The organism is Dorea sp. BIOML-A1, from assembly GCF_009875615.1.
In the GTDB taxonomy this organism is placed as follows: domain Bacteria; phylum Bacillota; class Clostridia; order Lachnospirales; family Lachnospiraceae; genus Dorea_A; species Dorea_A amylophila.
The window spans coordinates 1-57,671 of sequence record NZ_WWSA01000012.1 but is presented as its reverse complement, the minus strand read 5'-3'; the positions used below and the strand labels follow the sequence as shown (position 1 = coordinate 57,671).

At 41.2% G+C, this 57,671-nt stretch carries 53 protein-coding genes, 2 pseudogenes, 1 riboswitch and 1 other annotated feature (1 of these 57 running past the window's edge); of the genes and pseudogenes, 45 read left to right on the top strand and 10 right to left on the bottom strand.

The features are described 5' to 3' along the window. From GT508_RS06725 to GT508_RS06715, 3 genes are all read left to right on the top strand, one after another. Nucleotides 1-9, top strand: the 3' portion of a protein-coding gene (locus GT508_RS06725) for a hypothetical protein (RefSeq protein ID WP_161143838.1). The gene continues 462 nt to the left of window position 1, outside the view; the window shows 9 of its 471 coding nt (coding positions 463-471); its start codon lies beyond the left edge, outside the window; the stop codon is at nt 7-9. A gap of 198 nt (nt 10-207) precedes the next feature. Beyond that, entirely contained in the window at nt 208-1,995 is a 1,788-nt protein-coding gene (locus GT508_RS06720; RefSeq protein WP_161143837.1) for an aminopeptidase P family N-terminal domain-containing protein, read from the top strand. Between the two features lie 144 nt (nt 1,996-2,139). Next, a complete protein-coding gene (locus tag GT508_RS06715) occupies nt 2,140-3,369 on the top strand; it encodes an Nramp family divalent metal transporter (protein ID WP_161143836.1) in 1,230 nt (409 codons plus the stop codon). A gap of 72 nt (nt 3,370-3,441) precedes the next feature. Here the strand turns inward: GT508_RS06715 and GT508_RS06710 are convergent, their stop codons facing one another. Both GT508_RS06710 and GT508_RS06705 read right to left on the bottom strand, forming a co-directional pair. Next, nucleotides 3,442-3,930, bottom strand: a complete 489-nt coding sequence (locus GT508_RS06710) for a DUF2798 domain-containing protein (RefSeq protein ID WP_161143835.1) — start codon at nt 3,928-3,930, stop codon at nt 3,442-3,444. A 323-nt stretch (nt 3,931-4,253) separates the two neighbouring features. Then, a complete protein-coding gene (locus GT508_RS06705; RefSeq protein WP_161143834.1) occupies nt 4,254-4,847 on the bottom strand; it encodes an HAD family hydrolase in 594 nt (197 codons plus the stop codon). A gap of 213 nt (nt 4,848-5,060) precedes the next feature. Between GT508_RS06705 and GT508_RS06700 the strand changes: the two genes are divergently transcribed. Next, nucleotides 5,061-5,993 (top strand): AEC family transporter, encoded by a 933-nt coding sequence (locus GT508_RS06700; RefSeq protein ID WP_161143833.1) that lies wholly within the window; start codon nt 5,061-5,063, stop codon nt 5,991-5,993. Nucleotides 5,994-6,113: 120 nt separating this feature from the next. Continuing rightward, nucleotides 6,114-6,983 carry a DUF1287 domain-containing protein gene (locus GT508_RS14920; RefSeq protein WP_161143832.1) on the top strand — a complete coding sequence of 290 codons (870 nt, stop codon included), beginning with the start codon at nt 6,114-6,116 and terminating at the stop codon, nt 6,981-6,983. Between the two features lie 67 nt (nt 6,984-7,050). Here the strand turns inward: GT508_RS14920 and GT508_RS06690 are convergent, their stop codons facing one another. Then, complete coding sequence (locus GT508_RS06690; protein ID WP_117598170.1) at nt 7,051-7,791, bottom strand: GTP pyrophosphokinase; 741 nt, start codon at nt 7,789-7,791, stop codon at nt 7,051-7,053. Between the two features lie 228 nt (nt 7,792-8,019). Between GT508_RS06690 and GT508_RS06685 the strand changes: the two genes are divergently transcribed. The 17 genes from GT508_RS06685 (at nt 8,020) to GT508_RS06605 (ending at nt 29,098) form a co-directional block, all read left to right on the top strand. Beyond that, on the top strand, nt 8,020-8,877 hold the full coding sequence (locus GT508_RS06685) for a DMT family transporter (RefSeq protein ID WP_161143831.1): 858 nt from the start codon (nt 8,020-8,022) through the stop codon (nt 8,875-8,877). Nucleotides 8,878-8,985: 108 nt separating this feature from the next. After that, nucleotides 8,986-9,111: an AbrB/MazE/SpoVT family DNA-binding domain-containing protein gene (locus GT508_RS14795; RefSeq protein WP_262568865.1), complete on the top strand. Its 126-nt coding sequence runs from the start codon at nt 8,986-8,988 to the stop codon at nt 9,109-9,111. 90 nt (nt 9,112-9,201) lie between these two features. Then, the gene (locus GT508_RS06675) at nt 9,202-10,467 is read left to right on the top strand and encodes a threonine/serine ThrE exporter family protein (RefSeq protein WP_118224589.1); all 1,266 of its coding nucleotides are present in this window, start codon (nt 9,202-9,204) and stop codon (nt 10,465-10,467) included. Between the two features lie 12 nt (nt 10,468-10,479). Continuing rightward, nucleotides 10,480-11,739, top strand: a complete 1,260-nt coding sequence (locus GT508_RS06670) for a threonine/serine exporter family protein (RefSeq protein WP_161143847.1) — start codon at nt 10,480-10,482, stop codon at nt 11,737-11,739. An 85-nt stretch (nt 11,740-11,824) separates the two neighbouring features. Continuing rightward, nucleotides 11,825-11,908, top strand: a riboswitch (ZMP/ZTP riboswitch). A 120-nt stretch (nt 11,909-12,028) separates the two neighbouring features. Further along, the gene (locus GT508_RS06665; protein ID WP_192934789.1) at nt 12,029-13,708 is read left to right on the top strand and encodes a formate--tetrahydrofolate ligase; all 1,680 of its coding nucleotides are present in this window, start codon (nt 12,029-12,031) and stop codon (nt 13,706-13,708) included. Between the two features lie 204 nt (nt 13,709-13,912). Further along, nucleotides 13,913-15,682, top strand: a complete 1,770-nt coding sequence (locus tag GT508_RS06660; protein WP_161143829.1) for a zinc ribbon domain-containing protein — start codon at nt 13,913-13,915, stop codon at nt 15,680-15,682. A gap of 185 nt (nt 15,683-15,867) precedes the next feature. Beyond that, on the top strand, nt 15,868-16,017 hold the full coding sequence (gene rpmG / locus GT508_RS06655) for a 50S ribosomal protein L33 (RefSeq protein ID WP_028086482.1): 150 nt from the start codon (nt 15,868-15,870) through the stop codon (nt 16,015-16,017). Between the two features lie 25 nt (nt 16,018-16,042). Further along, nucleotides 16,043-16,237: a preprotein translocase subunit SecE gene (gene secE, locus GT508_RS06650; protein ID WP_330376550.1), complete on the top strand. Its 195-nt coding sequence runs from the start codon at nt 16,043-16,045 to the stop codon at nt 16,235-16,237. A 27-nt stretch (nt 16,238-16,264) separates the two neighbouring features. Beyond that, nucleotides 16,265-16,780 (top strand): transcription termination/antitermination protein NusG, encoded by a 516-nt coding sequence (gene nusG / locus GT508_RS06645; protein ID WP_006428123.1) that lies wholly within the window; start codon nt 16,265-16,267, stop codon nt 16,778-16,780. Nucleotides 16,781-16,837: 57 nt separating this feature from the next. Next, nucleotides 16,838-17,263 carry a 50S ribosomal protein L11 gene (gene rplK, locus GT508_RS06640; protein ID WP_006428124.1) on the top strand — a complete coding sequence of 142 codons (426 nt, stop codon included), beginning with the start codon at nt 16,838-16,840 and terminating at the stop codon, nt 17,261-17,263. 57 nt (nt 17,264-17,320) lie between these two features. Next, nucleotides 17,321-18,013: a 50S ribosomal protein L1 gene (rplA, locus tag GT508_RS06635; protein WP_006428125.1), complete on the top strand. Its 693-nt coding sequence runs from the start codon at nt 17,321-17,323 to the stop codon at nt 18,011-18,013. A 125-nt stretch (nt 18,014-18,138) separates the two neighbouring features. After that, nucleotides 18,139-18,286, top strand: a sequence feature (ribosomal protein L10 leader region). A gap of 47 nt (nt 18,287-18,333) precedes the next feature. Beyond that, complete coding sequence (gene rplJ, locus GT508_RS06630; protein ID WP_028086478.1) at nt 18,334-18,879, top strand: 50S ribosomal protein L10; 546 nt, start codon at nt 18,334-18,336, stop codon at nt 18,877-18,879. Nucleotides 18,880-18,940: 61 nt separating this feature from the next. Continuing rightward, nucleotides 18,941-19,318, top strand: a complete 378-nt coding sequence (gene rplL, locus GT508_RS06625) for a 50S ribosomal protein L7/L12 (RefSeq protein ID WP_028086477.1) — start codon at nt 18,941-18,943, stop codon at nt 19,316-19,318. Between the two features lie 273 nt (nt 19,319-19,591). Continuing rightward, a complete protein-coding gene (rpoB, locus tag GT508_RS06620; protein ID WP_055281967.1) occupies nt 19,592-23,470 on the top strand; it encodes a DNA-directed RNA polymerase subunit beta in 3,879 nt (1,292 codons plus the stop codon). Between the two features lie 15 nt (nt 23,471-23,485). Continuing rightward, the gene (gene rpoC, locus GT508_RS06615) at nt 23,486-27,193 is read left to right on the top strand and encodes a DNA-directed RNA polymerase subunit beta' (protein ID WP_138375734.1); all 3,708 of its coding nucleotides are present in this window, start codon (nt 23,486-23,488) and stop codon (nt 27,191-27,193) included. A 212-nt stretch (nt 27,194-27,405) separates the two neighbouring features. Beyond that, the gene (locus GT508_RS06610) at nt 27,406-28,491 is read left to right on the top strand and encodes a M24 family metallopeptidase (RefSeq protein WP_028087897.1); all 1,086 of its coding nucleotides are present in this window, start codon (nt 27,406-27,408) and stop codon (nt 28,489-28,491) included. Nucleotides 28,492-28,534: 43 nt separating this feature from the next. Further along, the gene (locus tag GT508_RS06605; protein WP_049947128.1) at nt 28,535-29,098 is read left to right on the top strand and encodes an HD domain-containing protein; all 564 of its coding nucleotides are present in this window, start codon (nt 28,535-28,537) and stop codon (nt 29,096-29,098) included. 65 nt (nt 29,099-29,163) lie between these two features. Here GT508_RS06605 and GT508_RS06600 read toward each other — a convergent pair whose 3' ends face one another. From GT508_RS06600 to iorA, 3 genes are read right to left on the bottom strand one after another with little or no spacing between them, the layout of a single operon-like run. Beyond that, nucleotides 29,164-30,399: a phenylacetate--CoA ligase family protein gene (locus tag GT508_RS06600; RefSeq protein WP_161143828.1), complete on the bottom strand. Its 1,236-nt coding sequence runs from the start codon at nt 30,397-30,399 to the stop codon at nt 29,164-29,166. A gap of 24 nt (nt 30,400-30,423) precedes the next feature. Further along, entirely contained in the window at nt 30,424-31,002 is a 579-nt protein-coding gene (locus tag GT508_RS06595) for an indolepyruvate oxidoreductase subunit beta (RefSeq protein WP_117598176.1), read from the bottom strand. Then, the gene (gene iorA / locus GT508_RS06590) at nt 30,995-32,818 is read right to left on the bottom strand and encodes an indolepyruvate ferredoxin oxidoreductase subunit alpha (protein ID WP_161143827.1); all 1,824 of its coding nucleotides are present in this window, start codon (nt 32,816-32,818) and stop codon (nt 30,995-30,997) included. Before iorA ends, GT508_RS06595 begins: the two co-directional genes overlap by 8 nt. Nucleotides 32,819-33,021: 203 nt before the next feature. Here iorA and glf point away from each other — a divergent pair, with 203 nt between their 5' ends. The 9 genes from glf (at nt 33,022) to tuf (ending at nt 43,911) form a co-directional block, all read left to right on the top strand. Further along, nucleotides 33,022-34,152 carry a UDP-galactopyranose mutase gene (gene glf, locus GT508_RS06585; RefSeq protein WP_161143826.1) on the top strand — a complete coding sequence of 377 codons (1,131 nt, stop codon included), beginning with the start codon at nt 33,022-33,024 and terminating at the stop codon, nt 34,150-34,152. 148 nt (nt 34,153-34,300) lie between these two features. Beyond that, nucleotides 34,301-35,689: a phosphoglucosamine mutase gene (gene glmM / locus GT508_RS06580; protein ID WP_161143825.1), complete on the top strand. Its 1,389-nt coding sequence runs from the start codon at nt 34,301-34,303 to the stop codon at nt 35,687-35,689. 89 nt (nt 35,690-35,778) lie between these two features. Further along, entirely contained in the window at nt 35,779-37,617 is a 1,839-nt protein-coding gene (gene glmS / locus GT508_RS06575) for a glutamine--fructose-6-phosphate transaminase (isomerizing) (RefSeq protein WP_161143824.1), read from the top strand. Nucleotides 37,618-37,729: 112 nt separating this feature from the next. Beyond that, complete coding sequence (locus tag GT508_RS06570; protein WP_118309490.1) at nt 37,730-38,668, top strand: nucleotidyltransferase family protein; 939 nt, start codon at nt 37,730-37,732, stop codon at nt 38,666-38,668. Between the two features lie 42 nt (nt 38,669-38,710). Then, nucleotides 38,711-39,298: a VanZ family protein gene (locus tag GT508_RS06565; protein WP_161143823.1), complete on the top strand. Its 588-nt coding sequence runs from the start codon at nt 38,711-38,713 to the stop codon at nt 39,296-39,298. Between the two features lie 96 nt (nt 39,299-39,394). Beyond that, complete coding sequence (rpsL, locus tag GT508_RS06560; RefSeq protein ID WP_055281947.1) at nt 39,395-39,817, top strand: 30S ribosomal protein S12; 423 nt, start codon at nt 39,395-39,397, stop codon at nt 39,815-39,817. A 179-nt stretch (nt 39,818-39,996) separates the two neighbouring features. Continuing rightward, the gene (rpsG, locus tag GT508_RS06555) at nt 39,997-40,467 is read left to right on the top strand and encodes a 30S ribosomal protein S7 (protein ID WP_022415687.1); all 471 of its coding nucleotides are present in this window, start codon (nt 39,997-39,999) and stop codon (nt 40,465-40,467) included. Nucleotides 40,468-40,485: 18 nt separating this feature from the next. Beyond that, on the top strand, nt 40,486-42,603 hold the full coding sequence (gene fusA, locus GT508_RS06550; protein WP_118224599.1) for an elongation factor G: 2,118 nt from the start codon (nt 40,486-40,488) through the stop codon (nt 42,601-42,603). A 114-nt stretch (nt 42,604-42,717) separates the two neighbouring features. Continuing rightward, nucleotides 42,718-43,911, top strand: coding sequence for an elongation factor Tu (tuf, locus tag GT508_RS06545; RefSeq protein WP_028087889.1), 1,194 nt, complete (start codon nt 42,718-42,720; stop codon nt 43,909-43,911). Nucleotides 43,912-44,168: 257 nt separating this feature from the next. Here the strand turns inward: tuf and GT508_RS06540 are convergent, their stop codons facing one another. Further along, complete coding sequence (locus tag GT508_RS06540; RefSeq protein WP_008790928.1) at nt 44,169-44,651, bottom strand: helix-turn-helix domain-containing protein; 483 nt, start codon at nt 44,649-44,651, stop codon at nt 44,169-44,171. A gap of 232 nt (nt 44,652-44,883) precedes the next feature. Here GT508_RS06540 and GT508_RS06535 point away from each other — a divergent pair, with 232 nt between their 5' ends. From GT508_RS06535 to GT508_RS06505, 7 genes are all read left to right on the top strand, one after another. After that, nucleotides 44,884-45,078, top strand: coding sequence for a hypothetical protein (locus GT508_RS06535; protein ID WP_008373537.1), 195 nt, complete (start codon nt 44,884-44,886; stop codon nt 45,076-45,078). An 11-nt stretch (nt 45,079-45,089) separates the two neighbouring features. Then, the gene (locus GT508_RS06530; RefSeq protein WP_004850597.1) at nt 45,090-46,181 is read left to right on the top strand and encodes a site-specific integrase; all 1,092 of its coding nucleotides are present in this window, start codon (nt 45,090-45,092) and stop codon (nt 46,179-46,181) included. Between the two features lie 169 nt (nt 46,182-46,350). Continuing rightward, nucleotides 46,351-47,433, top strand: coding sequence for an AAA family ATPase (locus GT508_RS06525; RefSeq protein WP_055152729.1), 1,083 nt, complete (start codon nt 46,351-46,353; stop codon nt 47,431-47,433). Nucleotides 47,434-47,500: 67 nt separating this feature from the next. Further along, nucleotides 47,501-47,740, top strand: coding sequence for a hypothetical protein (locus GT508_RS06520; RefSeq protein WP_008793133.1), 240 nt, complete (start codon nt 47,501-47,503; stop codon nt 47,738-47,740). A 174-nt stretch (nt 47,741-47,914) separates the two neighbouring features. Further along, a complete protein-coding gene (locus GT508_RS06515; protein ID WP_008373546.1) occupies nt 47,915-48,142 on the top strand; it encodes a DUF5348 domain-containing protein in 228 nt (75 codons plus the stop codon). Nucleotides 48,143-48,337: 195 nt separating this feature from the next. Then, nucleotides 48,338-49,759 carry a plasmid recombination protein gene (locus tag GT508_RS06510; RefSeq protein ID WP_004850583.1) on the top strand — a complete coding sequence of 474 codons (1,422 nt, stop codon included), beginning with the start codon at nt 48,338-48,340 and terminating at the stop codon, nt 49,757-49,759. A gap of 4 nt (nt 49,760-49,763) precedes the next feature. Next, nucleotides 49,764-50,240 carry a TnpV protein gene (locus tag GT508_RS06505; RefSeq protein ID WP_008793036.1) on the top strand — a complete coding sequence of 159 codons (477 nt, stop codon included), beginning with the start codon at nt 49,764-49,766 and terminating at the stop codon, nt 50,238-50,240. A 464-nt stretch (nt 50,241-50,704) separates the two neighbouring features. On the opposite strand, the gene rlmN is transcribed toward GT508_RS06505, so the two are convergent. Together rlmN and GT508_RS06490 are read right to left on the bottom strand one after the other, a co-directional pair. After that, on the bottom strand, nt 50,705-51,694 hold the full coding sequence (gene rlmN / locus GT508_RS06495; protein WP_002569187.1) for a 23S rRNA (adenine(2503)-C(2))-methyltransferase RlmN: 990 nt from the start codon (nt 51,692-51,694) through the stop codon (nt 50,705-50,707). 23 nt (nt 51,695-51,717) lie between these two features. After that, nucleotides 51,718-51,897 carry a cysteine-rich KTR domain-containing protein gene (locus GT508_RS06490; protein ID WP_002588768.1) on the bottom strand — a complete coding sequence of 60 codons (180 nt, stop codon included), beginning with the start codon at nt 51,895-51,897 and terminating at the stop codon, nt 51,718-51,720. Between the two features lie 384 nt (nt 51,898-52,281). On the opposite strand from GT508_RS06490, the pseudogene GT508_RS06485 reads away from it, so the two are divergent. Beyond that, a pseudogene (locus tag GT508_RS06485) lies at nt 52,282-52,497 on the top strand (helix-turn-helix domain-containing protein); the annotation flags it as partial. Between the two features lie 62 nt (nt 52,498-52,559). Further along, entirely contained in the window at nt 52,560-53,414 is an 855-nt protein-coding gene (locus tag GT508_RS06480; RefSeq protein ID WP_227233639.1) for an XRE family transcriptional regulator, read from the top strand. 1,161 nt (nt 53,415-54,575) lie between these two features. Here GT508_RS06480 and GT508_RS06475 read toward each other — a convergent pair. After that, nucleotides 54,576-55,109, bottom strand: coding sequence for a helix-turn-helix domain-containing protein (locus tag GT508_RS06475; protein WP_161143822.1), 534 nt, complete (start codon nt 55,107-55,109; stop codon nt 54,576-54,578). Nucleotides 55,110-55,313: 204 nt separating this feature from the next. Between GT508_RS06475 and GT508_RS06470 the strand changes: the two genes are divergently transcribed. The 5 genes and pseudogenes from GT508_RS06470 to GT508_RS15055 all read left to right on the top strand — a co-directional run. Beyond that, nucleotides 55,314-55,505, top strand: coding sequence for a helix-turn-helix domain-containing protein (locus tag GT508_RS06470; protein WP_161143821.1), 192 nt, complete (start codon nt 55,314-55,316; stop codon nt 55,503-55,505). Between the two features lie 13 nt (nt 55,506-55,518). Further along, nucleotides 55,519-56,583 (top strand): site-specific integrase, encoded by a 1,065-nt coding sequence (locus GT508_RS06465; RefSeq protein ID WP_161143820.1) that lies wholly within the window; start codon nt 55,519-55,521, stop codon nt 56,581-56,583. Nucleotides 56,584-56,636: 53 nt separating this feature from the next. Further along, nucleotides 56,637-56,936 carry a DDE-type integrase/transposase/recombinase gene (locus GT508_RS14640; RefSeq protein ID WP_243144084.1) on the top strand — a complete coding sequence of 100 codons (300 nt, stop codon included), beginning with the start codon at nt 56,637-56,639 and terminating at the stop codon, nt 56,934-56,936. 24 nt (nt 56,937-56,960) lie between these two features. Then, nucleotides 56,961-57,224, top strand: coding sequence for an integrase core domain-containing protein (locus tag GT508_RS14635; RefSeq protein ID WP_330414137.1), 264 nt, complete (start codon nt 56,961-56,963; stop codon nt 57,222-57,224). 116 nt (nt 57,225-57,340) lie between these two features. Further along, nucleotides 57,341-57,597, top strand: a pseudogene (locus tag GT508_RS15055) (DDE-type integrase/transposase/recombinase); the annotation flags it as partial. Nucleotides 57,598-57,671 lie beyond the last annotated feature (74 nt).

The following is a 57,671-nucleotide window of genomic DNA, read 5'->3' as shown; positions in this document are numbered from 1 at the left end:
CGGATATAAAAATAAATAGAATAATATTAGCAAAAAAGACTTTAAAAGGGATTCGGAAAAATCTATTCTAAAGTCTTTTTTTGTCATCCATTCAAAAGAAGTATTACTTATGAAAGATAAGAAAAATTATCTGATTTAATAGAAGATTAAAGATAAGAAATGCGTTATAATAACAATACACTGTATATATCAAGGAGGAACAAAAACATGACAGTACCAGAAAGACTTTCCGCACTTCGTAAGTGTATGGAAGAAAAGAACATTGATGTGTATGTAGTACCGACTGCCGACTTTCATCAGAGTGAATATGTTGGGGAACATTTCAAAGCGAGAAAGTTCATTACAGGGTTCTCAGGATCAGCAGGAACAGCTGTGATCACAAAGACAGAAGCAAGACTCTGGACAGACGGACGTTACTTCATCCAGGCAACAGCACAGTTGGAGGGGACAACTGTAGAACTTATGAAAATGGGTGAGCCTGGTGTGCCAGAGATGAATGCATATATTGAAGAGGTATTAAAGGAAGGCGAGACACTTGGATTCGACGGAAGAGTCGTATCTGTCGGTGAAGGAGAAGGTTATGCAGCCATCGCTGGGAAGAAGAATGCAAAAGTAAATTATCAGGTAGACTTAATCGATGAGATCTGGGAAGACCGCCCGGTTTTATCCGAAGAGCCTGCATTTAATCTGGATGTAAAATATGCCGGAGAAACTGTTGCAAGCAAACTTGCAAGAATCCGTGAAGAGATGAAAGAAGCAGGAACCAATGTGCACGTTGTATCTACGCTCGACGACATCTGCTGGACGTTAAATATCCGTGGAAATGATATAGACTTCTTCCCACTGGTATTATCTTACGGAATCATCACAATGGACAGTTTCGAGCTGTATATCGATGAGAGAAAATTAGATGACAAGTTAAAAGCCAAACTTGCAAAAGATGGCGTAAACTTACACCCATACAACGACATTTACGAAGATGTGAAGAAATTTGGCAGTGATGTGGTTGCAATGATCGATCCTGGAAAACTGAATTATGCATTGTTCAACAATATTCCTGAAAATGTTAAGACAGTAAAAAAGAGAAATCCGGCAATTCTCATGAAAGCGATCAAGAACCCGGTTGAGATCGAGAACATCCGCAAGGCACAGATCAAAGACAGTGTTGCGCATGTAAGATTCATGAAATGGCTGAAAGAAAATGTTGGCAAGATGAGGATCACAGAGATGAGCGCATCTGATAAATTGGATGAATTCCGTGCTGAGATGGGCAAATTTATCCGTCCAAGCTTTGAACCAATCTCTTCATTTGGAGAGCATGGTGCGATCGTACACTACACATCTTCACCGGAGACAGATGTAGAGTTAAAAGAAGGACAGTTATTCTTAACGGATACAGGAGCTGGATTCTATGAAGGTTCCACAGATGTAACCAGAACTTACGCACTCGGCGAAGTTCCGCAGATCATGAAAGATCACTTCACATTGGTTGCGATCAGTAACTTACAGCTTGGCAGTGCAAAATTCCTGGAAGGTTCTACCGGTATGATTCTTGACATCCTTGCAAGAAAACCATTCTGGGACAGAGACTTAAACTTCAACCATGGTACAGGACACGGAGTCGGATACCTTCTGAACATCCACGAAGGACCTGCAGGTTTCCGTTGGAAATATCGTAAGGGTGAGACAGAAGTATTACAGGAAGGCATGGTCATCACAGATGAGCCTGGAATCTATATTGAAGGATCTCACGGAATCCGTCTGGAGAACGAACTGTTGACCTGCAAAGGAACATTGAATGAATATGGTCAGTTCATGTACTTCGAAGCAATCACCCTGATTCCAATGGATCTGGATGCGATCAATCCGGATATTATGACACAGGAAGACAAGAAACTGTTGAATGATTATCATGCAAAAGTATACGAAGTGATTGCTCCTTACCTGAACGAGGAAGAGCAGGAGTGGCTGAAGAAATACACAAGAGCTATTTAACCTGTGAGGACGGATTTTTCAGCGTTTTGCTTCTAAATGAGAAATGATATTCATATAATGAATTGACAAAGATGAAAATGCTTAGTAGAATCTAAGTTAGTTGCAACTAACTTGGATTCTACTAAGTAAAGGAGTTCATTATATATGAAGCGGAAATCCAAGAATAAGACACTTAATTTCCTGCGTTATCTGGGGCCGGGGCTTCTGGTTACAGTAGGATTCATAGATCCGGGAAACTGGGCTTCGAATATTGCGGCGGGATCAGGTTTCGGATATGAGTTATTATGGATGGTGACATTATCTACAGTTATGCTGATCGTACTGCAGCATAACGCGGCACATCTGGGAATTGCAACCGGACTGTGTCTGTCGGAAGCGGCAAGCAGATATATGCCAAGGCTGTTAAAAGACCTGATACTTCTGACTGCAATGCTTGCGGCGGTAGCAACGGCGATGGCAGAGATACTCGGAGGAGCGATTGCGCTGCAGATGTTGTTCCATATACCAATCAGACTGGGGAGTATCCTGATCCTGGTTCTGGTATTATTCTGTGCATTTACGAATGCATATAAGAGAATAGAAAAACTGATCATATTATTCGTGTCGCTGATTGGATTTTCTTTTTTATTCGAAGTTGGAATTGCGAAGATCGACTGGGGAGCAGCTGTGGTCGGATGGGTGAAACCGTCATTCCCGTCGGGAAGCATGCCGGTGATCTTAAGCGTATTAGGGGCGGTGGTGATGCCGCATAATCTGTTTCTGCATTCGGAGATTATTCAGAGCAGACAGTGGAATCTGGAAGACAGTTCGGTAATCGAGCAGCAGTTGAAGTATGAATTTAAAGATACATTATTTTCCATGATCATTGGATGGGCAATCAACAGTGCGATGATCCTGATGGCGGCAGCGACGCTTTATCAGAACGGAAGTGGAAAACAGGTGGATGATCTGACTGTTGCGGGAAAGATGCTGTCGCCTTTGTTGGGGAATGCGGCAACGGTGGTCTTCGCACTGGCACTTTTGCTGGCTGGTATCTCATCCAGTATCACTGCAGGAATGGCCGGTGGAACGATATTTTCCGGAATCTTTAACCAGCCATATGATATTAAGACAAAGGAAACAAAAAGAGGAGTACTGCTGACGATGATTCCGGCGGCGGTGATCATCCTGTTTATCAGACAGCCATTCGAAGGTCTGGTATATTCCCAGATGCTGCTTGCCGTCCAGCTTCCAGTTACAATATTTACACAGATATATCTGACGGCTTCGAAAAAGGTAATGGGAAAATATGTGAACAGCAGACGTTTGAATTTTTTGCTTCTGGTGATTGCTGTGATTGTAACAGGGTTGAATATAGCATTGCTTTTTGTATAGACAGGAAGAACAGAATAAGAAGAAAGAAAAACCGGGCACTGTATAGAAACAGGCTCGGTTTTTTTGTATCAATTATTCGGTTACAGCGGAAGCGGCAACGTTTTCTTTCTCAGGAAACATCTTTCTGAAGATCAGACGGATGAATGGTCCGCAGTAGAAGATCTGCCAGAAGAAAGCAACCGGGAAGTTCATGAATGTTGTTTCACACCAGGTGGCGATTACATTACTTCCTGCGTTCTTGAACAGAATCGTTGCAACAAGACTCATACAAGGACACATGATGCATACGATCATGGAAGAGATTGCAAGAGTGATGAAGATTGGTCTGTCTTGTGGTGTAACGATACGGAATGCAAGCATATGTGCAAGCTTGTCAACAAAGACAAATTCCAGAACGAAAGCAACCGGCCACATGATCTTCAGTTCGCCGAAAGCCATCAGGAATACTTCATTGCTCATTCCGCCCACATTCAGGCAGATATTGTAACAAATCATAACGTAAACCATCAGAAAAGACATCATCAGTGTAAAAATAACATTTTGAAATAAAGTTTTTGGCATAATTTTTGTTCTCCTTTTTATGAAATGTTTAAAAATGGGTACAAAAAAGACACTTGTGTTGTTCGTTAATCAAGCATACACTTGTGTCGTTTCCAATTAAACCAAAATTATCTTATTTTTTTGTCCGAATATGAATTATACCGAACGAAAAGCTAAAAATCAAGTATTTTTTTACATAACATCCGGAAGTGGATTTATGACACCTCTCATTTCAGTTCTGATCATTCTCGGTGCGGTGTCGACAGCCGTCAATATGGTTGCGGCAATGGTAAAGCGTATCTGTAACGGGATTGAGAAGCGTTTATTAAAGAAAGGGCAATTGATTAAAACTCAATTGCCCTTTTAACGGCCTCAATATCTCCCGTAAACAAGATGCTCTCCATTCCAAGTTCTTTACTTGCAATGACATTTTCCACCGTATCATCGATGAAGAAGCATTCACTTGGTAGAAGGTCATATTTATTGAACAGATGGTAATAAATATCGTGTCCCGGCTTTGCCATCTTTAGAGGTGCAGAGAAGACGATGCCATCGAATTCTTTCAGGATCGGATAATCTTCCGGTGCACGTTCTGCAAACCTGGTAGAAGCGTTGGAAAGCAGATAGATCGGAACTCCCCGGGCTTTTAACTCTTTGATGAATTCCCATGTTTCAGGAAGCGGATCGACATACTGGAACCAGTTCTCGAAAAAATCGCGGGCAGTATCTTTCAGACGGTCCGGAAGTTCTGCAATCGTATCTTCGGCATTCTGGTCATAGTCGATAGTTCCGGCATCTAAAGCTACCCAGTTTTTAAAAATGGCATCAGCAAGAATATTATAATCTTCCGGTGTAGAAGCAAATTTCCCCAGGATATAGTCTCCTTTAAATTTTCCGATTACATTTCCAAAGTCAAAAATAATATTCTTGTATTTCATCTCAAGTTCCTCCCTGTATTTTATACTGCCTATTTTATATTTTTATAAACACTATTATAGCTTTATGGATAGAAGGAATCAATATATATAGGATAAATAACATGTCAATATAAGTATGATTAATAAAAGAATGTCAGGATTTTGTGAGATTGACAATTATCGGGAAAGTGTATATGATTTTCGATAGAACTGTAAAAGGAAAGAGAGATTATTATGGAAATCAGTATACTTTTAATGGAACAGATCACAGAACTATTTCTTATGATACTGATGGGATATATTATTGTAAAGACAGGATTGTTAAAGGGAGAAGACAGCAAAGTTATTTCTAAAATTGTATTATATCTAGTTATTCCGTGTGTGATCATCAATGCATTTCAGGTGGATTATACGAGTGAAAAGGTGAAGGAACTTTTGCTGGTATTTGCAGCGTCGGTATTATTACAGGTTATATTACTGGCAGCAGTGTGGGGTGTTGGAAAGGTATTGAAACTAAATGAAGTAGAGATGACATCCATCTATTATTCGAATTCGGGCAATTTGATCGTACCGCTGGTGACTTTTATTCTGGGAAAAGAATGGGTATTATACGGTTGTGTGTTCATGAGTGTCCAATTGGTATTTCTGTGGACGCATGGCAAGAATACGATCAGCCGGGAAGGAAAGTGGGACTGGAAAAAGATTGTATTCAATATCAATATGATCTCGGTATTTGCCGGAGTTGTGCTGTTTTTTACCAGAATCAGGCTTCCGGAAATTGTAAATCAGACCTTAAGTTCTGTGGGCAGTATGATCGGTCCGGCAAGTATGATCGTAACGGGGATGCTGATCGCAGAGATGAATCTGAAGAGTATATTTGAAAATGTGAAAGTGTATTTTATTTCATTTCTGAGACTGGTCGTGATACCTGTGATATCATTGATGATTTTAAAGATAAGCGGGCTTGTGAACATACATTCGGATGGAAAGAAATTACTGCTTATCGTATTTCTTGCGGTGATCACACCGTCTGCTTCAACGATCACACAGATGTGTCAGGTGTATGGAAATGATTCGAAATATGCCAGTGCGATCAATGTTATGACGACATTATTATCCATTGTGACAATGCCGCTCATGGTGCTCTTGTATCAGACTGTGATGTAGAAGAGAGTATAGATGAAAGGCGTGTATTTGTATATAGTTGGTGAAGAAAATTATCTGTTTTCTGATTGAAAGCGAACCAAAGGTAAGATACAATGGAGATATGAAGGAGGGGAGCAGAAGATGGCAGAATTACTTACAGCGGCGACACCGATATCCTATTATCTCGTTGCAGTAAATATTATTGCATTTATTTTATATGGAACGGATAAAGCGAAAGCAATGCATCATCAGTGGAGGATTAAAGAGGCAGTGCTGATAGGGATTGCGTTTGTCGGCGGTGCATTTGGTGCGTTTGCAGGAATGATTGTATTTCATCATAAGACAAGAAAGATGAAATTCCGAATCTTAGTTCCAATCGCTATTATCATCTGGCTGACCCTTGGCGGATTTTTGGCAGAACGTGATGTGGTAGGACTGACGAAGACAGACCGGCCAAAGAATGAATACAACGGCACAGAGATCACACCGTATCATAGCAGTGTGGATAAAGATGGTGACGGTATGGATGATCAGACCGATATTTTGAAGAATGCATTGGTTTATGTGAAGAAGCGGCCGGTTTACAAGAGCAGATATTATCAGACCGGTTATCCGGATGACAGATATGGTGTCTGTACAGATGTTGTCGGATATGCGCTTAAGAAAAGCGGATATGACCTGCGGGAACTGGTAGACAAAGATATCAGAACGAATCCGAAGGATTATGATATCGATGAGCCGGATAAAAATATTGATTTCCGAAGAGTAAAGAACCTGAGAATATATTTTGAACATACAGCGACCAGTCTGACCACGGATGTAAATGACATTGAACAATGGCAGGGCGGCGACATTGTAGTGTTCAAGAATCATATCGGGGTAATTTCTGACAGACGGAATGTGGAAGGTGTACCATATGTGATTCATCATAATGATCCGTATCAGAAGAATTATGAAGAAGATATCCTACAGGAGAGAACGGATATTGTCGGTCATTTCAGAATATCGTAATGGCAAAGCACTGTGAAATATTACCAAATTTCGCAGTGCTTTTTTGGCGCATTTTTCAATATGTCTTTTATGACAAATCTTTTAATAATAAAGACTGTTCGTCTGGTTTAGCATTCTCAGCAATTACATCACGGACGTTCTGCATACGCATGTCCAGGTCGGCACTGATCTGTGCGCAGGCAAGCATCTCATCCTCCAGATATTTTGCTTTGTCAGCCGGGATATCTTTCTTGTAACGCAGCTTATGTTCCAGGCTTGCCCAGAAATCCATGGCAATCGTACGAAGCTGGACTTCTACAGTCATGTTACGTTTCCCGTCCTGTAAAAAGATTGGTACACTGACAATCAGATGAAGGCTGCGGTATCCGCCCGGTTTTGGATTTTTGATATAGTCTTTTTTCTCAAGAAGTGTGATGTCATCCTGAGAAAGCAAACAGTCCGCAAGCATGTAGATATCATCCGGAAAAGAGCAGATGACACGGACACCGGCAATATCATGGATATTTTCTTCAATAGAAGAAAGGGTGAGAGGTATGTCTTTTTTACGGATCTTTTTAATCAGGCTTTCCATGGATTTGACACGGGATTTGATATCCTCAATCGGATTGCGGTCATATTCCAGGGAATACTGTTCATTTAATACTTTGAATTTCGTCTCTACTTCCATGATGGCACATTGATAATAGGACATCTGTTTCTCTATTGGTTTCATATTTTTATTAACAAAATCCAGAAATTCGTCAGACATCAGGCTGTTTCTGACGAAGCGTTCTTTGCGTTGTTCGATAAATGTCTCAAGGGGTCTCATGTTACATTTCTCCTTTCATTATCCAAAAATATTTTAGCATATCTGTAGTTGAAATTCTATCAACAGATAGGTGCGTTTATGGGAGAATGCGACAATGTAAAAGAATTGTAGCAAGTTGTACAAAATCAAGTCCAATTGTCGGATATATTCACAGTTAAAATTTTTCGTGGTAAGATAAATGACATAACGTAAGATATAAAGAAATAAATCATAAGGAAGTGTAAGTTTATGAATTCCAGATACAAAGGAATATTTTTCATTACATTATCGGCGTTATCATTTGCATTCATGAATGCTTTCGTAAGGTTATCCGGTGATCTGCCTTCGTTACAGAAGAGCTTTTTCAGAAATCTGGTAGCTTTTTTTATTGCGCTGATCATGATCATAAGAAGTAAGGATGGATTCAAAATCGAAAAGGGAAATCTGAAATATATGATTCTGCGTGCGACATTCGGTACGGTGGGAATCTTGTGTAATTTCTATGCGGTGGATCATCTGGTGCTGTCGGATGCATCGATGCTGAATAAGATGTCGCCGTTTTTTGTAATTCTCTTTTCATTTTTATTGCTGAAAGAAAAGATGAGTCCGGCACAGGCACTGGCGGTTGCGGGTGCATTCATCGGAAGCTTATTTGTAATCAAACCGACATTTACGAATATGGCACTGGTACCGTCACTGATCGGACTGTGCGGCGGGATCTGCGCAGGTATTGCTTATGCGATGGTGCGTATCCTGGGGCAGAGAGGACAGAAAGGTTCTTCGGTTGTAATCTTCTTTTCAGGATTCTCGTGTGTGGTTACACTGCCATATCTGCTTCTGGATTTTCATCCGATGAGCGGCCTGCAGATCTTAACGCTTCTGGGTGCGGGACTTGCGGCTGCAGGCGGCCAGTTCGGAATCACGGCGGCTTATTATCATGCACCGGCGAAAGAGATATCCATTTATGATTATTCGCAGATCATCTTTTCGACGATTCTGGGCTTCTTTCTGTTCGGACAGGTACCGGATAGGTATAGCGTGCTGGGATATGTGATCATATGTGCGATGGCGCTTTGGATGTTTATGTATAATAAGAACCGGGATTAAACACAAAATCGATTTAATAATTCAGCTTTTCTGGAATCAAAAGTTTTCCGAATCTGTTCGTTGGTTTTTACCGGTGGATACTCTAGAAAAAACGAAGGAGGTTACTTTATGCAGGCACAAGTAAAAACGTGGGGGAATAGTCAGGGGATTCGCATTTCAAAGGAAATATTAAAAGCTGCAAATATAAGAGCTTCTAAGACTGGTATTACAAACTGTTATTACATTTTACAATAATTATGTTGACTTATAGAAAATCCATGATATGATTCAAATGTTAGATTTAGGAAATGGTAATTTTATGAAGGAAAACAAGGGGTAAAAAAGATGAATTATAACAAGATTGTACAGGGGATCCTGGACATCGGAGAAGCGATGCTTCAAAGTGGTGCAGAGAATTTCCGTTTGGAAGACAGCTTTTACCGCATGTGCAGAAGCTATGGATTTAAGAGATCGGATGTATTTGTCATTCCGAGTAATATACAGGTGACGGTGGAGACACCGGAAGGCGAGATTATTACACAGATACGTCATATCGAGTCGTCGGAGCCGAATTTTGACCAGCTGGATTATCTGAATAATCTGTGCAGATATGTCTGTCAGCATACACCGGATGAAAATGAGATGCGTGAGAAGTATCTGGAAGTTATCAATCGTGAACCACAGAAGCGTATCACAAGATATGCGGCAGGAATCATGGGTGGAACAGGATTTGCTGTATTTTTCGGGTGTAACCTCCGGGATGCGGTCATTGCATTTATAGTATCGGTGATGATCGTTGCAGTCGGTGACTGGCTTGCGAAGCGTGAAAGCAACTTACTGGTTTACAATGGTATTCTTGCGTTTATATCAGAAGTGATTATTATCGGAGCTTTGAAGATGGGAATTGCAGAGCATCCGGACCGTATTATGATCGGTATCGTCATGCTTCTGATCAGTGGATTGAGTACAACGAACGGAATCAGGGATCTTCTTCAGAGAGACTTCATTTCCGGATTCATTAATATTATGAATTCGTTCCTTGGAGCAGCGGGAATTGCATTTGGAATTGGTCTGGCAATCATATTATTCCACGAGGGATATTCCGATCATTTTATCCTGAATCACAGTGTACCGATCCAGCTGCTCTCCTGCACGGTTGCATGTACGGGATTTGCATTATGGTTCAAGATCCGTGGAAAACAGGTATGGTATAACAGTATCGGAGCATTTTTTACATGGGCAATCTATGTTGCAGTATACGCAGTAAAACCGAGTAACTTCATGGCAACCATGATTGCAGCAGGATTTGTTGGATTTTATGCATTTATCATGTCCAGAGTAAATAAAGCACCTTCAACCATCTTTTTGACTGCATCGGTATTCCCGCTGATCCCAGGACCGAATCTGTACTATGTAATGTACGGGTGTGTCAGCCAGGATCCGCAGATGGTTTTTGATGAGACGATTATTCTTCTGGCGACCTGCCTTGCAATTGCATTCGGATTTATCATCGTAGATGTGGCATCCAGAAGTATCATGCATGCAATGAAGAGAGAATATCATATCGGTAAAAGCGCATTGAATCTTCCGCTGATCGGTGGAAAGAAATAATAATTGAAATCTATGAATTATGAAAAGTTAGTACAGGGAATCCTGAATATAGGAGAAGCAATGTTACAGTGCGGGGCGGAAATTTTCCGGGTAGAAGACAGCCTGTACCGTATGTATAAGAGCTATGGTTTCGTAAAATATGATGTATATGTGATTCCAAGTAATATACAGGTGACGGTGGAGTCGCCGGAAGGTGAGATTCTCACACAGATCAGGCATATAGAGTCTACAGGGGCAGATTACGACAGGCTGAATTATCTGAATGCCCTGTCACGGTATGTCTGTGCATATAATCCGGACGACAAAGAATTGGTCCGGCGCTATAAAAAAGTAATGGCACGGCCGGATCAGAGTGAACTGATCACAGGAATCGCACAGATTACAGGTGGAACGGCGTTTACCGTATTCTTCGGCGGGGATATGCAGGATGCAGTTGTTGCATTGATTGTCTGCCTGATGATCGTTCTGGCAGGCAGATGGCTTGGTAAGCGGGAGGGCAACCCGATGATCTACAATCTGATCCTTGCATTCTTATCGGAGGTTGTGATCATCAGTGCTGCCAGGATCGGATTAGGAGATCATCCGGACCGTATCATGATAGGAATTATCATGCTGTTGGTCAGTGCACTTGGTGTGATCAATGGGATACGTGATGTGATGCAGAGAAACTTTATATCCGGAGCACTGGAAGTAATGAATTCAATGCTTGGTGCGTTTGGCATTGCTTTCGGGATCGCACTTGCAATGCTGGTGATGGGAAATGTATCGGCAGAAGGATTTGATGTGAATAAAAATACCGTGATTCAGCTGATCTCCTGTACGATAGGCTGTATCGGTTATGCAAGCTGGTTCAAAATACGGGGAAAGAAAATCCTGTATTCCGGTGTCGGGGCATTTCTGACATGGGGGATATATTTACTGGTGTATGCATGGTATCCGAATAATTTTTCCGCAATAGTAGCTGCGTCCTGTTTTGTTGCAGGATATGCATTTATTATGTCGAGAATCGATCATGCGCCGTCCACGGTCTTCCTGACCGCATCGGTCTTTCCGTTGATGCCGGGGGCAAGGCTGTATTATCTGATGTATGGTGTAGTCAGCAGAAATTTTTCAATGGCAGCAGAACATGCACGGGTATTGCTCGAAACGTGTCTTGGTATTGCATTCGGATTTATTATTGTAGATGTGATTTCAAGAAGTATCATGCGGGCGCAGGGAAAAGAATATCACATGGGGAAAAAGTCTACAGTTATTAAAAAAGATGAAAAATAAAGACTGTGTTACGAGCATCCGGATGATGCAGGTGAATTTTCCGGATTGACAATTTTCCATCCTTATAATATAGTAAAAGACAAAGAGAAGATCTGATGACTGACGGATAATGTGGAGTACCACAGGGAAATCAGATACTTGGTAGAAGCCGACCGTCTGGGCAGCATTTATCCTAAATAGGATGAGTGTTGTCCTTTTTTTACAACACCGGATACAGAAGAACCGGTAGTGTTGTATGAAAAGGACCGGGAATTCAGAAAGACAACATACGATCAGGAGGAAATGAATGATGAAAACAGATATTGAGATCGCACAGGAATGTATGATGGAGCCTATCACAAAGGTGGCAGAAAAAGCAGGAATTCCAGAAGAATATCTGGAACAGTATGGAAGGTATAAAGCAAAGATTGATTATAATTTTTTAAAGAAATCAGATAAAGAAGACGGGAAGCTGATTCTTGTGACCGCAATCAATCCGACACCGGCAGGAGAGGGTAAGACAACTACCACGGTAGGTCTTGCAGATGCCCTGCAGAGAATGGGGAAAAAGCCCATGGTGGCACTTCGTGAGCCATCTCTTGGACCTGTATTCGGTATGAAGGGAGGAGCTGCGGGCGGAGGATACGCGCAGGTTGTTCCGATGGAAGATATCAACCTTCATTTTACGGGAGATTTTCATGCGATCGGAGCTGCGAATAACTTACTGGCAGCAATGATCGATAACCATATCTATCAGGGAAATGACCTGAATATTGATCCAAGAAAAATTGTATGGAAGAGATGTGTGGATATGAATGACCGTCAGCTCCGTTTCATCACAGACGGACTTGGCGGAAGGGTAAATGGTGTGCCGAGAGAAGACGGCTATGATATCACTGTTGCTTCTGAAATCATGGCAATCCTCTGCCTCTCGAAGGATATTGCAGATCTGAAAGAAAGACTCGGAAAGATTATTGTTGGTTATACTTATGGCAAGATCGCAGACCAAAAACCGGTAACAGCACATGACCTGCATGCAGAAGGTGCGATGTGCGCACTTCTGAAAGATGCTTTGAAACCGAACCTGGTACAGACACTGGAGCATACACCTGCAATCGTGCATGGCGGACCATTTGCCAATATTGCGCACGGATGCAACTCACTGACGGCGACCAGAATGGCAATGAAGCTTGCAGATTATGCGATCACAGAAGCAGGATTCGGAGAAGACTTAGGGGCAGAGAAATTCCTGGATATCAAATGCCGTATGGCAGGAATCAAACCGGATGCAGTCGTGATCGTAGCAACTGTAAGAGCTCTCAAGTATAACGGCGGCGTTGCAAAACCAGATCTGAATGAAGAAAATCTGGAAGCATTAGAAAATGGAATTCCGAACTTAATGAAACATGTGGATAATATTAAGAACGTATATGGACTTCCATGTGTTGTTGCGATCAATGCGTTCCCGACGGATACCAAAGCGGAACTGGATCTTGTAGAGGAGAAATGTAAAGAGGTCGGAGTAAACGTGGCACTTTCCGAAGTATGGGCAAAGGGCGGCGAAGGCGGTCTGAAGCTTGCAGAAGAAGTGGTACGTCTGTGTGAGGAACCAAGTGATTTCCACTATGCATATGAACTGGAAGGAACGATCGAAGATAAATTGGATCAGATCGTGCAGAAGATCTATGGCGGTAATAAAGCAGTACTTACGGCAGCAGCCCAGAAGCAGGTAAAACAGCTGACGGATCTTGGATTCGGCAACGCACCGATCTGTATGGCGAAGACACAGTACAGTCTGACCGATGATCCGAAGAAACTTGGAGCACCGAAAGACTTTGACATTACAGTCCGCAATCTGAAAGTCTCTGCGGGGGCAGGATTCATTGTAGCCTTGACAGGAGACATCATGACGATGCCTGGTCTTCCGAAGGTTCCGGCAGCAGAAAGAATTGACGTGGATGATGAAGGAAGGATCACAGGATTATTCTAAGTGTAGATAAAGTTAACAGTAAAATCCGGCGGCTTTTGTGAGGCCTGCCGGATTTTTTGACATTTTTTGACATAAGATTTACAGGATTTTGAAAAACAGCAGGAGAATATGTGCTAGAATTTCAAGTTAGTGTTATAATGCAAGAAGTAAAAAACGGCAAGCAGGCATGACTGCCCGGCTGTGATTTGAAAAGGAGGAATGCTTATGCGTCAATGCCCGAATTGCAAGTCTGACAATCCAGATGATGCCCGTTTCTGCAATTATTGTGGAATGCGTCTTCCCGAATCAAAAGAGGAAACATTATATAATGATCTGGAAGGACTGGAAAAAGCCCGGAAGGTAGAATTTTCCGATCAGGAGATAGCAGAGGAATCGGAGAAAGTAATTGATGAAGCGAAGAAATTATTCGAACCAGAGTGGAGCGAAGAACCGGAAGAAAATGATGGTCTGAAAAAGCAGCTCACAATTCCGGAGAATCTGGGCCATATGATCGAAGAAGTGACGCGGGAAGAACTGGAACAGGAACTTCACAGGAAGATTAAGCTGAGAGAACAGGATCTGAAAGAGAATGAAACTCCGGAAGAAGAACCGGTTGAAGAACCGACCAGAATGATCGGAGAGGACAGCAAAGAAGAGGCAGATGAGCCGACACGTATGTTCACGGGGGATATCGGAGATTTCATCAAGAAGAAAAAGGACTATGAAGATGTTCCGGAAGAAGATGCATATGAAGAAATTCTTCAGTCCTGGGAGAGAAAGCGGAAAGAAAAGAAGATAAAACGGGAAAAAGAAGGAAAAGATCCGAGCCGTGTGCCGCAATTTATCCGGGATAAACGTTCCTGGTCAGATATGACAACCGGACAGAAGAAAGCAGTGAAAAGAATTGCAGCAGGGATCCTTATAGTTGCTGTATTCTGTATTATAGAAGTATATCACGGTCGCCCGGAGGCGGTGGCAGAGCGCTATTGTAAGGCGTACATGCAGGAAAACTGGAAGAAGGCAGGACGTCTGTCAGATCTTCCGAAAAACGGATATGTAACGCAGGATGAATATGTAAGCTATATGAAGAAAAATGCAGTTACTGGGATTTCCGGTTATGAAATAAAAGAGACAAAGGAAAATCGTCAGACAGAGGTAGAATCCGGCGGAAAGCAGCGTGCATTTACCGTTGCATATAAGACAGAAGATAACAAAGAAAAGACGAAGATGCTTATTGTTCAAAAACAGAAAAAACGAAACTTTCTTTTTTTTACTGATTGGAAAGTATCATCAGACGAGATAGTAGCAAATGACTTTAATCTCTATCTTCCGGCAGGTTCAAAAGCCTGGATCGATGATATAAAACTGACGGAGGATTCTAAGCTGAAAGATGACTCTGACAATCTGGAACAATACAAAGTGTCATTGATTGAGGGGGAACATAAGATCAAGGTAAAAGTTCCGTGCTTCCGGATGTACCGGTCCGGGTTCCGGGCGTCAGATAAAGGAAATGCGACGATTTCTAAGATGAAGATATCGGAAAATGGGAAAAAGAAATTCAACAGAAAGATGCAGGACATCCTGAACGCATATGTGAAAGCTGCGAAGGCAGGCAAATCTTTCTCTGAAGTAGCAGGATTGTTTGAGAAGGATTCTTCCTGCAAAAAAGAGAACAAAGAATTCTATAATGACCTGAAGAAGCAGCTCGGTTCCGGAGACGGTTATATAACGAAAGAAGTAAAACTTGATAATTATGAAGGAAAATATGTGATCAGCGGTGTAACAGGAGTGGTCAGGGGAACGTTGTCCTATGATTATAAAGTTACTTTTAAAGAAGAAAATAAAAATGAGAGCCGGTCTGTGTCAGAAACAGGTGATGGCGTAGAAGATGCAGACGGAAGTTCGCAGATGAGCGCCGAATTTGTGTATCAGAATGGAAGTTATCAGCTGCGTTCCGTTAATCCCGGAAATATCTGGTATAAGCAGCTACAGTAGATTTATTCCCAAAAAGTTCTTTCAAAAAAATGTAAATAATATAGGAAAAAGCTTGCTTTTTAAGCCTGGATATGATACGATATTCGGGCGAATGGAAGTAGGCTTTTTTTTTATGCCTAAAATCGGGCAGCATCGCAAGCTGCCACGAAACACGTTAACTAAGAATATAAAGCGAGGTGGAAGTTGTGCGTACAAGAATCACATTGGAGTGTACAGAATGCAAGCAGCGTAACTACAACATGACAAAGGATAAGAAATCTCATCCGGAACGTATGGAAACCAAGAAGTACTGCAGATTCTGTAAGAAACACACATTGCACAAAGAGACAAAATAATCGCCGCAAGAAGGAGTGAATGTCGATGAGTGGTAAGAAAACTCAGAAAGAAAGCTGGTTCAAAGGTCTGAACAGAGAGTTCAAGAAGATCGTATGGCCAGACAAGATGACAGTTGCAAAAGAGACGGCAGCGGTTGTTTCTGTATCCGTGGTCCTGGGAGCGATTATCGCAGTTGTAGATTTTTTCGCCCAGTACGGAGTAGATTTATTAATTAAATAACTCAAAACGGACAAGAAAGGTGAGATTATGTCAGAGGCAAAATGGTACGTAGTTCATACCTATTCAGGGTACGAGAACAAAGTAAAAGCCAACATTGATAAGACAATCGAGAACAGACATCTTGAGGATCAGATCCTTGAAGTAAGAGTACCGCTGGAAGACGTTGTTGAGATGAAGAACGGTGTCCAGAAAGTATCTCAGAAAAAGATGTTTCCAGGCTATGTGTTGATACACATGATTATGAACGATGATACATGGTACGTTGTTCGTAATACAAGAGGTGTGACAGGATTTGTCGGACCTGGATCTAAGCCGGTGCCGCTTACAGATGCGGAGATGGCTCCTCTGGGAATCCAGAGAGAGGAAGTAGTCATGGACTACGAGGAGGGCGACACAGTCCAGGTAATCGCTGGAGCATGGGCAGATACGGTTGGTGTAATCCAGTCTATCAACATGCAGAAGCAGAGCCTTACTATTAATGTTGAGCTCTTCGGCCGCGAGACCCCGGTTGAAATTGGTTTCGCAGAAGTTAAGAAAATGTAACAGTAAGTGGGAGGGGCGTTGTATGTTCCCCGCCATCACCACAAGGAGGTAATTGAAATGGCAAAAAAAGTAGAAGGTTATATTAAATTACAGATCCCAGCCGGCAAAGCTACTCCGGCACCACCGGTTGGACCTGCTCTTGGTCAGCACGGTGTAAACATCGTTGAATTTACAAAACAGTTCAACGCTAAGACTGCAGATCAGGGAGATATGATCATCCCTGTAGTTATCACGGTTTACAATGACAGAAGTTTCAGCTTCATCACAAAGACACCACCGGCAGCAGTTCTGATCAAAAAGGCCTGCAACATCAAATCTGGTTCAGGTGTACCTAACAAAACAAAAGTTGCTACAATCACAAAAGCTCAGGTTGAGGAAATCGCTAAGACAAAGATGCCAGACCTGAATGCTGCTACAATCGAGAGCGCTATGAGCATGGTAGAAGGTACATGCCGTTCTATGGGTGTAACTGTAACAGAATAATTGATGAAGATTAATGTGGGAGGGTTATCCCGACAATACCACTAGGAGGTTTATAGAATGAAAAGAGGAAAGAAATACGTTGAAGCTGCGAAAACAATCGACAGAGGAACACTCTACGATGTAGCAGACGCAGTATCATTAGTTAAAAAGACTGCAACAGCAAAATTCGATGAGACAATTGAAGCTCATATCAGAACTGGATGTGACGGACGTCACGCTGACCAGCAGATTCGTGGAGCAGTTGTTCTGCCACACGGAACTGGTAAAAAGGTTCGTATTCTTGTATTTGCGAAAGATGCCAAAGCTGAAGAAGCTAAAGCAGCCGGAGCAGATTTCGTAGGTGGAGAAGAACTTATTCCTAAGATCCAGAATGAAAACTGGTTTGAATTCGATGTAGTAGTAGCTACACCAGACATGATGGGTGTTGTTGGACGTCTCGGACGTGTACTTGGACCTAAGGGATTAATGCCAAACCCGAAGGCTGGTACAGTAACAATGGACGTTACAAAAGCTATCCAGGAAATCAAAGCTGGTAAGATCGAGTACAGACTTGATAAGACAAACATTATCCATGTGCCAGTAGGTAAAGCAAGCTTTACTGAAGAACAGCTTACAGACAACTTCCAGACGCTTATTGATGCGATTAACAAAGTAAGACCTGCAGCAGTTAAGGGACAGTACCTTAAGAGCGTAACACTTACTTCAACAATGGGACCTGGTGTAAAAATCAACCCAATGAAGCTTGTTTAATCCGCAAGATAATAATGAATAAAAACTCCGTATACAGATGTGATGCTGTATACGGAGTTTTTTTATACCAAAGTTTTTTTGTAAAAGAAAATGAAAAATCTCTTGACAATAACACACGCATATGATAATATACTACAAGACTGCCGAAGACAGTAGGTGCTTGAAAGAGCGTAAGAACACATTTTATGCGGACGCCTACCGAGGAAAGATCGATACTAAAGTATGACTTATCAACCTCTATGTCTTTGGATATAGAGGTTTTTTACATTTATATCTGTCGGCGGTGTAAACTTACAAATCTACAAGGAGGTGCACCATTCGTGGCAAAAGTTGAATTAAAACAACCAGTTGTACAGGCTATTGCAGAGGACGTGAAAGACGCAACAAGCGTTGTCCTTGTTGACTACCGTGGACTGACTGTTGCAGAAGATACAGAGATGCGTAAACAGTTAAGAGAAGCAGGCGTTGTCTACAAAGTTTGTAAGAACACAATGATGAAGAGAGCTTTTGAAGGAACTGATTTCGCAGCATTAGATGAGCACTTAGAAGGACCAAGTGCTATCGCTATTTCTAAAGATGATGCAACAGCTCCGGCAAGAATCCTTTGCAAATTTGCAAAGAATGCAAAAGCCCTTGAATTAAAAGCAGGTGTGGTTGAAGGAACATTATATGATGTAGACGCATTAAATGAACTTGCTAAGATTCCTTCAAGAGAAGAGCTTCTTTCCAAATTACTTGGAAGCTTACAGTCACCTATCACAAACCTGGCTCGCGTTCTCAATCAGATCGCAGAAAAAGGTGGAGCAGATGCTTGTGAAGCAGCTCCGGCAGCAGAAGAAGCTGCAGAAGCACCAGCAGCTGAATAGGCTGATGGCAGCGTAATAATTTATTTCAAAAAAGAAAATAAGAAAAATGGAGGAAAATAAAATGGCAAAGTTAACAACAGAAGAATTTATTGAAGCTATCAAAGAGTTATCTGTATTAGAGTTAAATGATCTTGTAAAAGCTTGTGAAGAAGAATTTGGTGTATCCGCAGCAGCAGGTGTTGTAGTTGCAGCAGCTGGAGCAGAAGGTGGAGCAGCAGCAGAAGAGAAAGATGAGTTCGATGTAGAATTAGTTTCTGCAGGAGCAGCTAAGGTTAAAGTTATCAAAGTTGTTCGTGAAGTAACAGGACTTGGACTGAAAGAAGCTAAAGCATTAGTTGACGAAGCTCCAAAGGTAATCAAAGAAGGCGCTTCTAAAGCTGAGGCTGAAGAAATCAAGACTAAACTTGAAGCAGAAGGTGCTGAAGTTAACCTTAAATAATTCGAGTTTGATTGAATTATCAGGGCATTCCGGTGACGGGATGCCCTTTCGTATTATAAGGGATGCTGAATATAAGAAAGAACTGAAAAAATAGTGCGGATTTGCTTGACATACTTGACAGGCCTGTGCTATAGTAAAAAATGCGCTATTGTGGATAGTTATGCCATGATTTCGTGAAAAAAACAATAAATTGTGTTGTTTTTTGAGACTCTGCAAGTTATATGGGCGGTGAAAAGCCCAGCCAGAAAAATAAATGAGGAGTGAAACGTCAATATGGAGAAAAACAGAATTCGTCCTATTAAAAGTGGAAAAAGTTCACGAATGAGTTATGCCCGACAGAAAGAAGTCGTTCAGATGCCTAACTTGATCGAAGTTCAGACAGATTCTTACAAGTGGTTTCTGGATGAAGGGTTAAATGAAGTGTTCGATGACATTTCCCCAATTACAGATTACAGTGGAAAATTAAGCCTGGATTTCGTGGATTTTACTTTGTGTGAGAATGAAGTGAAATACACGATTGATGAGTGTAAAGAACGTGATGCAACATATGCTGCACCTCTGAAAGTCAAAGTAAGACTTCACAATAAAGAGACAGATGAGATCAATGAGCATGAGATCTTTATGGGAGATCTTCCACTGATGACAAGAACAGGTACCTTTGTGATCAATGGTGCGGAACGTGTAATTGTCAGCCAGTTAGTTCGTTCTCCTGGTATCTATTATGCCATTGCACATGACAAATTAGGTAAAAAACTGTATTCAGCTACCGTAATCCCGAACCGTGGTGCATGGCTGGAGTATGAGACGGATTCTAATGACGTTTTCTATGTACGTGTAGATAGAACAAGAAAGGTACCGATCACTGTGTTGATTCGTGCATTGGGAATCGGTACAAATCCAGAGATCATCGAACTCTTTGGAGAAGAGCCGAAGATCCTGGCAAGTTTTGAGAAAGATGCTGCAACGAATTATCAGGAAGGACTTCTGGAATTATATAAGAAGATCCGTCCGGGTGAACCTCTGGCAGTAGACAGTGCTGAAAGTCTGATCACAAGTATGTTCTTTGATCCGAGACGTTATGATCTTGCAAAAGTAGGACGTTACAAGTTCAATAAGAAGCTTGCGTTAAAGAACCGTATCAGTGGTCAGGTGCTGGCAGAAGATGTTGCAAGCCCAATGACAGGGGAAGTTCTGGCAGAAGCAGGAACCAAGATCACAAGAGAACTGGCTTCCGCAATCCAGAACAATGCAGTTCCATATGTATGGATCAGCGTAGAAGAGACAGAACGACCGATCAAGGTACTTTCAAATATGATGGTTGACCTTGATGCTGTTGTTGATGTGGATCCGGAAGAAGTAGGGGTTACAGAGCAGGTGTATTATCCTGTACTTGCTGGAATTCTGGAAGAGACAGCCGGAGACATTGATGAATTAAAGGATGCAATCAAGAGAGACATCCACGATCTGATTCCAAAGCATATCACAAAAGAAGATATCTTAGCTTCTATTAACTATAATATGCATCTGGAATATGGCATCGGAACAGATGATGATATCGACCACCTGGGTAACAGACGTATCCGTTCTGTAGGAGAGCTGCTTCAGAATCAGTACAGAATCGGTCTTTCCCGTCTGGAAAGAGTGGTTCGTGAAAGAATGACAACACAGGATATGGAGGGCATTTCTCCACAGTCCCTGATCAATATCAAGCCTGTAACAGCAGCAGTGAAAGAATTCTTCGGATCTTCCCAGCTGTCACAGTTCATGGATCAGAACAATCCGCTTGGTGAGCTGACTCATAAGAGACGTCTTTCAGCGTTAGGACCTGGTGGTCTGTCAAGAGACCGTGCAGGATTCGAGGTACGAGATGTACACTATTCTCACTACGGAAGAATGTGTCCGGTAGAGACACCTGAAGGACCTAACATCGGTCTGATCAACTCTCTTGCAAGTTATGCAAGAATTAATGAGTATGGATTTATCGAGGCTCCATACCGTAAGATCAACCATGATGATCCGACTAATCCGGTAGTAACAGATGAAGTTGTATACATGACAGCGGATGAAGAAGATAATTATCATGTAGCACAGGCGAACGAGCAGTTGGACGAAGAAGGACATTTTGTACGTAAAAATGTATCTGGTCGTTACCGTGAAGAGACACAGGAATATGAAAGAAGAATGTTCGATTATATGGACGTATCTCCTAAGATGGTATTCTCTGTGGCTACAGCTTTAATCCCATTCCTTCAGAATGATGATGCGAACCGTGCCCTGATGGGATCAAACATGCAGCGTCAGGCAGTACCGCTCCTGTTTACCGAGGCTCCGGCAGTAGGAACAGGTATGGAAGAAAAAGCTGCCGTTGACTCCGGTGTATGTGTGGTCGCTGAAGAAGGCGGTACAGTAGAACGTTCTACTTCTACAGAGATTACAGTTCGTCAGGATGACGGAAAACTGAAAAAATATAAATTAACAAAATTCCAGAGAAGTAACCAGAGCAACTGTTATAACCAGAGACCAATCGTCTTCAAAGGAGACAGAGTCGAAAAAGGCGAGGTTATTGCAGATGGACCATCTACATCTAATGGTGAACTTGGACTTGGAAAGAACCCGCTGATCGGATTCATGACATGGGAAGGTTACAACTACGAGGATGCTGTTTTGCTTAGTGAAAGACTGGTGCAGGATGATGTATATACTTCTATTCATATTGAAGAATATGAAGCAGAAGCACGTGATACAAAGCTTGGACCAGAAGAGATCACACGCGACATTCCAGGTGTTGGTGATGATGCACTGAAGAATCTGGATGAAAGAGGAATCATCCGTGTCGGAGCAGAAGTCCGTGCCGGAGATATCCTGGTAGGTAAGGTTACTCCTAAGGGAGAGACAGAGCTTACAGCTGAAGAAAGACTGCTTCGTGCAATCTTCGGTGAGAAAGCCCGTGAAGTAAGAGATACTTCTCTTAAAGTACCTCATGGAGAATATGGTATTGTAGTGGATGCAAAGGTATTTACAAGAGAGAATGGTGATGAGATGTCACCTGGAGTAAACCAGTCAGTCCGTATCTATATTGCACAGAAGAGAAAAATCTCTGTCGGTGACAAGATGGCCGGACGTCATGGTAACAAGGGTGTCGTTTCCCGTGTACTTCCGGTTGAAGACATGCCATTCCTGCCGAATGGACGTCCACTGGATATCGTGCTGAATCCACTGGGTGTACCGTCACGTATGAATATCGGTCAGGTCCTGGAGATTCACCTGTCCCTGGCTGCAAAAGCACTTGGATTCAACATCGCAACTCCTGTATTTGACGGAGCGAACGAGATTGATATTATGGATACTCTTGATCTGGCAAATGATTATGTCAACTTAAGCTGGGAAGAGTTTGAAGCAAAACATAAAGAAGAACTTCTTCCGGAAGTACTGCAGTATCTGTCAGACAACAGAGAACACAGAAAACTCTGGAAAGGTGTTCCGCTTTCAAGAGATGGTAAGGTCCGCCTGCGTGACGGACGTACGGGTGAGTACTTCGACAGCCCGGTAACCATCGGACACATGCATTACCTGAAACTGCACCACCTGGTAGACGACAAGATCCATGCACGTTCTACAGGTCCTTACTCACTGGTTACACAGCAGCCATTAGGAGGAAAGGCTCAGTTCGGTGGACAGCGTTTCGGAGAAATGGAGGTATGGGCACTGGAGGCTTATGGTGCATCATACACACTGCAGGAAATCTTGACTGTGAAGTCAGATGATGTCATCGGACGTGTGAAGACTTACGAAGCAATCATCAAGGGTGAGAATATTCCTGAACCGGGAATTCCGGAATCCTTCAAGGTATTGCTCAAAGAGTTACAGTCACTCGGACTGGACGTACGTGTCTTACGTGATGACAATACAGAAGTGGAGATTATGGAAACTTCCGATATGGGAGAGACAGATTTCCGTTCTCTGATCGAGGGAGACAGAAGATATCGTAATGATGATGACGAAGACTTTGGTAAACACGGATACAGCAAACAGGAATTCCAGGGTGAAGAGCTGGTTGATGTAGAAGAAGAACCAGAATCAGACGATGATTTCGATATGAATTTTGAAGAAAATGATGACTATGATTTCGGCGATTCATCTGATGATGAATAGGAAGGGGTCCAAAGTATGCCAGAAAATAATAAGGAACAAACTTATCAGCCAATGACTTTTGATGCGATCAAGATCGGTTTGGCATCACCTGAAAAGATTCTGGAATGGTCAAAAGGAGAAGTTACCAAACCAGAGACCATCAACTATAGAACTTTAAAACCTGAAAAAGACGGACTGTTCTGCGAAAAGATTTTCGGACCAAGCAAGGACTGGGAATGCCATTGTGGAAAGTACAAAAAGATCCGCTATAAAGGTGTGGTCTGCGACCGTTGTGGTGTTGAAGTAACAAAAGCAAGTGTACGTCGTGAGCGCATGGGCCATATCGCCCTTGCTGCTCCGGTATCGCACATCTGGTACTTCAAGGGAATTCCAAGCCGTATGGGACTGATTCTTGATCTGTCCCCGAGAACATTGGAAAAAGTACTGTATTTCGCTTCTTATATCGTACTGGATAAAGGTGAGTCAGATCTGATGTACAAACAGGTATTATCAGAGGCTGAATATCAGGAAGCAAGAGAAAAATGGGGAAGCACATTCCGTGTAGGAATGGGTGCAGAATCCATCAAAGAACTTCTTGAGAACATTGATCTTGAGAAAGAATATACAGAATTGACAGAAGGCTTGAAAGGTGCAACCGGACAGAAACGAGCAAGAATCGTAAAACGTCTGGAAGTAGTAGAAGCTTTCCGTGAGTCTGGAAACAAGCCAGAATGGATGATCATGACAAATATCCCGGTTATCCCACCGGATCTTCGTCCAATGGTACAGCTGGATGGCGGACGTTTTGCGACATCTGACCTGAATGATCTGTACAGAAGAATCATCAACAGAAATAACCGTCTGAGACGTCTTCTTGAATTAGGCGCACCGGACATTATTGTTAGAAATGAAAAGAGAATGCTTCAGGAAGCTGTAGATGCTCTGATTGACAATGGCCGCCGCGGACGTCCGGTAACAGGACCTGGTAACCGTGCACTGAAATCTCTTTCCGATATGCTGAAAGGTAAGTCCGGACGTTTCCGTCAGAACTTGCTTGGTAAGCGTGTTGACTATTCCGGACGTTCCGTTATCGTTGTAGGACCGGAACTTAAGATCTACCAGTGTGGTCTGCCGAAAGAAATGGCAATTGAGCTGTTCAAACCATTTGTTATGAAAGAACTGGTTCAGAACGGAACAGCACACAATATTAAAAATGCTAAGAAGATGGTAGAAAGACTTCAGCCGGAAGTATGGGATGTTCTGGAAGAAGTAATCAAAGAGCATCCGGTTATGCTGAACCGTGCTCCTACACTGCACAGACTTGGTATTCAGGCATTTGAACCGATTCTTGTAGAAGGTAAGGCTATCAAGCTTCATCCACTGGTTTGTACAGCGTTCAACGCCGATTTCGACGGAGACCAGATGGCTGTCCATCTTCCACTTTCCGTAGAAGCACAGGCAGAGTGCCGTTTCTTACTTCTGTCACCGAACAACTTACTGAAGCCGTCTGATGGTGGTCCGGTAGCCGTTCCTTCACAGGATATGGTACTTGGTATCTATTATCTGACTCAGGAGCGTCCTGGTGCCAAGGGAGAAGGCATGATCTTCAAGAGTTTCAACGAAGCACTTCTTGCTTATGAAAATGCTGCCGTAACACTTCATTCACGTGTAAAAGTACGTGTATCCAAGAAGATGGCAGATGGAACAGTGAAGACAGGAACGGTAGAATCTACAGTCGGACGTTTCATGTTTAATGAGATCATTCCACAGGATTTGGGATTTGTAGACCGTGACGTAGAAGGAAATGAATTGCTTCTGGAAGTTGATTTCCATGTAGGAAAGAAACAGCTGAAACAGATTCTTGAAAAAGTTATCAATACACATGGAGCTACTGCTACAGCAGAAGTACTCGACCATGTAAAGGCTATGGGTTACAAGCTTTCAACAAGAGCTGCCATGACCGTATCCATTTCTGACATGACGGTACCTCCGCAGAAACCGGAGATGATCAAAAATGCGCAGGATACTGTAGATAAGATTACAAAGAACTTCAAACGTGGTCTCATTACAGAAGAAGAAAGATATAAAGAAGTTGTAGAGACATGGAAAGCAACTGACGATGCCCTTACAAAGGCGCTGCTTGACGGTCTTGATAAATATAACAACATTTTCATGATGGCAGATTCCGGAGCCCGTGGATCTGACAAACAGATCAAACAGCTTGCAGGTATGCGTGGTCTGATGGCCGATACAACAGGTCATACGATCGAGCTGCCAATTAAATCAAACTTCCGTGAAGGTCTTGATGTACTGGAATACTTCATGTCTGCACATGGAGCTCGAAAAGGTATGTCCGATACAGCTCTTCGTACAGCCGATTCAGGATATCTGACAAGACGTCTGGTAGACGTATCACAGGAACTGATCATTCACGAAGTAGACTGTGCAAAACCGGGAGCACCGATTCCTGGAATGTATGTAAAAGCATTCATGGATGGAAACGAAGTGATCGAAAGTCTGCAGGATCGTATCACAGGACGTTATATCTGTGAGAACATCGTAGATAAAGATGGTAACATCCTTGTAAAGGCAAATCACATGGTAACACCGAAACGTGCAGAGCTGATCTGTAAAAAGGGTGTTGACGAGAAGGGCGAGCCGCTGACACAGATTAAGATCCGTACAATCCTTACATGCCGTTCACATAATGGTGTATGTGCAAAATGTTACGGATCCAACATGGCAACAGGTGAGCCGGTACAGGTTGGAGAAGCTGTCGGAATCATCGCCGCACAGTCAATCGGAGAACCTGGTACACAGCTTACTATGAGAACATTCCATAGTGGTGGTGTAGCCGGTGGAGATATCACACAGGGTCTTCCTCGTGTCGAGGAGCTTTTCGAGGCAAGAAAGCCTAAGGGACTTGCAATTATCACAGAAATCGCAGGAACTGCTAACTTAAATGACACGAAGAAGAAACGTGAGATCATTGTGACAAATAAAGAAACAGGTGAATCCAAAGCATATCTGATCCCTTATGGATCACGTATCAAGGTGGCTGACGGCGCAGAACTGGAAGCCGGTGATGAACTGACAGAAGGTAGTGTAAATCCACACGATATTCTGAGAATCAAAGGACTTCGTGCTGTACAGGATTACATGATCCAGGAAGTTCAGAGAGTATATCGTCTGCAGGGTGTAGAAATCAACGATAAGCATATCGAGGTTATCGTTCGTCAGATGCTGAAGAAGATACGTATCGAAGAGTCCGGAGACACAGAATTCCTTCCGGGAACAAATGTTGACAGACTTGAGTTTGAGGATGTAAATGAAGCTTTGGAAGCAGAAGGTAAAGAACCTGCAACAGGTGAGCAGATCATCATGGGTATTACAAAAGCTTCCCTTGCTACGAATTCATTCCTGTCTGCCGCTTCCTTCCAGGAGACAACAAAAGTCCTGACCGAAGCTGCTATTAAGGGTAAGGTTGATCCGCTGGTAGGTCTGAAAGAGAATGTTATCATTGGTAAACATATTCCTGCCGGAACAGGTATGAGAAAGTATCGTGACATCAAGTTGAACACAGAGATGGAAATGGAAGACGAACTGGACTTTGAGGACGATTTTGATTTTGAATTCAAAGATGCAGATGAGATGAATCAGGAGATTACTCTTGATGAAGGAACAGAAGATGCAGTAGAAGATATTGCAGAAGAAACAGTTGCTGTATCTGAAGATGAAGAATAAAATATAAGTCAAATAAAAAGAAAGTGTTCACACTGAAAAGTGTGGACATTTTCTTTTTTTAATGAAGAATAAGTTAATATCACTAACGTTTACTGTTATTTGTATATATAAATTGACTTTTATATTTAAAAAGTTTATAATAATTGTCAGTGAGAATCAGCGAAAATAGTAACAGATTCTGTCAACATTTTAAGAAAGGTTGGGGTTCTATTATGGATCAAGGTAAACTTACAAGAATATTAAAATCAATGGAGGAGCATGAGGTTCCGCAGATGATCGTTTCTGACCCGGTTGCGATCTTCTATCTGACAGGCAAGTGGATTTTCCCGGGAGAAAGACTTCTGGCATTGTATCTGAATGTGAACGGAAATCATAAAATGGTAATCAACAAATTATTTCCACAGGAATCAGATCTTGGCGTAGATATTATCTATTATGATGACATTGAAGACGGAGTAGAGATCTTAAGCAAGTATGTAGATAAAGATAAGACAATGGGAATTGATAAAACATGGCCGTCAAAATTCCTTATTCGTCTGCAGGAGTTAGGCGGAGGAAGTAAATTTGTAAACGGATCTCCGATCATCGATTATATCCGTATGGTAAAAGATGAGAAAGAAAAAGATCTTATGAGAAAATCTTCTAAGTTAAATGATATTGCTATGGAAAAGATCATTCCATGGGTAGCAAAAGGATTAACTGAGAAAGAATTAAATGCAAAAATGCGTGAAATTTACAAAGAAATCGGATGTGAAGATGTATCGTTCGATCCAATTACAGCATACGGACATGGCGCTGCAGATCCACATCATGTAACAGATGATTCCAAAGGAAAACGCGGAGATTGTGTAATTCTTGATATCGGTGGATTTAAAGATAACTATGCATCAGATATGACAAGAACTGTATTCATCGGTGAAGTATCTGACCGTGCAAAAGAAATTTATGATATCGTAGTTGAAGCAAACAGAAGAGGTATCGAAGCTGCCAAACCGGGAAATAGAATGTGCGATGTTGACCTTGCTGCAAGAAATTACATCGAGGAAAAAGGATTTGGCGAGTATTTCACACACAGAACAGGACATTCTATCGGACTGGAAGATCACGAATTTGGTGATGTATCATCTGTTAATACTGACATCATCAAGGTTGGACAGTGCTTCTCAGTAGAGCCGGGAATCTATCTCCCGGATGAGAACATCGGTGTTCGTATCGAAGACCTTGTAATCATCACAGAAGATGGATGTGAAGTTCTGAATGACTTTACTAAAGACCTGATCGTTGTACCGGAAGAGTAAAATATCAGAATACATATTTCGCACAGAAATGGAGAAAATGCAGATGACAAGAGATCAGGCGTATGAAATCTTAACAAAATACATGAAAGGTGAGAATTATATTACACATTCTCTGGCAGTTGAGGCTATTATGAAGGGATTGGCCAAACGTCTTGCGCCGGACGAGGTGGAATATTGGGGAATTGCAGGATTGCTGCATGATCTGGATGAAGAGCAATGTGACTGGGAGCATGACTTAAGTGTACACGGACCGACATCGGTAGAAATCTTAAAAAAAGAAGGGATTGATGATCCTGTATTATTTGGAGCAATCTGTGCACATAATCCGAAAAGTGGCGTGAAAGCGAAAACAAAAATCCAATATGCACTTTTAGCGGCAGATCCAATGAGTGGTTTCTTAAAAGCGGTTGCGCAGATTTACCCGGATAAAAAGATTGCAAGTGTAAAAAGAAAGTCCGTTATAAAACGTTTTAATGAAGCACGATTTGCGAAAGGTGCCAATCGTGATTACATGGAAAGTATTGAATTTACAGGGCTGATGCTGGAGGACCTGATTGATATCGGATTGGAAGAAATGTGTGCGATCTCTGATGAATTAGGATTATAACAAAGTATAAAAATGGTGTTGTAAGAAATATAGATCTTACAACACCATTTATAATATATCATTAATTATTCATAACGCTCATCGATGACACGTTTTGTCTTCTTTTCGCTTCGAGGTAATAATCCGATTTCAACAACTTTAACTAACGGTGTAAAGCCTATGCGGCTTTTGACGGTAGCTGCGATTCGTTTGGCAAGATCAAGGAAGTCAACCGTTCCATTTGTTTCAACATAGATTCGCATGGTGTCTTTTCCGTCAAGATGAGAAATGCGGATCTGATATTCACTGGATACTTCAGAAAATCCTTTTAAGATTTCCTCAATCTGAGCTGGGAACACATTTACACCCTTGATCTTCATCATATCATCGGTACGTCCCATAATAGTATCGAGCCGTGGGAATCTGCTTCCGCAAGGACATTCTCCCGGAATGATGCGGGAAAGATCATGTGTGCGGTAGCGGATAAGAGGTGCTCCTTCTTTGACCAGGGTGGTAATGACGATTTCTCCGAGTTCTCCGTCCGGAAGTACTTCACCGGTTACAGGGTCGATGATCTCAATGTAAATATAATCATCCCAGTAGTGCATACCACAGTCATGGGAACAGCTGATTCCGATTCCCGGTCCATAGATTTCCGTCAGGCCATAGATATCATAGAGTTCAATTCCAAGTTCTTCCGTGATACGCCGGCGCATTTTTTCACCCCAGCGTTCAGAACCAATGATTCCTTTCTTCAGATGGATCTTGTTTTTGATTCCTCTTTTTTGGATTTCTTCTGCAAGAAGCAGGGCGTAAGAGGAAGTAGAACCGAGAACGGTTGTCTTCATATCCATCATCATCTGAAGCTGTTTGTCGGTGTTTCCGGGTCCCATAGGAATAACCATGCTTCCTAATCTTTCGGCACCTGCCTGAAATCCGATTCCGGCAGTCCAGAGTCCGTATCCGGGTGTGATCTGGATACGGTCCAGATTTGTAAGACCGGCCAATTCATAGCAGCGTTGAAACATGATTGCCCAGTCGTCTACATCTTTCTGAGTATATGGAATGATGACCGGCAGTCCGGTGGTACCGGAAGAAGAGTGGATTCGGACAATCTTTTCTTCAGGTGCAGTCATCAGACCAAGAGGATAAGCATTTCTTAAATCATTTTTCTCAGAAAACGGAAGCTTTTGAAAATCTTCCGCTGACTGTATACTGGTAACACCGGCTTCTTCTAATTTCTTTCCATAGAAACTTTCCGCTTTCAGGAGCGCCTGTATCTGATTATTTACCTGTGCGATTTGTGTCTCTGTAATCTGCATATGTCGTGTTCCTGCCTTTCTTTGTTATATGTTATAGTTTAATGCCCGGAGATTCATTTCATGGAATTTCTCGGGAAGTGTATATTTCATAATGTCTTCAATTTCAGAGATTGTAAAGTCCAGTACTCCGGTCCGTATGGCTGCGCCAAGAAGCACCATGTTCAGTACTTTGGAAGAACCAATGTCTGCACATGCCTGATCTGCATTTACAAGAGTCAGATTAGGAACAGCCGCTTTTAGATATTCAAGCATCTGAGGTGCATCATAATCTGATCCGCTTAAGGTAGCAGTAACTGGTTTAACAGCTCGGGTGCTGACAACAATATGTCCGTGGTCTTTGAGATAGGGAAGCATACGGACTGTCTCACCTGGTTCGAAGCCGATGATCAGATCGGCAGTTCCTGTTTCGATCATTGGCGAATAGAGATTATCACCCATACGAAGATGACTGAATACACTACCACCACGCTGAGCCATACCGATGGTCTCGGCACTCATGACAGGAATATCTTTACTCATAGCTGCTGCGGCAAGAAGTTTGGAAGCGAGGACGGTTCCCTGACCGCCGACGCCGCACAGGACAATGTTTTTTTGATTATTCATGTTTTTTACCTCCTATAATAGCAGCTGTAGGGCATACCTGACTGCATAATCCGCAGCCGGTACACATCGTATCATCAATGCAGACATTACCGTTGTCAAGTACAATGGCAGGGCATCCAAGTTCACGGATACATTTTTTACATCCGATACATTTTTCGGCATCTATATGAAGAGAAAACTCCGGCTTGGTGATGGCTATACATGGTGATTTGAATATAATAGCTTTTACACCTGTCTTATCAGCCATTTCCCGGACGCATGCTACAGATGAGTTCAAATCCAGCGGATTTACAGTCTTAACATCTGTAACGCCGATTCCGCGGAGGACTTGTTCGATATTAATCTTTTGCACGATCTCCCCCATCACTGTGCGGCCGGTTCCAGGGTGTGGCTGATGTCCGGTCATGGCTGTGGTAGAGTTATCCAGAACGATCAGTATCATATTCGCCTGATTGTACACGGCATTGACAACACCTGTGATCGCAGAGGCGAAGAAGGTCGAGTCTCCGACAAACGCAAAGCATGTGGTGTCAGGTTCCACTTTTTCGATACCTTGTGCGATATTCAATCCGGCACCCATACACAGACAGGTATCAACCATATCGAGAGGAAGGGCATTTCCGAGCGTATAACATCCGATATCCCCGCAGAAAACGGTTTTCTTTCCTTTCATAGCTTTTTTTACGGCGTAGAAAGAAGCTCTGTGAGGACATCCGGCGCAAAGTACCGGCGGGCGGACCGGCAGTGCCGGCGGTTCCGGAAAATCAGTGGTGACAGGGGAGGTAAGACCAAGGAATGTGTTAATATAGGTAGTTATAGTGTCACGGGTGTTTTCTCCGGCACAGGCAGTATGACCACTGAGTTTTCCGTTAATTCTGGTTGGAAGATGATATTTTCCGCATATATAGATCAGCTCACGTTCGATGACAGGATCAAGTTCTTCCAGGCAGAGAACTTCATCAAGTCCAGAAAGGAAATCTACTGCTAATTTTTCCGGAAATGGATGAGGCGTGGCAATTTTTAAAGTCTTTACCATACCGGTCTTTTTTAATGTTTCCATCGTGTAGGTATAGCTGATCCCTCCGGTGGCGATTCCTTTTTTTGAATCCTTGAAAGCATCGCAGGATGGATGAATTGTATTTTTCTCATAAGAAGAAAAGATATCGGATAATTCCTGATTACGTGCTTCGATTTTTTTGTGATTCATGAAAGATAATCTAGGAAAGATAACCCAGCGTTTGGAATCTTTGATAAAACCTTCCGGCTGGTGGTGGGTATATTCTGTCTCATCTTTTACCATGATAGACGCGTAGCCATGACAGACACGTGTGGTTGGACGTAAGAATACCGGAGTACCGTATTTTTCTGAATATTCAAAAGCTTCCTGGATCATCTCATAAGCCTCATGCGCAGAAGATGGGTCGAAACAAGGCAGCTTGGAAAATCTGGAAAAATGTCTGGTATCCTGCTCTGTCTGAGAAGAAATCGGACCCGGATCATCTGCTACGAGAATGACCATTCCGCCTTTGATCCCGACGTACTCGAGACTCATCAGCGGATCGGAAGCAACATTTAATCCGACCTGCTTCATGGTTACCATGGATCTTGCACCGGCATAAGAAGCTCCGGCAGCCAGTTCCATGGCCGCTTTTTCGTTCACGGACCATTCCACATACACATCATCCGGCCGGTGTTTTGCTATAGTTTCCAGAACTTCCGTAGAAGGGGTTCCGGGATAACCGGCTACGACATTAACTCCGGCAGCAATTGCACCGAGGGCAATTGCTGCATTTCCCATTAAAAATTCTTTATGCATAATCATATCACCTCTAATTGTACGAATTCGTTATTTAAATAGTATAATATGTCTGATAAAGAAATGCAATCTTTTGGTAACGTGATAAAGTGGAATAAAGCAAGGGAAACGAAGAATGTCTTTTCGGGAATACAAGGATATGATAGAATAACACTACCAGATAGATTGTGACAGGTATCAGAAAATAAAAAGAGGTATGTAAGATGAAAAAATATGATTATTTAGTAGTCGGGTCAGGATTATATGGGGCAGTGTTTGCCCGTGAAGCAAAAAAAGCGGGAAAATCTGTTCTGGTAATTGATAAACGTCCGAATATTGCGGGAAATGTATATACAGAGGATGTAGAAAAAATTCATGTACATAAGTATGGTGCACATATTTTTCATACAAATAATAAGAAAGTATGGAATTATATTACGCAGTTTGCGGAGTTTAACAGATTTACGAATTCACCGGTAGCGAATTATAAGGGTGAGTTATATTCACTTCCTTTTAATATGTATACATTTAACAAGATGTGGGGAGTGGTGACACCGGAAGAAGCAGAGGCGAAGATAGAAGAGCAGAGAAAGGAAATTACGGGAGAGCCAAAGAATCTGGAAGAGCAGGCAGTTTCACTGGTTGGAAGAGATATCTATGAGAAATTGATCAAGGGTTATACAGAGAAGCAGTGGGGACGTGACTGCACAGAACTTCCGGCATTTATTATCAAGAGACTTCCGGTGCGTCTGACATTCGACAATAATTATTTCAATGCAATGTATCAGGGAATTCCTGTGGGAGGGTACACGAAGATGGTAGAGAATCTTCTGGATGGCATAGAGATCCGTCTGAACACAGAATATCTGGAGCATAAAGAGGAATTAGATGCGCTGGCAGAAAAAGTAGTTTATACAGGACCGATCGATGCTTATTTTGAATATAAACTCGGAACGTTGGAGTACCGCTCTGTAAGATTTGAGACGGAACTTTTAGACAAGCCGAATTTCCAGGGGAATGCAGCTGTAAACTACACAGACAGAGAGACGCCTTGGACACGTATCATCGAGCATAAGTGGTTCGAATTTGGAAAGGATTCAGAAGGAAATGATATTCCAAAGACTGTGATCAGCCGGGAATACAGCTCTGAATGGAAATTGGGTGACGAACCATATTATCCGGTCAATGATGAAAAAAATGGAGCATTGTACGCAGAATACAAAAAATTAGCAGAAAAAGAAGAGAAAGTGATCTTCGGAGGCCGTCTCGGGGAATATAAATATTATGATATGGATGCTGTCATAGCATCAGCGTTAGAACGTTGTGAAAAGGAACTCGGAATTATAACCGGGTAATAATGAAAAACGTATGCATAGAAGCAATTGTCTTTGCACATATGCATACTTTTTTGCCATTTTTGCTTGAACTTGAGTCTAATACCAACTATAATGGGGGCAGTTGCTTTGTGAAAGATAGACGATATATTATTTTAGGAGAATAGATATGGGAAGATATTTCGGAACAGATGGTTTCCGTGGCGAAGCCAATAATAACTTAACAGCAGATCATGCATATAAAATCGGAAGATTTCTCGGATGGTACTATGGAGAAGTAAAACATCAGAATGGTGATGATACACCGGCACGTATTGTAATTGGAAAGGATACGAGACGTTCCAGCTATATGTTCGAATATACATTGGTAGGTGGACTTGTTGCATCGGGAGCAGATGCTTACCTGCTTCATGTTACAACAACACCATCTGTTGCTTATGTGGCAAGAACGGATGAATTTGATTGCGGGATCATGATTTCTGCAAGCCATAATCCGTATTATGACAACGGAATCAAACTGATCAACGGTAATGGCGAGAAGATGGATGAGGGAACGATCGCACTGGTAGAAGACTATCTGGATGGAAAACTGGAAGTATTTGGGGAAAAGTATGAAGAGATTCCATTTGCACATACATCTAAGATTGGACGTACGGTAGACTATGTATCAGGAAGAAACCGTTACATCGGATATCTGATTTCACTTGGACTTTATTCTTTCAAGGGTGTGAAAGTCGGACTGGATTGTGCGAACGGAAGTTCATGGAATCTGGCAAAGTCTGTATTTGATGCACTTGGAGCCAAGACATATGTGATCAATGCAGAGCCGGACGGAACGAATATCAATAACAATGCAGGATCTACACACATCGGCGGCCTGCAGAAATTTGTTGCCGAGAATGGTCTGGATGTTGGATTTGCATATGACGGAGATGCTGACAGATGTCTCTGTGTAGATGAAAAAGGGAATCTGATAGATGGAGATGCGATTCTTTATATTTATGGAAAATATATGAAAGAACGTGGCAAACTGGAAAACAATACGGTTGTTACAACAGTTATGTCTAATTTTGGATTATACAAAGCATTCGATGAGGCAGGGATTGATTATGCAAAGACTGCAGTCGGAGACAAATATGTATACGAATATATGACAAACAATGGATGCATTCTCGGAGGGGAACAGTCCGGCCATATTATTTTCTCAAAATATGCTTCCACAGGAGACGGTATCCTTACCAGTCTTAAGATGATGGAAGTTATGATGGCAAGAAAGAAGAAAATGAGTGAACTCATGGAAGGGCTTCATATTTATCCACAGGTTCTGGAGAATGTACGTGTGACAGATAAGAAAGCAGCGCAGGACGATGCGGATGTACAGAGCGCGGTACGGGCAGTAACAGAAGCCCTTGGAGATACCGGACGTATCCTTGTGCGGGAATCCGGAACAGAACCACTTCTCAGAGTTATGGTAGAAGCAGAGACAGAAGAAATCTGTAAAAAATATGTAGATAAGGTTGTAGATGTCGTTAAGAAAAAAGGATATGTGATCGGCTAAAGCAGCGGACCTGAGGCGGAGATAAGATACATAAATACCAGAAATGGAATAGATTATATTAAGAATAATACAGGGAGAAAAAACGAATTATGTGTGGAATTGTAGGATTTACAGGTGAACACCAGGCAGCACCGATCTTGTTGGATGGTTTGTCAAAACTGGAATATCGTGGTTACGACTCGGCAGGAATTGCTATACGTGACGGCAGTGCAGATGCAGAGATCATTAAGGCAAAAGGCAGACTGAAAGTTCTTGCTGAGAAGACGAATGATGGTGAATCCGTAAAAGGAACCTGCGGTATCGGTCATACAAGATGGGCAACACATGGAGAACCATCTGAGAATAATGCACATCCTCATGCAAGTGATGATGGAAATGTTGTGGCTGTTCATAATGGTATTATTGAAAACTATCAGGAATTAAAGGATAAACTTGTCCGTAAAGGGTATACATTCTATTCTGAGACAGACACGGAAGTAGCAGTAAAACTGATCGATTATTATTATAAAAAATATGAGGGGACTCCAGTAGATGCGATCAATCATGCGCTGGTACGGATCAGAGGCTCCTACGCATTGGCAATTATGTTCAGGGATTATCCGGAAGAAATCTACGTAGCAAGAAAGGACAGTCCGATGATCCTTGGAGTTGCGAACGGAGAATCCTATATTGGTTCCGATGTTCCTGCAATTCTGAAATATACGAGAGATGTATACTATATCGGTAACCAGGAGATGGCACGTGTCCGTAAAGGTGAGATTACATTCTATAACCTGGATGGAGAAGAGATTGAAAAAGAATTAAAGACGGTTGAATGGGACGCAGAGGCAGCAGAAAAATCAGGATATGAGCATTTCATGATCAAGGAAATACATGAGCAGCCAAAGGCAGTTTCAGATACACTGAATTCTGTTATAAAAGACGGAATGATTGATCTTTCAGAGGTCGGACTTTCGGAAGAAGAGATCAAAGAGATCAGCCAGATTTATATCGTGGCATGTGGATCGGCATATCATGTCGGAGTGGCAGCACAGTATGTCATGGAAGATCTGGCAAGAATTCCGGTACGTGTAGAACTTGCATCAGAATTCCGCTATCGTAATCCGATTCTTGATCCGAAAGGACTGGTAGTCATTATCAGCCAGTCAGGAGAGACCGCAGACAGTCTGGCAGCACTCAGAGAATCAAAGAAACAGGGAGTAAAGACACTTGGTATCGTGAATGTAATCGGTTCTTCTATTGCCAGAGAGGCCGACAATGTATACTATACACTGGCAGGACCGGAGATTGCAGTTGCGACAACAAAAGCATACAGCACACAGTTGATCGCAGCTTATACACTTGCAATTCAGTTTGCAAAGATCAGAGGACAGATTACAGAAGAACAGTATGCCGGATATATTGAAGAACTTCAGAGCATTCCAGAGAAAATTCAAAGAATTATCGAGGATAAAGAGAGACTTCAGTGGTTTGCATCCAAACAGGTGAATGCGAAAGACATTTTCTTTATCGGTCGTGGAATTGATTATGCGATTTCCCTTGAGGGAAGCCTTAAGATGAAAGAAATCAGCTATATTCATTCGGAGGCATATGCAGCAGGAGAATTGAAGCACGGAACGATTTCCCTGATTGAAGATGGTACACTGGTTATCGGAGTACTGACACAGCCGGAATTATATGAAAAGACACTGAGCAACATGGTAGAGTGTAAGAGCCGTGGCGCATATCTGATGGGACTTACAACATTTGGACATTATAATATTGAAGAAAACGCAGATTTTTCTGTATATATTCCAAAGACAGACCCTCATTTTGCAACATCACTTGCAGTTATTCCGCTGCAGTTACTTGGATATTATGTATCAGTAGCAAAAGGTCTGGATGTAGATAAACCAAGAAACCTTGCAAAGAGTGTAACAGTAGAATAGAAATGAACAGGGTGGGATATGGCATGATAAACAGTCATGGTATATCCCGCTTTTTTGTGCTATACTGATTTTAACTGTAAAAAAGACAAATAAACAAAGGAGAAAGAGAATTATGAAAACAGCATTAGTCATCATGGCTGCAGGAATGGGTTCGCGTTTTGGCGGCGGAATTAAGCAACTGGAACCGGTAGGCCCAAATGGGGAGATCATTATGGATTATTCCATTCATGATGCAATAGAGGCCGGATTTAATAAAGTAGTATTTATCATTCGTAAGGATATCAGAGATGCATTCCATGATGCGATCGGAAAAAGAATTGAAGGAATCTGTAATGAACTGAATATAGAATTTGCTTATGCATATCAGGAGTTGGATGATCTTCCGAAAGGAATTGAAAAGCCGGCCAAGAGAAGCAAGCCGTGGGGAACAGGACAGGCGGTACTGGTATGTAAAGATATTATCAAAGAGCCGTTCGTAGTTATTAATGCAGATGACTATTATGGAAAAGAAGCATTTGTAAAGATTCATGAGTTCCTTGTGGAAAATTATACACCGGAAAAATCAAAAGAACTTTGCATGGCCGGATTCATTCTCGGCAATACTTTAAGTGATAATGGAACTGTTACAAGAGGAATTTGTGCAGTAGATGAGAATGATTATCTGACAGATGTCGTAGAAACTTATGAAATCAAAAAGACATCAGACGGAGCAGAATCTCAGGGAAATAGAATTGATGTAAATGCACATGTATCGATGAATATGTGGGGACTGACACCGGAGTTTGTAGGACTTCTGGAAGAAGGATTTGTAGAATTCTTTGAGAATATCAAAGGGGATGAAGCAAAAGAACTGAAAGGTGAATATCTGCTCCCGATCTATATTGATGAACTTCTGAAAAAGGGAAAAGTAAGTGTCAGACTTCTGGAGACACAGGACAAATGGTTTGGCGTAACTTATAAAGAAGACAAACCGGTTGTAGTAGAGTCGTTTGCAAAACTGATCGCAGACGGTGTATATCAGAAAGATCTGTTTGCAGATCTTAAGGCGTAATATCCGGGATATAACCGCAGGTATGATATCAAAAGCATGTGAATGAACAAGAAGAAAAAGACAGGAAAGAATATGGCGGGAAACAGGAGAAAGAGAAATAAGGCCGGAATCATCTGGTTGTTTCTTATGCTGATCTGGCTGATAGTGATTTTTTCATTTTCAGCAAAAAAAGCAGATGAATCGACGGTAATGAGCCACTCCGTTGGAAAGTTGATTGGAAATATCGTGATTCCGGAGTACAGATCCTGGCCGAAAGATAAGCAGGAACAGTTTGCGGAAAAGATAGATTTCCCGGTACGCAAATGTGCGCATGCGTCGGAATACGCAGTCCTTGGTGTGTTGATGCTGGGGACTGCGTACTCTTTTGCGGAAGATCAGGGAAAAAAGAACAGATTATTATGCTGGTGTGCAGGTACGGCATACGCAGCAACAGATGAATTCCATCAACTATTCGTGCCCGGGCGCAGCTGTCAGTTCAGGGATGTCTGTATTGACAGCGCAGGCATACTGACAGGTATCGTGCTGTTTAGCCTGATAAAGCATCAGATCGCGAAATATAATGAAAAGAAAAAAGTGGCAAAAAACGTGAAAAATCAAGGGAAATCCCTTGACAAGAATCATGATTCGTAATAAACTAAACAAGCGTGCATGGGAACGTTTTGTTTTGATGTACGACTATTCACAAGATGAATAAGCAACTTATTATAATCGTAGGAGGTGAAAGAAATGCCAACATTTAACCAGTTAGTAAAAAAAGGACGTCAGACATCTGTAAAGAAGTCTACAGCACCAGCACTTCAGAAAGGATACAACTCTTTAAAGAAGAGAAGTACGAATACTTCTGCACCACAGAAGAGAGGTGTTTGTACAGCTGTTAAGACTGCTACACCTAAGAAACCTAACTCAGCTCTTAGAAAGATCGCCAGAGTACGTCTGTCTAACGGAATCGAAGTAACAAGCTATATCCCAGGAGAAGGACACAACCTTCAGGAGCATAGTGTTGTTCTGATCCGTGGAGGAAGAGTAAAAGACCTTCCAGGTACAAGATATCATATCGTAAGAGGAACACTTGATACAGCAGGTGTTGCTAAGAGAAGACAGGCTCGTTCTAAATACGGTGCTAAGAGACCAAAAGATGCTAAGAAATAAATCTATTGCATAGACAACAGATAAGATTTCAAACCAATTAAAATGTAATCACAAACAGAACTATGATTATGTAAGTTGCAAGGTATATATATGTATGCCCTATGCACTACACAGTATCATTAGAAAGACACATGTGAGTACCGATGAATTAAATTAAGATGTTTAAGGAGGGAAGGACCGTGCCACGTAAAGGACATACTCAGAAAAGAGACGTATTAGCGGATCCAGTATACAACAATAAAGTGGTAACCAAGCTTGTCAACAACATTATGCTTGATGGTAAGAAGGGTGTTGCACAGAAAATCGTATACGGAGCGTTTGAAAGAGTTGAAGCAAAAGCCGAAAAGCCAGCTATCGAAGTATTTGAAGAGGCTATGAATAACATCATGCCAGTACTTGAGGTAAAGGCTAGACGTATCGGAGGAGCTAACTACCAGGTGCCGATCGAGGTTAGACCTGAGAGAAGACAGACTCTTGCACTTCGTTGGCTGACAGTATACTCTCGTGCTAGAGGAGAGAAAACAATGGAAGAAAGACTGGCTAACGAAATCCTGGATGCAGCAAACAATACAGGCGCATCTGTAAAGAAGAAAGAAGACATGCACAAGATGGCAGAAGCAAACAAAGCATTTGCTCATTATCGTTTCTAATTATAGGAGGAAAAAATCTTGGCTGGAAGAGAATATCCATTAGAGAGAACAAGAAATATCGGTATTATGGCACATATCGATGCTGGTAAGACAACTCTTACCGAGCGTATCCTGTACTATACCGGTGTTAATTATAAGATTGGAGATACTCACGAAGGTACTGCTACCATGGACTGGATGGAACAGGAGCAGGAAAGAGGTATCACAATCACTTCTGCGGCTACAACATGCCACTGGACACTCGAAGAGTTCACAAAACCTAAAAAGGGAGCTCTTGAGCACCGTATCAACATCATTGATACTCCGGGACACGTTGACTTTACTGTAGAGGTTGAACGTTCACTCCGTGTACTGGACGGCGCTGTCGGCGTCTTCTGTGCTAAGGGTGGTGTTGAGCCTCAGTCAGAAAACGTATGGCGTCAGGCTGACACATACAATGTACCAAGAATGGCATTCATCAATAAGATGGATATCCTGGGTGCTGATTTCTACAATGCAGTAGACCAGATTAAGACCAGACTTGGAAAGAACGCTATTTGTCTTCAGTTACCAATCGGTAAAGAAGATGACTTCAAGGGAATCATTGACCTGATGGAAATGAAAGCTTACATCTACAACGATGATAAGGGAGATGACATTTCTGTTACAGATATCCCGGAAGATATGGCAGATGATGCAGAACTTTACCATACAGAAATGGTAGAGAAGATCTGCGATCTTGATGATGATCTGATGATGCAGTATCTGGAAGGTGAAGAACCATCTGTTGAAGATATGAAGAAAGCACTCAGAAAAGCAACATGCGAGTGTACAGCAGTTCCTGTTTGCTGTGGTTCAGCTTACAGAAACAAAGGTGTACAGAAACTTCTTGATGCAATCCTTGAGTACATGCCTGCACCAACAGATATCCCGCCAATCGATGGTGTGGATGAGGATGGTAATGAGGTTGTAAGACATTCTTCAGATGAAGAGCCGTTCTCAGCACTTGCATTCAAGATTATGACAGACCCATTCGTAGGTAAACTGGCATACTTCAGAGTTTACTCTGGTACAATGAACTCAGGTTCTTATGTACTGAATGCTACAAAGAATAAAAAAGAGCGTGTTGGACGTATCCTTCAGATGCATGCCAACAAACGTGAAGAGCTTGATAAAGTATATTCAGGTGATATCGCAGCCGCTATCGGATTTAAATTCACTACAACAGGTGATACAATCTGTGACGAGCAGCATCCTGTAATTCTGGAATCAATGGAATTCCCAGAACCAGTTATCGAGCTTGCTATCGAGCCTAAGACAAAAGCTTCCCAGGGTAAACTTGGTGAATCTCTTGCAAAACTGGCTGAAGAAGACCCTACATTCCGTGCTCATACTGATCAGGAGACTGGACAGACAATCATCGCCGGAATGGGAGAACTTCATCTTGAAATTATCGTAGACAGACTTCTTCGTGAGTTCAAGGTAGAAGCTAATGTAGGTGCTCCTCAGGTTGCTTACAAAGAAGCATTTACAAAACCAGTTGATGTCGACAGCAAATATGCAAAACAGTCAGGTGGACGTGGACAGTACGGACACTGTAAAGTTAAATTCGAGCCAATGGATGTTAACGGTGAGGAAACATTCAAATTCGAATCTTCTGTAGTTGGTGGAGCTATTCCGAAGGAATATATCCCGGCTGTAGGTGAAGGTATCGAAGAGGCTATGCAGTCTGGTATCCTTGGAGGATTCCCGGTTGTTGGTCTTAAGGCTAACGTATATGACGGTTCTTACCATGAAGTCGATTCAAGTGAAATGGCTTTCCATATTGCAGGTTCTCTTGCATTTAAGGACGCTATGAAGAAGGCATCTCCGGTTCTTCTTGAGCCTATCATGAGAGTTGAAGTTACTATGCCGGAAGAGTACATGGGTGATGTTATTGGAGACATTAACTCACGTCGTGGACGTATCGAAGGTATGGATGACCTCGGTGGTGGAAAGATCGTTCGTGGATTCGTTCCATTGTCAGAAATGTTTGGATACTCTACAGACTTACGTTCCAGAACACAGGGACGTGGTAACTACTCAATGTTCTTCGAGAAATACGAGCCAGTACCGAAGTCTGTACAGGAGAAGATTTTATCCAGCAAAAATGACTAATTATTTATAAAACGCTTGAAAAAGTGCTACATTTGAAATATAATCAAATGTAGCCGAGCAAACGAACAATTTGTTAATATGCCATATGGCACTAAATTAAGGAGGATATTCAAAATGGCTAAAGCTAAATTTGAAAGAACAAAACCGCATTGTAATATCGGTACTATCGGTCACGTTGACCACGGTAAAACAACTCTTACAGCTGCTATCACAAAGACACTTGCAGCAAGAGTACCAGGAAACACAGCAGAGAACTTTGAAGATATCGATAAAGCTCCAGAAGAGAGAGAACGTGGTATCACAATTTCTACAGCTCACGTTGAGTACCAGACAGAGAAACGTCACTATGCACACGTTGACTGCCCAGGACATGCTGACTACGTAAAGAACATGATCACAGGAGCTGCTCAGATGGATGGAGCTATCCTTGTTGTAGCTGCTACTGATGGTGTTATGGCTCAGACAAGAGAGCACATCCTGCTTTCTCGTCAGGTAGGTGTTCCTTACATCGTTGTATTCATGAACAAATGTGATATGGTTGACGATGACGAACTTCTTGAATTAGTAGAAATGGAAATCCGTGAACTCCTTGACGAGTATGAATTCCCAGGAGATGATACTCCAATCATCCAGGGATCAGCTCTTAAAGCTCTTGAAGATCCTAACTCAGAGTGGGGAGACAAGATCATGGAACTCATGGATGCTGTAGATTCTTATATCCCAGATCCAGAGCGTGATACAGATAAGCCATTCCTTATGCCAGTAGAGGACGTATTCTCTATCACAGGACGTGGTACAGTTGCTACAGGTAGAGTAGAGCGTGGTGTTCTTCATGTATCTGACGAAGTAGAAATCGTTGGTATTCACGAAGAGACTAAGAAGACAGTTGTAACAGGTGTTGAAATGTTCCGTAAACTTCTTGATGAAGCTCAGGCTGGTGACAACATCGGTGCTCTTCTTCGTGGTATCCAGAGAACAGAAATCGAAAGAGGACAGGTTCTTTGTAAACCAGGTTCAGTAACATGCCATCACAAATTCACAGCTCAGGTTTACGTTCTGACAAAAGATGAAGGTGGACGTCATACTCCATTCTTCAACAACTATCGTCCACAGTTCTACTTCAGAACAACAGACGTTACAGGTGTTTGCGAACTTCCAGAAGGTGTTGAAATGTGCATGCCTGGTGACAACGTAGAAATGACAATCGAACTGATTCACCCAGTTGCTATGGAGCAGGGACTTCGTTTCGCTATCCGTGAAGGTGGACGTACTGTAGGATCAGGACGTGTTGCTACAATCATCGAGTAATCACTGACTAATATATATTGAGTACCGCAAGGTACATTGTGTCCAAACGTAAGATACCCCGGAACCGTAAGGTTTCCGGGGTTTTTCTGTACTCTAAGAAAAGAATTATTCGTAAATTTATCAGGTTAGTAATAGTGAAACATTTATCAGCAAGATGAAATACAGATAAATTTATAATTAAAAAATAAGACCAGCGGTGCCAAAACGGTGCCAAAAAGAAACTCCTGCGAATGTTTGCTATTCACAGGAGTATTTTTTTACCAGCCTTTGATCTGTTTGATTTGTTCAGCACGTTCTGGATCACGATGATATTGTAATTTCAGACGGATAGTTTCCACAACTTCCTGTCTGGATTCATCATCAAGCTGATAGAACGATGTAAGCAGATTATCTACATCAGGCATACTGTTCTTACCGAAAAGGTACATCAGCGGATACATAGAATTTTTTAAGTAAGTCTTTACACGACTTGCGTCTAATGCTCCGTTCAAACCGTCTGGAAGTGTAGGATAAATCTCTTCTTCCTTAATTGTGCCAGAAAATGGACTGGCAGAACATATCTCATTCACATCAATTTGCAATTCATTCGCAAGTCTTAATGCAAAATCAAATCGAATATTGGAATCTTTTTGAATAATTGAATATAAGGTTGTAGCACTGATTCCGGTTGCCTTTGCAATTTTGCGGACATTTGTGCCTTTTTCATCAAGATATTTCTTTAAATTTTTACCGTCACCCATAGAATCCTCCTTTTTCATATATTAGAAAATTACGAAAAACATAAATCTATAAAATATCATAACACAGACGTGGAATAAAATAAAGAAAAAATAGTGTACGAAGTTCGTAAAAATGTGTTTACGAAATATTGACAACGATAGAAATACATGATATTATCAATTTACGAAAATCGTACAGATATAGAAATACAGTAAACGTATTCTATATCTGGAGAGGAAAGGAGGAGGCAATATGGCAAGTTACAATTATATGATGAGTGCTGATGAAGTGGCACAGGAATTAAACTGCTCAAAATCTCATGCCTATAAACTGGTGAAAGCTATGAATAAAGAATTATCTGCACAGGGATATATTACGATGGCTGGAAGAATACCAAAGGCGTTTTGGGCAAAAAAGATGTATGGCTATGAAATAGCAGAAAATTAGGGAGGATCAATATGGCTTACAGAGAAAAAGACACAAAAAAATGGACAGCCCAGTGGTTTGAGACAAATGTCATGGGTGAGAAGAAAAAACGCAGAAAGCGTGGATTTGAAACAAAGCGAGAAGCATTGGAGTTTGAACGAAGCAAAAAGTTGAGCAATGAGCGAAGTATGGATATGAAGCTGAGCGATTTTATTGAGATTTATTTTTCAGACAAACAAAATGATCTGAAAGATCGAACAATCAAAAATAAAAGATATATGATGCAACAGCATATCGTTCCATACTTCGGAAATCAGATGATGAGTGAAATCAAGGCTTCACAGATTATTCAGTGGCAGAATGAAATTCAGAAAAAAGGCTATTCAGATTCTTATCTGAGAATGATTCAGAATCAGTTGACCAGTCTGTTTACACATGCAGCTAAAATCTATGACTTGCCGGTTAATCCATGCAAGAAAGTGAAACGAATGGGAAATTCAGATTCAAGAAGTTTGAACTTCTGGACACTGGACGAGTACAAACAGTTTATACAGACAATGGAGCCGGGAACAAGATATTATCTTATGTTTGAGATGCTGTTCTGGACTGGATGCAGGATCGGGGAGCTGCTTGCGATTACAAAAGCTGATATCAATTTTGAAAAGAATCAGCTTAGTATCAATAAGACTTATTACCGGACAGGAATGCAGGATATTATCACAGAACCGAAAACAAAACAGTCCTTTCGGACAATCGAAATTCCGGAATTTCTGAAAGAGGAAATTAAGGAATTTGTAGATGGTCATTACGGAATGCCGGATACAGAAAGATTATTTCCGGTTGTTCAGGAAGCGGTACAGCATAAGATGAAACGGCAGATTGAGCTGGCAGGAGTGAAGAAAATTCGAGTGCATGATATCAGGCACAGCCATGTGGCTTATCTTATTGAGAAAGGTGTGGAACCGTTATTGATTCGGGACAGATTAGGTCATAAAGATATTCGTATCACATTGAACACTTATGGACATCTTTATCCAAATCAGCAGAGAAAGATTGCAAATCTTCTGGATAATGAAAATGGAAATGCTGTTACCGGATTGGGAGAAGAAAGAGATGAATGTTGAAAAGGCAAAAGAAAAAGCCCAGATAAATAATCTGAGCAAGTTCTCTGATAATCAGATTCACTGATATACCATCTTGGCAGATTCAGTATATCACGAATCGGGAAATACGACAATTCCCGAATATCTGTTCATCAGAGACTTGCCCGGAAGGGCAGGAGGAGATGATGGAATGAATATGAATGAAAAAAATAAAATTGAGAATTGTAGAATAGAACCAAAACTGAAACTGATCAATATGGATTCAGTAGAGGTGGAACAGGTAGAATGGCTGCTTTATCCGTTTATTCCTTATGGAAAAGTGACCATTATACAGGGAGATCCAGGAGAAGGCAAGACAACGATGGTACTTCAGATTATTGCAAAACTGACCAGAGGAGAGCCGATTCTTCCTGTTACTGATAAAACGAAAACAAAAGAAAAACGAAGTGATGAAGTCGATAGTGAGAATGAAGATTTAGATGCTGAAGATAATATGCAGGAACAGTCTTCTGTGTCACCTGTAAATGTAATCTATCAGACAGCAGAAGATGGACTTGGAGATACTATCAAACCCAGATTACTTGCTGCAGGTGCAGATTGTTCAAAGGTGCTGGTGATTGATGACAGTGACCAGCCACTGACAATGGCAGATGTCAGATTGGAAGAAGCAATCGTGCAGACAAAAGCAAAAATGGTTGTTCTTGATCCGATACAGGGCTTTCTGGGAGCGGACGTAGATATGCACAGGGCAAATGAGATCAGACCACTGATGAAGCGTATCGCAGTGCTGTCAGAAAAATATCACTGTGCAGTTATTTTAATCGGTCATATGAACAAAAACAGCAACGGCAAATCTTCTTATCGAGGACTTGGCTCCATTGATTTTCAGGCTGCTGCAAGAAGTGTTCTGATTGTCGGGCGAGTGAAAGATGAACCGGAAGTAAGAGTGGTATGTCATACGAAGAGTTCTCTTGCACCGGAAGGAACGTCCATTGCATTCAGACTGGATAAGAATAATGGGTTTGAATGGATTGGAGAATATGATATCAGTGCCGATGAACTTCTTAATGGAGACGGAAGAGGACAGAAAAGTCGGAAAGCAAAAGAATTTCTCCTTGAGATACTGGCAAATGGAGGAATGACTCAGAAGAAAATTGCAGAAGAAGCAGAAGCCAGAGGAATCAAAAGTAAAACGCTATGGAACGCCAAACGGGAACTTGAAATTGATTCCGTAAAACGTGGAAAGCAATGGTATTGGATGTTGCCAGAATAAAAATGGAAGATGGCAAGATTACCATTTCTTAAGAAGAGGGGATCTTGCTACCTTGAAAGGAGAATAGATGCAAAATAAAAGTGTACAGATTCCATACGAGTTATTCTTTCAGCTCTTGCAATATTTTTTGATGGATAACTACGATGGTGAAGAAATAATACGGTTGGGATTGGAGAAAAAACTGGATGCAATGGTGAATCGTGAAGTATACAGCAAATCCAAAACAGCACCAACGGAAGAAGAAAGAGAAAAGTTCCGGAAGGAATATCTGGACAGACGGGGAATACCGGAGAACTTTCGATGGTAAAGGTTCTTTCTGAACACTTTATTACAGGAGCGTGTCACGCACCTGTAGATAGCAGACAAGGAGAATGTTGGTAAGGTGTAGTCGGGAGTTGACTGGCGTAGAAGAGAATTTTCAAAAGGGAGCCCTGATTCAGGGCGCCCCTGCGGAAACGGTAGATGAAAGGAGATTGGCACAATGAGAGAAGGAAGATTAGGATATAACAGTTATAACAAAAGATATGGATTATTATCATCAGATCTATGGATTGATACAGGATTTCACTGTGGAGAATGCCTGGAAGTGTTGCTTGATGATGAATGGGTTCAGACCAGAATGGAAATGAATCCTGCAAGAGAATGGTATCTTGTAGGGACACCGTATTGTGGTGATTTGGAATATATTCGGGCAAGGATACCGGAGTAAAGGTCTCTGTACCCCCGGAGGGCGCAAGGGTACTTTTGATGGACGGTACGGCTGTCGAAAGTGCTTTTGCGTTACTTTTGACAAAAGTAACAAAACCGCCGTATCCGGCGAATATTTCTTTTTATACTATAGCTGGCAAAGATACAAATTTATGTGCCATGTCTGGCACTGGTTTTAGAAAGCGGGGTGAGGAATATGACGATGAAACGAACAATCAGTGGTATGATCGGGACAGGGTCTCTGGCTCATAACAGACGAGATTTTATAGCAGAAAATGTTGATCCAGACAGAGTGCAATTAAATATTTGTTACCGGAATGAGAATCTGAAAGAAGTCTATAAAGAGCTGTTTGATGAAGCTGTAGAACGGTATAATGTCGGGAAAAGAAAAGATCGGCAGATTACAAATTATTATGAAAAGATTCGCCAAGGAAAACAGGAAAAGTTGTTCCATGAAGTGATTTTCCAGATTGGAAACCGAGAAGATATGGCTGTTGGAACAGAAGCAGGAGATCTGGCTGTAAACGTACTGGATGAGTATGTAAAAGATTTCCAGAAACGGAATCCGACACTTCGGGTATTTAGTTGCTATCTGCATCAGGATGAGGCTACTCCACATCTCCATATTGATTTTATTCCTTATGTGACGGACTGGAAAGGAAAAGGAATGGATACCAGAGTTTCACTGAAACAGGCATTAAAAAGTCTTGGATTTCAAGGTGGAAATAAGCATGATACGGAACTGAATCAGTGGATAAATCATGAAAAAGAAGTTCTGGCAGAGACTGCAAAGCAGTATGGAATTGAATGGGAACAGAAAGGTACTCATGAGGAACATCTGGATGTCTATAACTTCAAGAAAAAAGAACGGAAAAAGGAAGTACAGGAATTGGAGCAGGAGAAAGAGCATCTAACTGCTGAAAAAGAAGAATTAACAGCACAAATTGCAGAATCCAGAGCAGATATCCAGAATTTAAAAGACGATAAGGAACAGGCAATCAAGGCGAAGCAAGAAGCAGAACAAAAGGCAGGGAGCGCAGAAAAAGAACTAAAAAGCCTGGAAGATCGCAGAGAACAGCTACAACCGATTATGGATAGTGTGAGCAAAGAAATCAAAGAATATGGAACGGTTAAAATGTTACTGCCGGAGGCGGGCACGCTAGAACGGGCAGTAACCTATCGAGATAAAAAAATTAAACCACTGTTTCTTCAAATAAAGAATAAGGTTGCTGTAATGGCGGCTCAGGTTAAAGAACTTACGAAAGAGGTGGAAGGTTGGAAGAGAAAATATCAAAAGGTGAAACAAAAATATAATGCTATTCAGAGAGAACTGGATGATATACGTAAAGATAATCAGAAATTGTCAGAAGAAAAAGATATATTACAAGGTGTTTCTGATAGGTATGATCGTGTTGTGCGTGTTCTTGGAATAGAAACTGTAGATACAGCAGTACAGCAGGATATTCAAAACGAGAAAGTCCTGGAAGAAAAGCGACGGATGGAACAAATGCCGAAGGGAAATATTCATGAAAGATTGGCATGGGGAATGAAAAAAAGCGAGATGGAGAATCAGCAGCGTAAGAAAACTAAATCAAAAAACAGAGAAATGGAGAGATAAGATTATGGAAACACACATTTATGATGAAAAGAACGGATTAAGCTATACTTTGCATGGAGATTATTATTTGCCGGATTTGGTATTGAATGAAGAAGAACCGATATATGGGAAATATGGAATGCTGAGGAAACAGTTTCTGAAGGAACACAGATTAGCAAAATATCAATATTTGTTGTTGACTGGAAAGCTGACGGAACACCTGAATCAAATTGATCAGGAGAGCAGAGAGCAGGTGGAAATGCTTATGGAACAGATGGCAGAAAAACAGGGCGTAACTGAAGAATTAAAGGTACAGAATCGGACGAAGTGGGTTAGACTGATGAATAATATAAAAGCTAGTGCAGAAGAAATGGTGTTGAAACTTCTGAAAAGCACATTGTTTGTAAAACTCCCTGCTATTAGGTTCCACATTCTCACCTCCTTTCTCGTTGGAAAGTTGGTGGTGCTTCCCCCTTTTCGCGGGGCAATACGGCGTTTTTGAAAAACGCCGAAGATTTTTTGAAATTTTTTCAAAAAATTTTTTGAGCAGCAAAATACGCCTGTCCGAAAAGCCCGGACAGGCGTATAGGTATTGTAAGCAGTATTTAGATGATTAGACAGTTCATAGTCAAGGGTAGAGAGGTTCCCGGCGGTGGTCGGGCTTTTTTTGATATGTCAATGACCGTCGGATTTTGTCGATAGGGTATGTGCTTCATGGCGGCTACCTCCTTTAGCCGCCGCTTTTAACAGTGATACCGCGTCATTTCATTAGAAGATAAAAAGAAACGGCGGCTTTGATTTTTCAAAGCTGCTGCGGAAATCAAAGAACGACAAGCAACAGTTCTGATTTTGCTCCAATATGGTTATTAGGGGCACAAATTAAAATCAAAAAAGAGCCGATAACAGCAGTATTTCAAACTGCATATTATCGGCTCTGCGTCTGTGCGTCTGGCTCTTTTAATTAAATTATTTCTGTTGTTTTTTGGCTTTATTATATGTATTAGCTAACTGTCCACAAGCTGCTTTAATCTCTCTACCATGAGAAACTCTCATGGTAACTTCAAGTCCTGTTTGCTCTAATTGATGTTTGAACGCAACCATTTCTTGTTTTTGTGGTGCTCTAATTTTTGAATTACTCGTCGGGTTGTATTGCAGCACGTTAATCATAACATTTTTGCCCTTAAACCATTTTGCAAGTTGCCTTATATCTGAGGAACGGTCATTTATACCTGGTAAAAGCAAATACGCAAATACCACTTTTCGATTATGCCTTTGAGAATAGGACAATGCTTGCTTAACAACATCTTCAATAGCGTACATGTGCATATGAGGAATGATACAGTTTCTCGCAGCCTGTGTTGCTGCATGTAAAGATATTGTCAACTGAATTTTTAGATGTTCTTCGCGCAATTTTTTTAATTGATTAACTGGACCAACTGTTGATACGGTAATGCCGTCGGTTGGAAAGTTAAGTCCATTTCTATCTCGAAGAATATGGATTGCTGCAATCAAGTTGTCGTAATTGAATAAAGGTTCTCCCATTCCCATAAAAACGATACGATTTACTTTTTGACGTATCAATACAACCTGCTGCACAATTTCAGACGGTGTTAGATTACGAACAAAACCATTGCGTCCGGACTCACAAAAAATACAGCCAACAGAACAACCAACTTGCGTACTTACGCAAACAGTCCCACCATCTCGCCGTTTAATAAAAACCGTTTCAATATACCTGTTATCTTTCAATTCATAAACATACTTTTCAGTATCGCTACTTTTATAGACTTTTTTTGTTGATATTGATAGATTTTCTTTGTGAAATGGCTGTTTATACAATTCCGTATATAAGGCTCTTGCTTTATCCTCTCCAATTACTTCCGACATTTCTTTGTAAGTAAATCCGTATGGGTCATTCAATATTTCCGTAGGTGTACTTTTAGGTAAGTGTTTCATTTAAATATCCTTCCTTTTCAAAATTAAAAAGTTTGTTTTTCAGAGTTTTTGATTATGATTTCTAGTTTTTCAACATCAACGATATGCGTTAATTTACATTTAGGGCAGAAAAGAGGAAAATTTCTTAATACCGTATTATAAAATACTTGAACCCTCGTCTTTCCGTTACAAATTGGACATTTTATCCAATATTTTTCAAGCATAATATTTCTCCTTTTGCGCAAAAAAATGCAGGTCAATTCTCAACATGAGCATTGACCTGCATTTATACATATAATACTACAACAAAATTAAGGCATAGTTTTTATACTATGTCTATACGTCGTTAGTTTTGTTGTATAGCATACGCAAAATAAGCATGACAAAAAAGCCCATATTGAAAATGGGAAAAATCTTTTTTGATTTCAATGCTTATCGAATACGCATGCTATGTAACATAAACATTCCCCCCCTTTTATATAATATTATATACAAAAGCAGCTTGTTGTCAACATATATATATATGAATTATTTTGGCTAACTGATAGAACTATGTAGACATATCCAAGAAGAAAGGGGAACAGTAAAATGTAAGAGGGTGAATAACTATGGCAAAAAGACCAGTACCAAAATACGACTTCAAGGCTTTTGGGGCAGCGATAAAGGCAGCGCGTGAAGGACGCAAGGAAAGCCGCAAGAAAGTAGGCGACGAAATGTTTATCTCGCCGCGCTACCTTGCGAACATTGAGAACAAGGGGCAGCACCCAAGTTTACAGATATTCTTTGAGCTGATACAGCGTTACCATATATCCGTATCTCATTACTTCCAGCTTTGGCACGACTATTGAAAATTGATATGAATGAATTGTTTTCGTTTCATGAAGAATTGACAGAAAAAGAGATTGGACAATTTGTGAATGAACTTTCGGAAGTTTCATTGGACAGCTTTACAGAGGCTTTCGAGATGGCATCTCGTAAAATACAGGAGTATCCTCATTGCGACTTATTAATATATACGATCGCAACCGTTCTGAACGGATCTTTGACTTTGTCAGATCTTAATGACGAAGAACGAATGGAATATAATACAGCTATTATTGAGTGGCTGGAACGAACAGCAGATAGTCAGGATGAAAGAGTGAGAAATTCAAGCGTTTTTATACTTGCAACAAAATATGTCCAAATGGAGAAATATGAAGAAGCAAATGCCCTTTTGAAAAAAATTCCTGATACTGTAATTGATGCAACGATTATGAAAACAAGTGTATTAGCACATCAGGAAGGAACAGATACTGCTGCATTATTCTTAGAAGGGAAATTGCTACAGGCAGTTATCAATATCCAAAGCTACTTGTATAAGTTAATAGAAATGGAAGAAGAGACAGGAAATCATGATAAAGCAGAGAAAATTGCTGAGATTACAGATCACATGATATCATTGTTTGGACTATGGAATTATGGCAACACAGTTCCATATCTGCTGATTGCTGGATATCGAAAAGATGTAGAAAAATGTATCCAGTTAATTAAGCGATTATTAAGTGAATCACAGAAGCCTTGGAATATGACACAATCCCCTTTGTATTACAGGTATGAAGATACTGCACAGGGAAAAGCTTTTTCGGGACTTGGAAAAAATTTTGTTCGTGAATTGTATTCGGAAATTGAAAATAAGAAAGAGTATGAATTCTTGAGGGGGAATAAGGAACTCGAATCAATTTTTGAGGAACACTTGAAATAGGTTGTAAAAATGTATGGAAATAGATGTAGTTGAGAAAGAAGAAAATTTTTGACATTTCCACAGATGCGTGCTAATATGATTATAGAAAAAGAGTGCTACCGATAGACGGTTAGTCCACATACTTATTGATTACAAAAATAACCGTTCAGTTTGCAGGCTGGGGCGGTTATTTTTGTGGTTTATGATTATCTTTGCCTAATGTATATCCGATACTAAAGCAGGTTAAGCCGAAGCTCACTACTGCTATGAAGTCCACAATACTCATTGGCTTAGCCCTCCTTTCCACTGGATTCCTTTACAGGTTTCTATGTAATCAGAGGGTCACAGTCCCTCTGGAGAAGGACTAACCGCCTACCGTTATGGTAGCACCCATGTTTCGATTATAACAGTTAAAAATTACCGGTGCAATATAAAGTTGGTAGAGAAGTATCTAGTATCTACAGAAGAGAATCGGTTTGAGTATTCTCCGGTGCCAAAACGGTGCCAAGAAATCAGGCAAATCAAAATAGGTGGTGCAATTCAGCTGTTTTTCACTGTATTTTGGAGAGAAAACCATAAAAAATATGAGATAAAACGGGATTAAAGTATCGTGAAGGTGGACGTACTGTAGGATCAGGACGTGTTGCTACAATCATCGAGTAATACAATCTGAATATAGATTTGTTATCGCAAGATAACGTTGTGTCCAAACGTAAGATACCCGTAGAACTTCGGTTCTACGGGTTTTTCTGTTGCTCGAAAATATGTAAAAGAGTAGAAAAGAATAACGAACAGTATAGAAAAACGGTTGCCGGGAGAGTGTCCTGACAACCGTTTGTGATAACAGAATGATAACAAAATATGAAAATTGACAATTTTTAAAACTATGTTATACTATAAATATAACATAGTTAGTAACAGGATTTGGTTCGATTCCAAACACCATCAAACCAATATTGGGAGCATTGTCGAATTGCCTAGTTTCTGGATTGATTTATGATGCAGTCAAACATATTTGCAAGAAAGGACTTGATTCGATGAGAAAAGAATATATATTAATATTTGGTCTGGGAGTATGCGATGGTGAAGTGTAATGGTTGCACGGTTTAACATACTAAGCAGACTCCCACCCAGACCACCAAAAACTCAGAGCTCATAAGGGCTCTTTTTCTTTTGCAAAAATCATGTCAGATCATATGTCTTGATGGAATTACCTTCAGTGCCCTTCTTAACGATGGTATGACAACCTATTGTAGTTCCCATAGCACGCAGTTTCCATTCTTCCTGGGTAGCGTTCAGCTTATCCAGTTCTTTCTGTCTTTTATCTTCATCTTCGATAGCTAATATCTCAGCTTTTTCCTTTTCATAGACATTTTTAAATTGACACCATTTCCTGAAAAAGTCCTGCATTGTAGGATTATCAAACGTCAGTGAAATCTTCTGCTCAGGTGTCTCAGCAAGTGAGAGGTTCACTGAATCATCAATAGAAAACAGCAGGGAGAGCACATCTCCGACTGTTTCAATATTAAAATCCAGAAAAACACTTACATTTAATCCCAGTGCAGTTGCTATCTTTTCTAACTGATCCGGCTTTGGATTTCGGATTCCAAGTTCATATTTTCTGATTGTACCTACGTTAATGCCGGACAGCTCGGCTAACTGTATTTGACTGTATCCTCTGAATTCCCGGTATGCCCGGATTTTTTTACCTATCATGATGTGCTGCCTCCTTAATAATATTTGTGATTCTATTCTAGCACAAAAGTGAATGATGCGAAAGAGGTTGATTTTTACTGAGCCTGAAAATGTAGAATGGAATATAAAAATAAAATTCGCAAAAGGTTATTGACAAAGTCACAAAAGTGAATTATAGTAAGAAACATCAAAGAAGTCACAAAAGTGACTGGAAAGGAGGACAATATGAGAACTAATTATATGATGACTGTTGATGATGTCATGGAAGAATTAGGAGTGAAACGCAGTAAGGCATATTCCATTCTGAAGCAGCTCAATGATGAACTGGTAAAGGAAGGATATGTGGCAGTTCGAGGGAAGATACCACGTCCTTACTGGGAAACAAAATTTTATGGATGCTCTCAGAGAGCAATGTGAAGGAGGTTTTAAGATGTCAGCTTACAAGGACAAAACACAGGGAACCTGGTATGTGAGCTTCCGATATATTGACTGGACAGGAAAGAAAACGCAGAAGCTGAAAAGAGGGTTCAAGACAAAGAAAGAAGCATTGAATTATGAAAAGGAATTCATAAGAAAGACTGCGGCAGATATGAAAATGGAGATGAACAGTTTTATTCAAGTCTATTTTGAAGATAAAAAGAATGAACTGAAAGAAAATTCAATCCGCAATAAGCAGCACATGATGAACAAGCATATTGTTCCGTATTTTGGAACAAGAAAAATGAATGAGATCACACCGGCAGAGATTATCCAGTGGCAGAATACCATTCAGGAAAAAGGATACAGCAAGACTTATGAGCGTATGATTCAGAACCAGTTAAATGCACTGTTTAATCATGCTCAGAAAATTTACAATCTGAAGGAAAATCCATGTAAGAAAGTAAAAAAGATGGGGAAATCAGATGCCAACAAGCTGGAATTCTGGACGAAGGCAGAATATGACAGATTTATCGCCGGGATTGAGCCGGGGAGTGAAGATTATCTGATATTTGAAATTCTGTTCTGGACAGGAATCAGGGAAGGAGAGCTTCTGGCATTGAGTCTTTCGGACTTTGATATGAGCGGAAATCTCCTGCATATCAATAAAACTTATAACCGGATCAGGAAGAGAGATGCGATTGATACACCAAAAACAGAGAATTCGGTCCGTACTATTGATATTCCCAATTTTCTTAAGGAAGAGGTACAGGAGTATGCAAAGAAGTATTATGGATTTCCGGAAACTCAGCGGTTGTTCCCAATTGTGGCGAGAACACTGCAGAAACGTCTTAAGAAATATGAAGCACTGACCGGTGTAAAACCAATCAGAGTGCACGATATCCGGCATAGCCATGTGGCATATTTGATTTATCAGGGCGTAGAGCCATTGATTATCAAGGAGAGACTGGGACACAAAGATATTCAGATGACATTGAACACTTATGGGCATCTGTACCCATCACAGCAGAAAAAAGTAGCAGAGATACCAACTACTTCCCTTATTATAATAAAATAAGTGTAGATGTTAGAGTTAATTACTCTCTAACAACTACACTTTTATGGTACTAAATGGATATTTATCCAATCTATCCGAAGATGAATCTTTCCAAACGGATGCAACAGGCTAAGGTATGTCCTTATCTCCTTAGAAATGCCGTCATAGACAAGCCAAATCAGGCATGGTCTATTGATATTACATATATTCCAATCAAACGCGGCTTTTTATATCTGACAGCTGTTATCGACTGGCACAGCCGCTGTATTGTCGGCTGGGAAGTTGATGATACGCTTGATACCAGAATGGTCATCAATGCTTTGAAAAAAGCATTTAAGGTAGCCAAACCACAGATACTGAATTCTGACCAGTGATGTCAGTTTACCAGTCAGCAATACATTGATTTCGTAAAAGAAAACGGCATCCGCCAAAGCATGGATGGAAAAATCCGCTGGGCGGACAATATCATGATTGAGCGCTGGTTTCGAAGCTTCAAGTATGAGGAAGCCTATCTGACACAATATAATAATATCAAGGAAGTCAGAGCTGCCATCGGACAGTATATTCATACTTACAACTTTGAGCGGCGTCATTCCGCACTTGACTATCAGACACCGGCTGAATGCTACTATCCAGCAATGCTGCTGCCATATGTAGCTTAGCATAAATGGTTCAGGGGAGAGTTACACTATCCTCCCTGTGTTCCCTTGTAACTTATCCACAATATCAGTTCATTATAAAAATCTTAGATTTTTGTCTTGACAACTGAACCACTATAGCAATCTTCGATTGTTTTGACTCAGCAGTACTTGGACTGGCAATGGAAACCACGATGAAGGCAACACTCTTTGCCAGCATACGGTGGAGAATGCTTTTATAGCATATCCTGACATCCGGGGTGCCGTAATCCACTCCGATCGTGGCACTCAGTACACCAGTGAGCTTTATCGTAAGACTCTGAGAAAATATGACATCATTCAAAGCATGAACAGTGCAGGTGGACGATGTCATGACAATGCCCATTGTGAAAGCATATCTTAATGTTACACGTTCTGCGTATTACCGCTGGGGAAAATATCCGAAAAGTAATAATGAACTTCGAAACGAAA

What these genes read in the sequence shown, in the direction of transcription:
- GT508_RS06610 (WP_028087897.1), top strand. Translation starts at nt 27,406, where the DNA reads ATGGATCAAGGTAAACTTACAAGAATATTAAAATCAATGGAGGAGCAT.
- GT508_RS06515 (WP_008373546.1), top strand. Translation starts at nt 47,915, where the DNA reads ATGAGAGAAGGAAGATTAGGATATAACAGTTATAACAAAAGATATGGA.
- GT508_RS06710 (WP_161143835.1), bottom strand. Translation starts at nt 3,930, where the DNA reads ATGCCAAAAACTTTATTTCAAAATGTTATTTTTACACTGATGATGTCT.
- GT508_RS06685 (WP_161143831.1), top strand. Translation starts at nt 8,020, where the DNA reads ATGAATTCCAGATACAAAGGAATATTTTTCATTACATTATCGGCGTTA.
- rlmN (WP_002569187.1), bottom strand. Translation starts at nt 51,694, where the DNA reads ATGAAACACTTACCTAAAAGTACACCTACGGAAATATTGAATGACCCA.
- secE (WP_330376550.1), top strand. Translation starts at nt 16,043, where the DNA reads ATGAGTGGTAAGAAAACTCAGAAAGAAAGCTGGTTCAAAGGTCTGAAC.
- tuf (WP_028087889.1), top strand. Translation starts at nt 42,718, where the DNA reads ATGGCTAAAGCTAAATTTGAAAGAACAAAACCGCATTGTAATATCGGT.
- GT508_RS06670 (WP_161143847.1), top strand. Translation starts at nt 10,480, where the DNA reads ATGAATTATGAAAAGTTAGTACAGGGAATCCTGAATATAGGAGAAGCA.
- iorA (WP_161143827.1), bottom strand. Translation starts at nt 32,818, where the DNA reads ATGCATAAAGAATTTTTAATGGGAAATGCAGCAATTGCCCTCGGTGCA.
- GT508_RS06470 (WP_161143821.1), top strand. Translation starts at nt 55,314, where the DNA reads ATGAGAACTAATTATATGATGACTGTTGATGATGTCATGGAAGAATTA.
- rplL (WP_028086477.1), top strand. Translation starts at nt 18,941, where the DNA reads ATGGCAAAGTTAACAACAGAAGAATTTATTGAAGCTATCAAAGAGTTA.
- GT508_RS06540 (WP_008790928.1), bottom strand. Translation starts at nt 44,651, where the DNA reads ATGGGTGACGGTAAAAATTTAAAGAAATATCTTGATGAAAAAGGCACA.
- GT508_RS06475 (WP_161143822.1), bottom strand. Translation starts at nt 55,109, where the DNA reads ATGATAGGTAAAAAAATCCGGGCATACCGGGAATTCAGAGGATACAGT.
- GT508_RS06705 (WP_161143834.1), bottom strand. Translation starts at nt 4,847, where the DNA reads ATGAAATACAAGAATATTATTTTTGACTTTGGAAATGTAATCGGAAAA.
- GT508_RS06465 (WP_161143820.1), top strand. Translation starts at nt 55,519, where the DNA reads ATGTCAGCTTACAAGGACAAAACACAGGGAACCTGGTATGTGAGCTTC.
- GT508_RS06565 (WP_161143823.1), top strand. Translation starts at nt 38,711, where the DNA reads ATGAACAAGAAGAAAAAGACAGGAAAGAATATGGCGGGAAACAGGAGA.
- GT508_RS06595 (WP_117598176.1), bottom strand. Translation starts at nt 31,002, where the DNA reads ATGAATAATCAAAAAAACATTGTCCTGTGCGGCGTCGGCGGTCAGGGA.
- glf (WP_161143826.1), top strand. Translation starts at nt 33,022, where the DNA reads ATGAAAAAATATGATTATTTAGTAGTCGGGTCAGGATTATATGGGGCA.
- GT508_RS06720 (WP_161143837.1), top strand. Translation starts at nt 208, where the DNA reads ATGACAGTACCAGAAAGACTTTCCGCACTTCGTAAGTGTATGGAAGAA.
- GT508_RS06600 (WP_161143828.1), bottom strand. Translation starts at nt 30,399, where the DNA reads ATGCAGATTACAGAGACACAAATCGCACAGGTAAATAATCAGATACAG.
- rpoB (WP_055281967.1), top strand. Translation starts at nt 19,592, where the DNA reads ATGGAGAAAAACAGAATTCGTCCTATTAAAAGTGGAAAAAGTTCACGA.
- nusG (WP_006428123.1), top strand. Translation starts at nt 16,265, where the DNA reads ATGTCAGAGGCAAAATGGTACGTAGTTCATACCTATTCAGGGTACGAG.
- glmM (WP_161143825.1), top strand. Translation starts at nt 34,301, where the DNA reads ATGGGAAGATATTTCGGAACAGATGGTTTCCGTGGCGAAGCCAATAAT.
- GT508_RS06505 (WP_008793036.1), top strand. Translation starts at nt 49,764, where the DNA reads ATGGAAACACACATTTATGATGAAAAGAACGGATTAAGCTATACTTTG.
- GT508_RS14640 (WP_243144084.1), top strand. Translation starts at nt 56,637, where the DNA reads ATGGATATTTATCCAATCTATCCGAAGATGAATCTTTCCAAACGGATG.
- glmS (WP_161143824.1), top strand. Translation starts at nt 35,779, where the DNA reads ATGTGTGGAATTGTAGGATTTACAGGTGAACACCAGGCAGCACCGATC.
- rpoC (WP_138375734.1), top strand. Translation starts at nt 23,486, where the DNA reads ATGCCAGAAAATAATAAGGAACAAACTTATCAGCCAATGACTTTTGAT.
- GT508_RS06525 (WP_055152729.1), top strand. Translation starts at nt 46,351, where the DNA reads ATGAATATGAATGAAAAAAATAAAATTGAGAATTGTAGAATAGAACCA.
- GT508_RS06690 (WP_117598170.1), bottom strand. Translation starts at nt 7,791, where the DNA reads ATGAGACCCCTTGAGACATTTATCGAACAACGCAAAGAACGCTTCGTC.
- GT508_RS14795 (WP_262568865.1), top strand. Translation starts at nt 8,986, where the DNA reads ATGCAGGCACAAGTAAAAACGTGGGGGAATAGTCAGGGGATTCGCATT.
- GT508_RS06490 (WP_002588768.1), bottom strand. Translation starts at nt 51,897, where the DNA reads ATGCTTGAAAAATATTGGATAAAATGTCCAATTTGTAACGGAAAGACG.
- rplK (WP_006428124.1), top strand. Translation starts at nt 16,838, where the DNA reads ATGGCAAAAAAAGTAGAAGGTTATATTAAATTACAGATCCCAGCCGGC.
- GT508_RS06570 (WP_118309490.1), top strand. Translation starts at nt 37,730, where the DNA reads ATGAAAACAGCATTAGTCATCATGGCTGCAGGAATGGGTTCGCGTTTT.
- rplA (WP_006428125.1), top strand. Translation starts at nt 17,321, where the DNA reads ATGAAAAGAGGAAAGAAATACGTTGAAGCTGCGAAAACAATCGACAGA.
- GT508_RS06715 (WP_161143836.1), top strand. Translation starts at nt 2,140, where the DNA reads ATGAAGCGGAAATCCAAGAATAAGACACTTAATTTCCTGCGTTATCTG.
- GT508_RS06700 (WP_161143833.1), top strand. Translation starts at nt 5,061, where the DNA reads ATGGAAATCAGTATACTTTTAATGGAACAGATCACAGAACTATTTCTT.
- rpsL (WP_055281947.1), top strand. Translation starts at nt 39,395, where the DNA reads ATGCCAACATTTAACCAGTTAGTAAAAAAAGGACGTCAGACATCTGTA.
- GT508_RS06520 (WP_008793133.1), top strand. Translation starts at nt 47,501, where the DNA reads ATGCAAAATAAAAGTGTACAGATTCCATACGAGTTATTCTTTCAGCTC.
- GT508_RS14920 (WP_161143832.1), top strand. Translation starts at nt 6,114, where the DNA reads ATGGCAGAATTACTTACAGCGGCGACACCGATATCCTATTATCTCGTT.
- GT508_RS06665 (WP_192934789.1), top strand. Translation starts at nt 12,029, where the DNA reads ATGAAAACAGATATTGAGATCGCACAGGAATGTATGATGGAGCCTATC.
- GT508_RS06535 (WP_008373537.1), top strand. Translation starts at nt 44,884, where the DNA reads ATGGCAAGTTACAATTATATGATGAGTGCTGATGAAGTGGCACAGGAA.
- GT508_RS06510 (WP_004850583.1), top strand. Translation starts at nt 48,338, where the DNA reads ATGACGATGAAACGAACAATCAGTGGTATGATCGGGACAGGGTCTCTG.
- GT508_RS06605 (WP_049947128.1), top strand. Translation starts at nt 28,535, where the DNA reads ATGACAAGAGATCAGGCGTATGAAATCTTAACAAAATACATGAAAGGT.
- GT508_RS06660 (WP_161143829.1), top strand. Translation starts at nt 13,913, where the DNA reads ATGCGTCAATGCCCGAATTGCAAGTCTGACAATCCAGATGATGCCCGT.
- GT508_RS06530 (WP_004850597.1), top strand. Translation starts at nt 45,090, where the DNA reads ATGGCTTACAGAGAAAAAGACACAAAAAAATGGACAGCCCAGTGGTTT.
- GT508_RS06675 (WP_118224589.1), top strand. Translation starts at nt 9,202, where the DNA reads ATGAATTATAACAAGATTGTACAGGGGATCCTGGACATCGGAGAAGCG.